49 protein-coding genes and 1 pseudogene (2 of these 50 running past the window's edge) are annotated in these 57,671 nt (G+C 42.0%); 23 read left to right on the top strand and 27 right to left on the bottom strand.

Annotated elements, in window-relative coordinates; all coding sequences use genetic code 11:
- Together ABJF11_RS02725 and ABJF11_RS02720 are read left to right on the top strand one after the other, a co-directional pair.
- A protein-coding gene (locus tag ABJF11_RS02725) for a valine--tRNA ligase (protein WP_348117894.1) crosses the window boundary here: on the top strand, positions 1-1,066 show its end. Its footprint begins 1,553 nt before the window's first position; 1,066 of the gene's 2,619 nt are visible here — the last part of the coding sequence; its start codon lies beyond the left edge, outside the window; its stop codon occupies positions 1,064-1,066.
- A gap of 80 nt (positions 1,067-1,146) precedes the next feature.
- On the top strand, positions 1,147-1,383 hold the full coding sequence (locus ABJF11_RS02720) for a hypothetical protein (protein WP_348117893.1): 237 nt from the start codon (positions 1,147-1,149) through the stop codon (positions 1,381-1,383).
- A 3-nt stretch (positions 1,384-1,386) separates the two neighbouring features.
- Here ABJF11_RS02720 and ABJF11_RS02715 read toward each other — a convergent pair whose 3' ends face one another.
- Genes ABJF11_RS02715 through ABJF11_RS02705 form a run of 3 tightly spaced genes read right to left on the bottom strand, consistent with a single transcriptional unit; the run spans position 1,387 to position 4,621 of the window.
- Complete coding sequence (locus tag ABJF11_RS02715; protein WP_348117891.1) at positions 1,387-2,613, bottom strand: alanine dehydrogenase; 1,227 nt, start codon at positions 2,611-2,613, stop codon at positions 1,387-1,389.
- Positions 2,606-3,028: a tRNA (adenosine(37)-N6)-threonylcarbamoyltransferase complex ATPase subunit type 1 TsaE gene (tsaE, locus tag ABJF11_RS02710; protein ID WP_348117889.1), complete on the bottom strand. Its 423-nt coding sequence runs from the start codon at positions 3,026-3,028 to the stop codon at positions 2,606-2,608. Before tsaE ends, ABJF11_RS02715 begins: the two co-directional genes overlap by 8 nt.
- 33 nt (positions 3,029-3,061) lie before the next feature.
- Entirely contained in the window at positions 3,062-4,621 is a 1,560-nt protein-coding gene (locus ABJF11_RS02705; protein WP_348117888.1) for a PglZ domain-containing protein, read from the bottom strand.
- Between the two features lie 93 nt (positions 4,622-4,714).
- On the opposite strand from ABJF11_RS02705, the gene ABJF11_RS02700 reads away from it, so the two are divergent.
- From ABJF11_RS02700 to ABJF11_RS02690, 3 genes and pseudogenes are all read left to right on the top strand, one after another.
- Positions 4,715-5,944: an HD domain-containing protein gene (locus tag ABJF11_RS02700; protein WP_348117886.1), complete on the top strand. Its 1,230-nt coding sequence runs from the start codon at positions 4,715-4,717 to the stop codon at positions 5,942-5,944.
- 167 nt (positions 5,945-6,111) lie between these two features.
- Positions 6,112-6,585, top strand: a pseudogene (gene fabZ, locus ABJF11_RS02695) (3-hydroxyacyl-ACP dehydratase FabZ); the annotation flags it as partial.
- A 135-nt stretch (positions 6,586-6,720) separates the two neighbouring features.
- Positions 6,721-7,179, top strand: a complete 459-nt coding sequence (locus tag ABJF11_RS02690) for a hypothetical protein (protein ID WP_348117885.1) — start codon at positions 6,721-6,723, stop codon at positions 7,177-7,179.
- 198 nt (positions 7,180-7,377) lie between these two features.
- Here ABJF11_RS02690 and ABJF11_RS02685 read toward each other — a convergent pair whose 3' ends face one another.
- The 7 genes from ABJF11_RS02685 to ABJF11_RS02655 all read right to left on the bottom strand — a co-directional run bounded on the left by ABJF11_RS02685 (position 7,378) and on the right by ABJF11_RS02655 (position 19,192).
- Positions 7,378-7,707, bottom strand: a complete 330-nt coding sequence (locus ABJF11_RS02685; RefSeq protein ID WP_348117884.1) for a hypothetical protein — start codon at positions 7,705-7,707, stop codon at positions 7,378-7,380.
- Between the two features lie 519 nt (positions 7,708-8,226).
- Complete coding sequence (locus ABJF11_RS02680; RefSeq protein WP_348117883.1) at positions 8,227-8,664, bottom strand: hypothetical protein; 438 nt, start codon at positions 8,662-8,664, stop codon at positions 8,227-8,229.
- A gap of 2 nt (positions 8,665-8,666) precedes the next feature.
- Positions 8,667-9,074, bottom strand: coding sequence for a hypothetical protein (locus ABJF11_RS02675; RefSeq protein ID WP_348117882.1), 408 nt, complete (start codon positions 9,072-9,074; stop codon positions 8,667-8,669).
- Positions 9,075-9,394: 320 nt separating this feature from the next.
- Entirely contained in the window at positions 9,395-9,856 is a 462-nt protein-coding gene (locus ABJF11_RS02670; RefSeq protein WP_348117881.1) for a hypothetical protein, read from the bottom strand.
- A gap of 3 nt (positions 9,857-9,859) precedes the next feature.
- On the bottom strand, positions 9,860-14,668 hold the full coding sequence (locus tag ABJF11_RS02665; RefSeq protein ID WP_348117880.1) for a hypothetical protein: 4,809 nt from the start codon (positions 14,666-14,668) through the stop codon (positions 9,860-9,862).
- 20 nt (positions 14,669-14,688) lie between these two features.
- Positions 14,689-16,185, bottom strand: a complete 1,497-nt coding sequence (locus tag ABJF11_RS02660) for a T9SS type A sorting domain-containing protein (protein WP_348117879.1) — start codon at positions 16,183-16,185, stop codon at positions 14,689-14,691.
- Between the two features lie 34 nt (positions 16,186-16,219).
- Positions 16,220-19,192: a hypothetical protein gene (locus ABJF11_RS02655; RefSeq protein WP_348117878.1), complete on the bottom strand. Its 2,973-nt coding sequence runs from the start codon at positions 19,190-19,192 to the stop codon at positions 16,220-16,222.
- Positions 19,193-20,143: 951 nt separating this feature from the next.
- Between ABJF11_RS02655 and ABJF11_RS02650 the strand changes: the two genes are divergently transcribed.
- From ABJF11_RS02650 to ABJF11_RS02635, 4 genes are all read left to right on the top strand, one after another.
- Positions 20,144-21,097 carry an aldo/keto reductase gene (locus tag ABJF11_RS02650; protein ID WP_348117876.1) on the top strand — a complete coding sequence of 318 codons (954 nt, stop codon included), beginning with the start codon at positions 20,144-20,146 and terminating at the stop codon, positions 21,095-21,097.
- A 452-nt stretch (positions 21,098-21,549) separates the two neighbouring features.
- On the top strand, positions 21,550-22,362 hold the full coding sequence (locus tag ABJF11_RS02645; RefSeq protein ID WP_348117875.1) for a hypothetical protein: 813 nt from the start codon (positions 21,550-21,552) through the stop codon (positions 22,360-22,362).
- A gap of 102 nt (positions 22,363-22,464) precedes the next feature.
- On the top strand, positions 22,465-25,551 hold the full coding sequence (locus ABJF11_RS02640; RefSeq protein WP_348117873.1) for an ATP-binding cassette domain-containing protein: 3,087 nt from the start codon (positions 22,465-22,467) through the stop codon (positions 25,549-25,551).
- Positions 25,552-25,575: 24 nt separating this feature from the next.
- A complete protein-coding gene (locus ABJF11_RS02635) occupies positions 25,576-28,020 on the top strand; it encodes a zinc-dependent metalloprotease (RefSeq protein WP_348117872.1) in 2,445 nt (814 codons plus the stop codon).
- A 70-nt stretch (positions 28,021-28,090) separates the two neighbouring features.
- Here ABJF11_RS02635 and ABJF11_RS02630 read toward each other — a convergent pair whose 3' ends face one another.
- Genes ABJF11_RS02630 through ABJF11_RS02610 form a run of 5 tightly spaced genes read right to left on the bottom strand, consistent with a single transcriptional unit; the run spans position 28,091 to position 33,110 of the window.
- Positions 28,091-29,254 carry a hypothetical protein gene (locus ABJF11_RS02630; RefSeq protein WP_348117871.1) on the bottom strand — a complete coding sequence of 388 codons (1,164 nt, stop codon included), beginning with the start codon at positions 29,252-29,254 and terminating at the stop codon, positions 28,091-28,093.
- Positions 29,241-29,924: an ABC transporter ATP-binding protein gene (locus ABJF11_RS02625; RefSeq protein ID WP_348117870.1), complete on the bottom strand. Its 684-nt coding sequence runs from the start codon at positions 29,922-29,924 to the stop codon at positions 29,241-29,243. The genes ABJF11_RS02630 and ABJF11_RS02625 overlap by 14 nt, the downstream gene beginning before the upstream one ends.
- 2 nt (positions 29,925-29,926) lie before the next feature.
- On the bottom strand, positions 29,927-31,141 hold the full coding sequence (locus ABJF11_RS02620; RefSeq protein WP_348117869.1) for an FtsX-like permease family protein: 1,215 nt from the start codon (positions 31,139-31,141) through the stop codon (positions 29,927-29,929).
- The gene (locus ABJF11_RS02615; RefSeq protein WP_348117867.1) at positions 31,138-32,367 is read right to left on the bottom strand and encodes an FtsX-like permease family protein; all 1,230 of its coding nucleotides are present in this window, start codon (positions 32,365-32,367) and stop codon (positions 31,138-31,140) included. Before ABJF11_RS02615 ends, ABJF11_RS02620 begins: the two co-directional genes overlap by 4 nt.
- On the bottom strand, positions 32,364-33,110 hold the full coding sequence (locus ABJF11_RS02610) for an outer membrane lipoprotein-sorting protein (RefSeq protein ID WP_348117865.1): 747 nt from the start codon (positions 33,108-33,110) through the stop codon (positions 32,364-32,366). The genes ABJF11_RS02615 and ABJF11_RS02610 overlap by 4 nt, the downstream gene beginning before the upstream one ends.
- Positions 33,111-33,220: 110 nt before the next feature.
- Between ABJF11_RS02610 and ABJF11_RS02605 the strand changes: the two genes are divergently transcribed.
- The 3 genes from ABJF11_RS02605 to ABJF11_RS02595 are packed head-to-tail and all read left to right on the top strand — an operon-like array spanning position 33,221 to position 34,913.
- A complete protein-coding gene (locus ABJF11_RS02605; RefSeq protein WP_348117864.1) occupies positions 33,221-34,021 on the top strand; it encodes a DUF3179 domain-containing (seleno)protein in 801 nt (266 codons plus the stop codon).
- 6 nt (positions 34,022-34,027) lie between these two features.
- Positions 34,028-34,492 carry a hypothetical protein gene (locus tag ABJF11_RS02600; protein WP_348117863.1) on the top strand — a complete coding sequence of 155 codons (465 nt, stop codon included), beginning with the start codon at positions 34,028-34,030 and terminating at the stop codon, positions 34,490-34,492.
- Positions 34,493-34,499: 7 nt separating this feature from the next.
- Entirely contained in the window at positions 34,500-34,913 is a 414-nt protein-coding gene (locus ABJF11_RS02595; RefSeq protein ID WP_348117862.1) for a Dabb family protein, read from the top strand.
- Between the two features lie 58 nt (positions 34,914-34,971).
- Here the strand turns inward: ABJF11_RS02595 and ABJF11_RS02590 are convergent, their stop codons facing one another.
- From ABJF11_RS02590 to ABJF11_RS02570, 5 genes are all read right to left on the bottom strand, one after another.
- Positions 34,972-36,000 (bottom strand): DUF4421 domain-containing protein, encoded by a 1,029-nt coding sequence (locus ABJF11_RS02590; protein WP_348117860.1) that lies wholly within the window; start codon positions 35,998-36,000, stop codon positions 34,972-34,974.
- Between the two features lie 70 nt (positions 36,001-36,070).
- Complete coding sequence (locus tag ABJF11_RS02585; protein ID WP_348117859.1) at positions 36,071-36,448, bottom strand: CoA-binding protein; 378 nt, start codon at positions 36,446-36,448, stop codon at positions 36,071-36,073.
- The gene (locus tag ABJF11_RS02580) at positions 36,435-38,003 is read right to left on the bottom strand and encodes an FAD-dependent protein (RefSeq protein ID WP_348117858.1); all 1,569 of its coding nucleotides are present in this window, start codon (positions 38,001-38,003) and stop codon (positions 36,435-36,437) included. The genes ABJF11_RS02585 and ABJF11_RS02580 overlap by 14 nt, the downstream gene beginning before the upstream one ends.
- A gap of 9 nt (positions 38,004-38,012) precedes the next feature.
- Complete coding sequence (locus ABJF11_RS02575) at positions 38,013-39,854, bottom strand: hypothetical protein (RefSeq protein ID WP_348117856.1); 1,842 nt, start codon at positions 39,852-39,854, stop codon at positions 38,013-38,015.
- Between the two features lie 8 nt (positions 39,855-39,862).
- Entirely contained in the window at positions 39,863-40,825 is a 963-nt protein-coding gene (locus ABJF11_RS02570; protein ID WP_348117854.1) for a tryptophan 2,3-dioxygenase family protein, read from the bottom strand.
- 295 nt (positions 40,826-41,120) lie between these two features.
- Between ABJF11_RS02570 and ABJF11_RS02565 the strand changes: the two genes are divergently transcribed.
- Positions 41,121-42,308, top strand: coding sequence for an acyl-CoA dehydrogenase family protein (locus tag ABJF11_RS02565; protein ID WP_348117853.1), 1,188 nt, complete (start codon positions 41,121-41,123; stop codon positions 42,306-42,308).
- A gap of 62 nt (positions 42,309-42,370) precedes the next feature.
- Here ABJF11_RS02565 and ABJF11_RS02560 read toward each other — a convergent pair whose 3' ends face one another.
- Positions 42,371-43,303, bottom strand: a complete 933-nt coding sequence (locus tag ABJF11_RS02560; RefSeq protein ID WP_348117852.1) for a DUF1571 domain-containing protein — start codon at positions 43,301-43,303, stop codon at positions 42,371-42,373.
- Positions 43,304-43,460: 157 nt separating this feature from the next.
- The gene (locus tag ABJF11_RS02555; protein WP_348117851.1) at positions 43,461-43,991 is read right to left on the bottom strand and encodes a DUF2911 domain-containing protein; all 531 of its coding nucleotides are present in this window, start codon (positions 43,989-43,991) and stop codon (positions 43,461-43,463) included.
- Between the two features lie 187 nt (positions 43,992-44,178).
- Here ABJF11_RS02555 and ABJF11_RS02550 point away from each other — a divergent pair, with 187 nt between their 5' ends.
- From ABJF11_RS02550 to ABJF11_RS02540, 3 genes are read left to right on the top strand one after another with little or no spacing between them, the layout of a single operon-like run.
- Complete coding sequence (locus ABJF11_RS02550; protein ID WP_348117849.1) at positions 44,179-44,847, top strand: DUF4290 domain-containing protein; 669 nt, start codon at positions 44,179-44,181, stop codon at positions 44,845-44,847.
- Entirely contained in the window at positions 44,848-46,152 is a 1,305-nt protein-coding gene (gene murA, locus ABJF11_RS02545) for a UDP-N-acetylglucosamine 1-carboxyvinyltransferase (RefSeq protein ID WP_348117848.1), read from the top strand.
- Between the two features lie 27 nt (positions 46,153-46,179).
- Positions 46,180-47,073: an SdiA-regulated domain-containing protein gene (locus tag ABJF11_RS02540; protein WP_348117846.1), complete on the top strand. Its 894-nt coding sequence runs from the start codon at positions 46,180-46,182 to the stop codon at positions 47,071-47,073.
- Here ABJF11_RS02540 and ABJF11_RS02535 read toward each other — a convergent pair.
- Positions 47,070-47,939, bottom strand: coding sequence for a glycosyltransferase family 2 protein (locus ABJF11_RS02535; RefSeq protein WP_348117845.1), 870 nt, complete (start codon positions 47,937-47,939; stop codon positions 47,070-47,072). The genes ABJF11_RS02540 and ABJF11_RS02535 overlap by 4 nt on opposite strands.
- A 59-nt stretch (positions 47,940-47,998) precedes the next feature.
- Here ABJF11_RS02535 and ABJF11_RS02530 point away from each other — a divergent pair, with 59 nt between their 5' ends.
- The 3 genes from ABJF11_RS02530 (at position 47,999) to ABJF11_RS02520 (ending at position 51,718) form a co-directional block, all read left to right on the top strand.
- A complete protein-coding gene (locus ABJF11_RS02530) occupies positions 47,999-49,147 on the top strand; it encodes an SAM-dependent methyltransferase (protein ID WP_348117843.1) in 1,149 nt (382 codons plus the stop codon).
- Between the two features lie 193 nt (positions 49,148-49,340).
- Positions 49,341-51,056: a sensor histidine kinase gene (locus ABJF11_RS02525; protein ID WP_348117842.1), complete on the top strand. Its 1,716-nt coding sequence runs from the start codon at positions 49,341-49,343 to the stop codon at positions 51,054-51,056.
- Entirely contained in the window at positions 51,056-51,718 is a 663-nt protein-coding gene (locus ABJF11_RS02520) for a response regulator transcription factor (RefSeq protein ID WP_348117841.1), read from the top strand. The genes ABJF11_RS02525 and ABJF11_RS02520 overlap by 1 nt, the downstream gene beginning before the upstream one ends.
- On the opposite strand, the gene ABJF11_RS02515 is transcribed toward ABJF11_RS02520, so the two are convergent.
- A complete protein-coding gene (locus ABJF11_RS02515; RefSeq protein ID WP_348117840.1) occupies positions 51,715-52,278 on the bottom strand; it encodes a DinB family protein in 564 nt (187 codons plus the stop codon). The genes ABJF11_RS02520 and ABJF11_RS02515 overlap by 4 nt on opposite strands.
- Positions 52,279-52,350: 72 nt before the next feature.
- Positions 52,351-52,983 (bottom strand): Crp/Fnr family transcriptional regulator, encoded by a 633-nt coding sequence (locus tag ABJF11_RS02510; protein WP_348117838.1) that lies wholly within the window; start codon positions 52,981-52,983, stop codon positions 52,351-52,353.
- Positions 52,984-53,066: 83 nt separating this feature from the next.
- On the opposite strand from ABJF11_RS02510, the gene ABJF11_RS02505 reads away from it, so the two are divergent.
- From ABJF11_RS02505 to ABJF11_RS02495, 3 genes are all read left to right on the top strand, one after another.
- Positions 53,067-53,285, top strand: coding sequence for a LuxR C-terminal-related transcriptional regulator (locus ABJF11_RS02505; RefSeq protein WP_348117837.1), 219 nt, complete (start codon positions 53,067-53,069; stop codon positions 53,283-53,285).
- 339 nt (positions 53,286-53,624) lie between these two features.
- Positions 53,625-55,301, top strand: coding sequence for an AGCS family amino acid carrier protein (locus ABJF11_RS02500; protein ID WP_348117836.1), 1,677 nt, complete (start codon positions 53,625-53,627; stop codon positions 55,299-55,301).
- 60 nt (positions 55,302-55,361) lie between these two features.
- Entirely contained in the window at positions 55,362-55,826 is a 465-nt protein-coding gene (locus ABJF11_RS02495; protein ID WP_348117835.1) for an OsmC family protein, read from the top strand.
- Between the two features lie 13 nt (positions 55,827-55,839).
- Here ABJF11_RS02495 and ABJF11_RS02490 read toward each other — a convergent pair whose 3' ends face one another.
- On the bottom strand, positions 55,840-56,301 hold the full coding sequence (locus tag ABJF11_RS02490) for a hypothetical protein (protein WP_348117834.1): 462 nt from the start codon (positions 56,299-56,301) through the stop codon (positions 55,840-55,842).
- 268 nt (positions 56,302-56,569) lie between these two features.
- Here ABJF11_RS02490 and ABJF11_RS02485 point away from each other — a divergent pair, with 268 nt between their 5' ends.
- The gene (locus ABJF11_RS02485; RefSeq protein ID WP_348117832.1) at positions 56,570-57,049 is read left to right on the top strand and encodes a hypothetical protein; all 480 of its coding nucleotides are present in this window, start codon (positions 56,570-56,572) and stop codon (positions 57,047-57,049) included.
- Positions 57,050-57,054: 5 nt separating this feature from the next.
- Here ABJF11_RS02485 and sulP read toward each other — a convergent pair whose 3' ends face one another.
- Positions 57,055-57,671, bottom strand: the end of a protein-coding gene (gene sulP, locus ABJF11_RS02480) for a sulfate permease (protein ID WP_348117830.1). It continues 1,081 nt past the right edge of the window; 617 of the gene's 1,698 nt are visible here — the last part of the coding sequence; the start codon falls outside the window, past its right edge — the gene reads right to left on this strand; its stop codon occupies positions 57,055-57,057.

The raw sequence follows: 57,671 nt of genomic DNA, 5'->3' as shown, positions 1-57,671 counted from the left end.
CGAAAAAGTATACTTCACAGGTATGGTACGTGATCTGCAACGCAGAAAAATGTCCAAATCTCTCGGGAATTCTCCAGATGCACTTGGCCTTTTGGATAAATATGGTGCCGATGGCGTTAGAGTTGGAATGTTGCTAAGCTCAGCTGCTGGCAACGATTTATTGTTTGATGAGAAATTATGCGAGCAGGGAAGAAATTTTTCGAACAAAATCTGGAACGCCTTCCGATTAATCAAAAGTTGGGAAACTGTGGATGCACCACAAGATCAGACAGCTATCGTGGCAGCCCACTGGTTTGAAAACAGATTTAATGAAACGCTCACAGAAATCGACGATCTCTTTTCTAAGTTTCGACTGTCAGAAGCTCTGATGGCCACCTACAAACTGGTTTGGGACGATTTCTGCTCATGGTATCTTGAACTTATTAAACCTGGATATCAGCAACCCATAAGCCAACAATCAGTCACGCAGGCCATAGATTTTATTGAGCAACTGATGCGAGTTCTTCATCCGTTTATGCCTTTCATTACTGAGGAGATTTGGAAAAACATTAAGCCAAGGGAGGATAGAGAGAATCTGATCGTCTCAGATTGGCCAACTCCAAAGCCATTCGACAAGTCTCAACTCTTGATAGTACAGGAGGTTTTTGAAGTCATTTCAAATATTCGAAATATTCGAAATTCAGCTGGCATTTCTCCAAAGACCGTGTTGAATTTATTTGTTAAGTCAGACAATTTTGATACGTACAAGAGTTACCAAACGGCGATAAAAAAACTTGCGAATCTAGAAGAAATTGAAGCTACAGAAAATAAAATAGGGAACTCTACTACGTTTATCATCAATCGAAATGAGTTTTTTGTACCGCTTGGCGATCATGCAAGTGCGCAAGATCAAAAAGAAGATTCCATCAAGGAAATAGAGCGATTGAAAGGATTTATTTTAGGTATTGATAAAAAATTGAACAACGATAGGTTTGTAAACAATGCTCCCGAACAAGTGATTTCTCTGGAAAGAAAGAAAAAGGCAGACGCGGAGGCTAAAATTGCAATATTAGAGGCGCAGCTATAATTAAAGTCCGAAACCGTAATTATTGATTGGAAGTATACCATTTTATGTCTACTTTGAAGAGAAAATAAATCCAAATTACAATGAACCTAAAACATACCGCTCTACTAGCCTCTATCTTCTTTATTTGTACGTTCGCTTCCTGCTCGGGTGATTTAGAAGCTGAGAATGCACAATTAAAAAAGGATTTAGCTGAAGCACAAGCGCAGTTGAAAGAACAAACCAAATTATCAGATTTTTCCAAAGAACAGGCGACTACTGCTAAAAGGCGTGCGGATGAAGCAGAAAAAGCACTTGCAGAATGTAATGCATCTAAGTAAGGTTTAAAACCTTGCTGCCATCAATAAATTTAGATCTTTAAATCTTAGTTTGAATTTTTCCGAAAGGTGATAATTCGTCATATATCCTTTGTAAGTGTAGACACCTTTCATAAACCATTTGTTTTCGAAGATCATCTGGTCCACTCCTCCACGTTGAGCGATGCCGTTTAGAATAGGTGTAAAAATGTTGCTTAGCACCTTTGTAGATGTTCTTGGTACGTTTGATGCAATATTCGGTACACAATAGTGCTTGACTCCATACTTTTCGAAGACAGGATTTTTCAAATTAGTAGGGTATGAGGTTTCAAAACACCCTCCTTCGTCGATACTTACATCAACAATCACTGCACTATTTTTCATCGCCTTTACGGTCTCCTCACTGACTATTTTCTTGAGCTCGCCTTTATCAGCTCTGACCGCTCCTATCACTACATCAGCTTCAATAAGCGCTTTTTTTAATGCAACCTGATCGATTGTAGAGGTAAACACCGGAGATGAAAGAATGTGCTTCAAGCGATGCAGCTTATACAGGTGTCTATCAAAAACTTTGACAGAAGCACCCAATCCCAGCGCCGTCCTAGCTGCATACTCAGCCACAGTACCAGCTCCCAGAATGACTACATTGGTAGGCGGGACGCCAGTGATTCCTCCAAGAATAATTCCTGCTCCCCCTTGATTGGTACTGAGGTAGTCCGCGGCCAGGGGAATAACCACAGCACCGACAATCTCACTCATGGCTCGAACAATTGGCAGTCCGCCAATCTGATCTTCAATAAACTCATATCCAATCGCGGTAGCCTTTTTTTGATTGAGCAAGGATAAGCGCTGGCCAAGATCCTTGTCTGCGTGTATAGTAGAGATAATTGTCTTCCCCATACTCATCATTTCAATTTCCTGCTTAGTAGGGAATTCAACTTTCAGGATTAGGTCGGATTTAAAGATTTCTTCCGTGCTTTTTGTGAGGTTGGCCCCTGCTTCTGTGTATTCTTTGTCATAGAAGTTGGCAGCACTACCGGTCCCTGCCTGTATCATCACTTTGTGCCCATTACTAGTCAGTGCAGCAACTGCTTTCGGAGTGAGTGGCACTCTATTTTCATAGGTGGATTTTTCTTTTGGGATTCCGATATTCAGAGATTGATTGGCCGTACGTACAGATGCCAACTTCTCTTGCGGGTACAGTTTTGACTCTTCTACCAGCGCAGATACACTTCCCATCAATTGCTTATTCATTCTTACTTAGGCTGACGATTCGATTGCTTTCAGCATCTAAGATAATACTAATTTTTAGGTTTTTGGTCGGTATCAGTCTCGGTATCTTTCCCGGCCATTCAATGAAACAGGGGCGGTCAGAATAGAAGTACTCATCACAACCGATATCAAGTGCTTCTAATTCATCATTGATTCGGAAGAAATCAAAATGGTAAAATTCCTCTTTTGAGCTATTTTCATACACGTTTACCAATGCAAAGGTGGGAGAACTGGTTTCATCAACTATACCAATGGCTCTACATATAGCCTTGATCAAGGTGGTTTTTCCTGCTCCCATTTCTCCTTCAAAGATCCAAATGGTTTCATCACCAGCATAGTCAATTATCCGCTTTGCTATCTGGTCAATTTCATTCAGATTTGATAATTTAAGTTCCACTTTAATACTGAGCCTTTTTTGTTCTACTTATGATTAACTCTTAGGTGTCAAATGAATAAGTGGTACAATCATTTCCTCGAGAGAAATACCACCATGTTGGAAAGTATCCTTGTAGTAGTTTACAAAATGATTGTAATTGTTGGGATATACAAAGAAGTCATCCTTCATTCCAAAAATGTAGGAGCTCGACACATTTTCCTTAGGTAGATGTAATTCTTCAGGGTTGCGACAAATCATTACACCTTCCGTGTCATCCACATTCAGATTTTTTCCTACTTTGTATCGAAGATTGGTATTGGTTTTTTTGTCTCCTACAATCTTGTAGGGCTTCTTGACCCGAATTGTACCATGATCAGTCGAAAGAACCACCTTTACATCTTTTTGAGCCAAAATCTGTAGCAGTTCCAGCAGCGTTGAATGCTTAAACCAGGACAAGGTCAAAGAACGATAGGCGGGTTCGTCAGGGGCCAGTTCGCGAATCATTTTCATGTCGGTTCTGGCGTGAGAGAGTACGTCAATGAAGTTGTAGACGATAGCATTGAGATCGTTATTCAATAGGTTGTTGACATTGGACACGAGCTGTCTTCCTTGCTGCTTTTGCAATATTTTATGGTAGGAGAAGCTGATATCATGATTGTTTCGTTTGAGGTTTCTTCTTAGGAATTCTTCCTCATACATGTTTTTCCCTTCTTCACCATCTTCTGAAATCCAGATGTCACTGTGCTTCTTAGCCATTTCGGCAGGCATCATTCCACTAAATATGGAGTTTCTAGAGTAGGCTGTGGTCGTGGGTATGGTTGCATAAAAAGGGACCTCTTTTTCTATATTATAATATTCTGAAATGATGGGCTCCAATATTTCCCATTGGTCATACCTCAGGTTGTCAATTAGGAAGAAAAACACAGGCTTTTTCTCTTCTAGTAATGGGAATACCTCTTCTTTCATGATCCTATGAGAAAGCAAAGGTTTTTCAATATCGGCATTGTTTAGCCAGTCCACATAGTTATCTGTGATAAAGCGACAAAATTCAGAGTTTGCCTCGTCTTTCTGCATGTTTAGCACTTCTGCCATGGCTCGCTCTTCGGTCGCGTCTATTTCTAGCTCCCAATAGACCATTTTTTTATATAAATCGATCCATTCCTGAAAATCCAAATTTTCATTTACAGCGGTACTAATATTTCTAAAATCCTGCTGATAGCTCATATTGGTTTTTTCGGTAACTAGTCTTTTGTTGTCTAGTATCTTTTTGACCGAAAGCAATATTTGGTTGGGATTTAGTGGCTTGATCAGATAGTCCGCAATCTTCGCCCCTATCGCCTCTTCCATGATATGCTCCTCCTCGCTCTTGGTAATCATGACTACGGGCACATTGGGATGGCTGGTTTTGATTTCCGCCAAGGTCTCCAAGCCTGTCAAGCCCGGCATATTTTCATCTAGAAAGATCACGTCAAAGACTTGCTGTTTCATGATGTCCAGCGCATCGGATCCGCTATTTACCGGTGTGACGTTGTACCCTTTATTGTTTAAGAAAAGGATGTGGGGTTTTAACAAATCAATCTCATCATCAGCCCATAATATTTCGTAATTTCGCATATTGTATATTTCTTTGAGTGATTTGAGCGTCTATTGCAAGAATGTTCAAATTAAAGGAAACCCGATACAACTACCTACTAATCGTATCTCAAATTGACGACCAATAAAAACAAAATAATCAATGACCCAGTTTATGGGTTCATTACCATTCCAAATGATCTGATTTTTGAGATTATCGAGCATCCATTTTTTCAGCGGTTACGTCAGATTAAGCAGTTGGGGATGACTAGTCTGATCTATCCTGGCGCGCTGCATACCCGATTTCATCACGCTATAGGTTCAATGTATTTGATGCAGCAAACGTTGTATAGCCTGCGTTCTAAAAACGTAGAAATTTCTAATGAAGAATTTGAAGGTTGTCTTATTGCCATACTATTACACGACATAGGCCATGGCCCGTTTTCGCATACGCTGGAATTCAACTTATTGAATCAGGTCAAACATGAACAGCTGTCGGTTCTGTTTTTTGAAAGGTTAAATACTGAGTTTAATGGCCATCTAGACTTGGCACTCAAGATTTTTACCAACCAATACCCAAGAAAATTCTTCTCTCAACTTGTCTCAAGCCAGCTTGATATAGATCGACTCGATTACTTAAAGCGTGATAGTTATTTTACTGGCGTGTCAGAAGGTAAAATCGGATCAGAAAGAATCATCAACATGCTCAACGTTCATGATGATGAAATTGTCGTTGAAGAAAAAGGCATCTATAGTATTGAAAACTTCCTCAGTGCAAGGCGGCTCATGTACTGGCAGGTTTACCTTCACAAGACCGCGGTCAGTGCGGAGGAAATGCTTATCAAACTGATTAAAAGAGCCAAATTTCTGACCCAGAATGGAGTAAAGGTAGAAGCTACGCCAGCACTAAAATTACTGTTGGAGAGAAATATTGAGCTCAGGCATTTTCATGAGGACCCTGAGATTCTAGATCTGTTTGCCTTGCTGGATGATACTGATGTATGGGCTTCGATGAAGTTTTGGCGCGAACATGAAGATACGGTACTCTCCGGTCTAAGTTCCAAACTCCTCGAAAGACGGATATTCAAAATTATTCTGGCCAATGAAAAACCACTAAAAGAGTGGGTAGATACATTGAAAAACAAAATACAGGTCAAATATCAGCTCAGCGCCGAAGAACTAGAGTTTTTTACCGGATCTGGCCAAATAAGCAATTCAGCTTACATATCAAGCGGTCAGAAAATCAAAATCATGACGAAGAAAGGATTGGTACTGGATATTGTAAAAGCAACGGACTTGCCCAATATCAAGGCCATGAGCAAGATCGTGACCAAGCATTTTTTCTGTTGGCCAGAGGTGGATTAATCATCTCCTGAATACAAGAACGCGTCTTATATAAAATGAGCATTCATCTCCTATTGTGGCTTGGAATTTTGCAAACTTCGATCCGATCTTGAATAAAATTGCACTAAATTGCCGACTTCAAATCAAATCAAACAATTGTTAATAAATTCAGAATGGAAAAGACTGAATCAGTAGTACCGGCATACGATCCAAATATGCCTGCAGCTTTTGACATCAATCAGATTACCAAAATTTTACCTCATCGTTATCCTTTCCTTCTTATCGATAAGATATTTTATAAGGATGACACAACGGTGGCTGGTATAAAAAATGTGACTTTCAATGAGCCATTTTTTCAGGGACACTTCCCTGACAATCCTGTAATGCCTGGGGTGCTGCAAATCGAAGCCATGGCTCAAATCGGCGGCATTCTCGTGCTTACCTCTGTACCTGATCCTGAAAATTACTGGGCGTACTTTTTGGGCGTGGAAAAATTTAAGTTTAGAAAAATGGTGCTGCCCGGAGATACTTTGGAAATCAAATGTGAGCTACTAGCGCCTATCAGAAGAGGCATAGCTAAAATGAAAGGTATCGCCACAGTAGGTGGTAAAATGGTGTGTGAAGGCGAAATGACCGCTACTATTGTCAAAAAAGATAGCTAATCCAACAAACCAAAATTGTCAGATTCGCCAGGTTTAGTGTTGGTCGAATTATGACATGGATATTAGGATTAATAGCTAAAAAAAGTATATTTTTGACAGATTAGGATTTTATATATTTTAAAACACACAACAACAATGAAAGATTTATTAAACATTTTAAAGTACTCGCTGTTTCTATCACTCATAGTAACCATGGCGAGTTGTGGAGGCGATGACAATGGAGGTGGCGATGATACCGATCCACTGATCGATATTGCAGCCAATCTTACAGCTGGAGAAGCCACTTTTAGTTCAGTATCTAAGCCTGATGGGGCTTCTGACTTTACATGGGATGGAATGATACTTGAATTTACAGGAGGAGTAGATGGCGGGACTTATACCGTTACTGGAAGCCCGAACGAAGACGTATGGCCTGCTGCGGGCGACTGGGAATTCAAAGATGGAACGGATGGTAAGTTCATCGTCAGAGACGGTACTACGGACGTGGCTATTAGCGTTGGATCTACTGAGTTGGTGACTACGTTTACTGTTGACGACGGCAGCGGAAGGGTAAAAGTTGTAAACGGTGAATGGGAATTTTCTTTCGCATTCTAAATAACCTAAAGATTTTTTTAAAAACCTCTTGAGAAGACTCAAGAGGTTTTTTTGTGCCTAATACTGAGTAACCTCCGAACAAGGTTTTGTAATCTATACTCAGTCTGTCGGTGCTTAGCCAATTAAACCCTTAACTAAACGGCATTGAATCCAGGTTAAAGTTTGAAAGAATGTTATCTGATCGATTATTGATCTCTGTTACAATGAGTTGGGCTCCATCAGGTCCATAAATATCGCAACTATCCACCTTATGCTCGACAAACCAAAAAAGATACCCCAGTACTGCATTTTGATCCAAAACAAAGAATGGTTTGGTTTTACAACGACCTGCTCACCAGTAGCTTCGTCTCTGTAAAGTCGCGGAGCTACATTATTCCACTTTCTTCCCTTGACCCAACTAAAGATACCAACCGTGGCCGATACGGTCAGCGCCAGTAGATTGACGTCTTCTATTAAAACAACACCAACAAATGCACTCAAAATAAAAACAAGAGGTATCGTATACCCTCTTCCACTCCATACTATCATAGTTCTAAAAATTAATTGTTAAAAATTTAATCAAAACTATTGCTGGGTTGAATAATGCTCGGGACAAGCAACAATGGCTATTTCTTTCATTAAGATTGTCTTAAGAAGTACAAGTTGTAAGCTCACACCCAGCTGAGGGGGCCTGCACAAATGAAGAGAATCATTAGTCTCTCTTTATCACGTATGTTTTTGCAATTTCATCATGAAACCCTTGTCTTTTCTCGGAGAACAGTACTTTTTGGCTACACAAAACTGGGTTTTGCGCCAGTAAGGATTCTTTCTAATGCATCGGTTACTGCATCTACATCCCCAATGTAATTCTACATTTTTCCTTATTGAATTGTCAACCCCAGCCTCGTCCAGATACTTCCAACTAGTGATCAGGATCGAACCACCAGTGAATATGTTTTAGGCGATCAGGATTTTAGAGATTGCCCAATTAAATCACTCTACAATATTGAAATGAAGCATAATTCTAAAGGCAATGCCGAGCTTGTCAGCGCAAAATCTAACAATTAATCAGCCTGCTAAAACTTCCTTCTTGATATCCTCATATATCTTGAAAAGCGCTATCAGAATTTGTTGAAGATCTTCTAGGGAAGTGTAAATAGGTAAATTGTACTTTTTTCTATCAAATGGTATATCAAGATCCTCTGGGAAAAAGTCTATCCGTCCTTTTGGTTCGATTGTATTACCATCCTTATTCATATAGAGTAAACTCTCCACTAAACCACCCTTTAAAACCAAATTAAGTTGGAAAACAAGACCATCGATTTCTTGGCTAATTTGATAAAAACTTCCATTTGAGTAATATTTATATTCATACTCAAACCCATTCAATACATCTTCACACAATGCTTTTTGTGAACCATTTAGTCTATTTTCAAAATCCTGAAAACTATCACAAAGAACTCTATATCTATCTGCAAAATTTATTCTCTCAAAAACTAACTTCATACCTACTCTGCTAAATATTTAATACTCACAATTACATCATTATTTAAGTTAAAATCGCTCAAAGCTTTTTTGAAGACATCACTACTTTCAAAAAAAACTTTATTTGATAAAGGTATCTCTAATTTATACGCCCCGTCAAGAACTTCACCAACAAACTCATTACCAAATTTTGGAGCGTTTATAGGAGATCCTTTCGGATATTTTGTTACTAACTCGTTCAAATAACCTTCAAAAGTACTCGTTTTTATAAAGCTTAAAGTTGTCGCTTTTCTTGAAATTATTTCCTTCCCAGGAATATAGGAATCTAATCGTTTTCCTGCTTTTCCTCCAATACCCTTTAAAGTAATCTCGTTATATCTATATACATTTTTCGCAATACCATTAAAATCATTCCCTCTTTTAAAGAGCACTTTTATTTGCGCCCAAGTTGGTTTTGGGCCAGTTGGGATTCTTTCTAATGCATCGGTTACCGCATCTACATCCCCAATGTAATTCTACATTTTTCATTATTGAATTGTCAACCCCAGCCTCATCCAGATACTTCCAACTAGTGATCAGGATCGGACCACCAGTGAATATGTTTTAGGCGATCAGGATTTTAGAGATTGCCCAATTAAATCACTTTAAAATATTGAGGTGAAGCAAATTCTAAAGGCAATGCTAAATTAGTAACTGCTGCGCCTGTCAACTAAACTAAAAAGCCCGATCCATAAGATCAGGCTTTCCTAGATCAGCTTTTTACTGCTTCCTTGAAGCGTTGCTCAAACGCACTAAACAATTCAAAAAACTTAGATAATATCTCTTTGAAGTCTTCTAAAGAAGTTGCTATTGGTGAGTTATACTTTACTTTTTCTGTAAACTCTGGGTCTATTTGTTCTGATAGTGTTACTAAATTCCCTTTGTAAAAGTTGTTATTATCTCCTTCTTTCCAAACTAAATATCCAAAACCAGTAATCCCACTTTTAAAGCCAATAAAAAAACGTACGGTATATCCTTCAAAAATGGTTTCTTTCAAAAACGTTCTGTCTCTTGCGATGTATTTAAAGTCCGAATCGAAGGATTTAATAATAGGGTCTACTTCTTTTTTGTTGAGATTGGCACTGTTATCAAAATCACAGTAATTCTGACAAAGCTTTGCGTATTCCTTATCCAGTTCTATTTTCTGAAGTATTTCTAAAATTAGTTTTTCCATATCTTACTCTACCAAATATATAATTTCAATATCTACCCCTTTACCTGTATTGAAATCACTCAAAACTTTTTGAAACCTAGCACTAGATTCAACAAAGATCTTATTTGACTCAGGTATCTCCAATTTATAGTTTCCATCAAGCCTTGTCCCAGATGGAAATTTACTGGAATTAAGTTCAGCACCATTAGGATATTTAGTTATCAGTTCATTCAAATAATTCTTAAAAGTATTCGGTTGTATTTCACTTAGCGTAGTAGCCTTTCTTGAAATAATTTGTCCTGCTTTTCCGTTTGCAGGTGGCAGATAGGTATCCAATCGTTTTCCTGCTTTACTATCCACTCCTTTTAAAACTACTTCAACAAAATCATCAGTATATTTAAGCCTTCCTTTTTTATTAAAATTATTCCCTCTTTTAAACAGTACTTTTATTTGCGCCCAAGTCGGTTTTGTGCCAGTAGGGATTCTTTCTAATGCATCGGTTACCGCATCTACATCCCCAATGCAATCTACATTTTTCCTTATTGAATTGTCAACCCCAGCCTCGTCCAGATACTTCCAACTATTGATCAGTTTTGGGTTCTTAGCCATGGCAGTGCCTAGTACATTACCTAGGGCATTGCCTAGTGCATCTTCTGCGGTCTCGGCCAGGTCAGCGATCAATTTCAGTTTCAGGTCTTTGGACAGAGCGGCAAACTCTTGGGTGGTGTTGATAATCGAGGAGAAAGTATCCTTAAAATGACCCAACCTCCTGCCGAAGTTTTTAATAGGGTTAATACTTTCACCTTTGGCAAGTTTCTGGGCTAATTTGCTTCCAACCTTCCAGGCGGCGTATACCGTGAATATTGTTCTGACAGTCAATCGGCCTACACTATGATATTGCTTGTGTACGCCATAGTCCCCGCTCAACTCGGCAAGTTCGTCCTGAAAGGAAGTGACCATTCCCTCCATCTGCTGATCGAAGTCAAAATTGAGCCACATTTCCCATAATTGACCCCATAATGCACCTGTAAAGGCACTATAGACCATTTGGATAGCATCTACTGCTTCTTCTATTTCTATTTCTACTGACAAGCCGTCGGATACGCCGGCAATACTGGCCGCAACTTTGAATCTCCATCTCTTGTAGCCATCCTTGGGTGCAGAAGGATCCCAACTACCCTGAGGTAGCTTGAAATTGTGTGCCAAGTGATCGGCCATCAGGAAAAAATCCGTCCATTTGGAGAGTACTCCGAGCTCATTGTATCCATAAGCCGGGAATTCTTCTCCCGGCAGATGAGTAGCACCGTCAGATTTGGTATTCGAATCTGGCACAGGTTTATAATCCATTGCCAGAACTCCGGCCATCAGTTGCCGCATGGTTTTCAGATTGGCGAGTTGCGTCCTATACAATGATTCTCCTTGTGGATGCACCCATTGATTGTTTTCATCCTTCCAGCCTACCTTTTGCAATTCCTCATCCGTGGCCTTAAAGAAATCTTCATGAGTAGATATTACCACTTTGGCGACACCGGACGACGTACGTGTGGCTGTTATAATCAGCTTTGGCATGCCTTCTCCGATGGTCTCATTTACTACATCTGTAACCACGTTGTGTGCCCTATTATCTATCATCACTTCTTCTTCAGTCGTGATCACATATTGTATAGCAAAGCCGGGTGCATACGTTTCGTAATGTGCCTTGAACACCTGGAATTGCTCGGCATCGAATAGTTCGGCATAGTAGCCTTTGATCTTGGCATTGTCCAATATGACATCTCCCCAAGCATGGTTGTATCCTTGGTTTTCTGCAAAGACGTCATCGTACCATTTATCGGAGTATTTAATGTACCAGGTCTCAGGAGGTTCATCGCCTGATAGTACACGTGCGGCACTGGCTACGCTTATCGCGTTTTCATCAATAGCGATCTCCGCTCCTAACAGTACCGTTCGAGCGCCTATGACAAGTTTGTCCGGGGCTAGTCGCATCGTAGGACTGACTTGATCAATTAAAATCTGATCGAAAGCGAAACTGACTCCACGATAAACCATACTGATATCCTCCGGGGCATAGCTATTCCCGGCATAGCTGATCAATGGCTCTCCCAATTCGCTGCTCACCACTCGCATCAGAGATGGAATGACAAAGTCTTCGTCTGACCTGGACAAGACAGGATTGAATGGGTCTGCATCATCTATGTCCGGGCCAATGCTGGAAGTGGTAGACCACCCAAAACCTGGTGGGCTACAGCTGATCTGGACATCTACATAATATCCATCTCCATCAGCATCATAGTACCAGATAAAATCTTTATTGACGGCTGGATTGGTATCATCGCAGTCTTCTCCGACACTATTGGCTAGCAAAATATAATTGAGTGGATCAGGTGGACTGCAGGAGTTTTCTACTACGCCAGGCTCATGATAGCCATCGCGATCAGCGTCTAAGTACCACTCGCCATCAGCAAGGATAGTCGCATCAAGATCGTCGCAGTCAAGGCCGAGTGACGTCTTCTTGAGAACCGATTCGGGGAAGGTGAATACGTCGGCGTACTCACAATATCTAAATCTATCGGATGTATTTGGTATATCAGTATAGTAACAATCGCCTGTACCCAATACTCTACCACCTTCGTTGGAGCCAAGTACAGATTCAGGAATCAAACTTTCCGGGAAGTTAGAGTCAACTATACTTTGTCCATCGAAAGTGGGGAGTCCACAATCCTCCATTTTGTAGACTGAGTGATAGCCATCACCATCCAGATCTACATAAAAAGCAATCGGCTCGTCACTACCACCACATTCGCCGCAAGCATTGTTTAGTTGTTTTTCAGGATTATTGTCGTCGCAGTCTATACCATTACCAGGGTCGGTTTTCCATATTTCTTCATCGCTGGTGCCAAGGGCTGGGTTTTGGCAACTAGAAGTCTGCAAACCGTAAAAACCATCCTGATCATGGTCGTAATACCAGGTCCGATTCAATGTGGCTTCGTCATCCTTGTCATGACAATCTAAACCACTACCTGAGCTAGTACTCCACTTGTCTTCCAAACTGGTTCCCAGACCTGGGTTCTCACAGGTCTCTAGAAACGATCCATAAAAGTTGTCACCATCTTCATCAAAGTACCAGGTGAGAAGTAGCGTGGCTGTATTGTCGGTATCATCACAGTCGGGCCCAAGGCTGTTTTCAAGCAGCACCCATTGATCGTTTGGCGGGGAGCAAGTTGATAGTCGTGGAGTGATGTTTTGATTATAAAAGCCATCACTGTCACCATCATAGTACCAGTCTCCGTTGGCTTTGGCACTAAAATCTGTGTCATCGCAATCTTCACCTAGTGATTTTGGTATTAAATGTTCTTGAGATAATTGGAAGTAATACAGCTTTCTGTCATTATCATACAAGATTCGGTTTTCATATTTTTTGTGCTCAAACGGGAGTTTCACCGAAGCCGATATATTAGCCTTGAGCCCGTCGCTATAGTCAGTCTCTACCGATTGTCCTCCGATGACATCCAATACTTTCTGATGTGACAACGAAACACTATGATTTTCAAACGCAACTATTTTGGCGTCTTCAGAATATACCTCTGGCGGAAAATTATTTATTTCCATATATTCTTTTGAAATTGATACACTGATCCCGTAAAATGATGGGGCACATAAATCGGTTACAACAACAGAATGATATCCGTCACCATCAAAATCCAAAAAATAATCAGTTGAACCTTTTCCTCCACATTCGTTGCATTCATCCTTAGTATATTTTTCAGCGTCATAGTCATCACAATCTTCACCAGAGGTTTTTTGTACCCACTTTTTGATGTGTCCCGTAGTCGGTTTTTCACATGCAATTTCAGATTGCCAGTGATATCCATCGCCATCTTCGTCATAGTACCAGGTGATCGGCCCAATGATATTTGAATCTTCGTCATTACAATCCCAACCCATACCTTTAGTGGTTTTCCATCTGGAAGCTTTATACTCCGTGGGCCTTAGGCAAGACTCAATCGTCTCTCCATAGTAGTTGTCATCATCGTTGAAGTAGTACCACGTTCGGTAGATATTTGCGTCTGGGTCTTCATCATCACAGTCAGAGCCCATGGTCACAGTTTGCCAGTTAGTAGATATCCCGGTGGTGGGCTTACTGCATGATTCTTTGGTACTCCCGTAGTAGCCATCTTCATCTTGGTCATAGTACCACTTGGTCAGGCCATCTGCCGCAGAGCAATACCCACAGTCGTTGTAGCTCCAAATGCTGCCATTGTCATCGTCGCAGTCAGTACCATACAACATTGCCATTGGTTTCCAAAGGGCATTGGGCGGTGTACATTCGTACCTGTATGTGGTCACGTCATAGTAGCCATCCTCGTCTCCATCATAGTAATAGTCCTGTTGCTCACATTCACATTCACAGAAATAATCATTGAAGGTATAATCAAGAGGGCAAGAGGCCGCCTTCTCCGATATTCGCTGGGCATAAGCGGCCTGATAGGCAGCACCCCAACCATCATAATGACCACTTTCATAGTCAATACTCAAGACTGGCAATCCTGTACTCGGGTCATAGACCTGAACAAATCCCCAAGGAGATTGCCATTGGCTACAAGTATTGGCATCATATAGTCCGTCTTCCCAGCCCATTTCATAGCCGGCATTGTATCCTTGGTCATATTCACTATTTAAAACCGAAAGTGACCGGGCAGCAGTGTTTATACTGAAATCAGGCGAAAACCTGTAGTCTGGTATGCTTATCGCGTCTGTTTCTCCAATGACCTGTGCCTGGGCTGGAACCATTAGAACAAGGAGTAGGAATAATATTATCTTAATTCTTTTCATGAATTTGTAGTTCTAAGCGGTTATCGTTGGATGATGAATCGACCCGAGCTTAGCGGCTGGTCGTTTTGAGATAGGAATACATGGTATAGCCCTGAGGAGAGTGCTGACACGTTTGCTTGGGCTTGTATAGTGGAAGACTCAGGCGTCAGGCTCATGCTGAGATGAAGCTTGCCGGCGCTGTCGTAGATAGCAATGGAGCAATGGGTCTCCGGCGAAACTGATTCGTCCAATATGGTCAGCTGACCTTCTACTACGGGGTTGGGGAAGAGCGTCAATCCACCCATATGCTCGATGACGAGCGAATCTGGCCCGTGACTCACTCGTATGCTGGCTGCTTCGAAGTCTTTCAAATACACCAGGTAGGATTGTTCTATTTCACCGGTACTCACCAGCAGCGAATCTTGAATCCATAGATTGGATTTGTGACAGCCTATGATCCCAATTTTATCATCGGATTTGAAGATCCCATTGACTTTGGCTAATAAGCCATCATAGAACTCATGTCCTATATATTTTCCCTGACTATCGAAGGTGACCAGCAGTGCTCCGCCTTCGCCACCTGGCAGGATAGATTGTCCTGTTTCTGATATTTCGACCCCAGCATAGAGATTCAAAGAAATCTGAATGTTGGTATTGGGTCTCATCACGATTCCGGTCAGCTCTACCGCATCTGGATTGGAGGAAGCTATCGGGAAATCTGACTGCCAAATCAATTGATCGAATTGATCATATTTGGCTATAGCCAGCAGGTCTGACCATCTGACCGTGAGCGTGGACTGAAAATCTGCTCGGCAAATCGCTAAAGAACCTTTGACCCCGACTGGGTTGACTCCGCCGTTCTCCTCGCTGATACCCAGGGTTTCTCCGGTTTGTGGATCGATACTATAGATGACGGAGGTGAATCGTCGTTTGTCTTGCTGTAGGGTCATCCATTTCAGATCTCCCTTTTCGGTGAGCAGAAGGTGATATCCGCCGGCCATTGGCACGCGCCTTTCCCAAATCTTGACTCCTTTACGATCCAGACATAGGAGCACGGCGTTTTGATGCTCCTGATCAAATTCGTAGCCACTCACGAGTGCATGACCATCTGGCCTTTTTACCACCGAGGTGAAGGTGCTCTGCAGTAGAGAGAACTCATGGGTGTATAACCACAATAGCTCTTGATTGGAATTCACACTCACCACCACGCCTGTGCGCTTACCGCTGGGCGGACGTACGGTTTTCCCCAGAAAGGTAAATTGCCCATTGACATATCCGCAGACGACACCTCCGGTGAACGACGAGGCCACACTAACAAAACGGCCCTCTTGGACGCCGGGGTCGAAGGCGATCCATTCTTGCTTTCCATTTCTTGAAAATGCCAAATATGGACTATTGATTTCTACTGAGGTCTCCGGGTCTTGAAACAAACGTCCGCTGGAGTAAGCAAAATTTGCTGATTGTGCCTGGAGCATACCAGAGCTCAGACCGAACCATACCAGGCCATAGCAGACTAGATTATTGACTATCTTTTTCATATTCATGAGATGTATCCTATTCGGAATGAGATGATTAGTCCAGCTTGTGTTCTAGTTGTTTGGTCTTTTGTGCTTGCTGCTTTAGCTGGCGGTTTTGATCGATGACATACAGAGTCAGTTCCTCAATCTTTTTTAATAGAAGGGCTTCCATTTGGCCAACATTCACTCCTTTTTCGAGGACTTCCGATTCTGCAGGTACTTCAGGCAGATGATGGTTTTGGTTGACATACTCTTCGAGTTCTCCGATAGGCATCAGGCCATAACCGTCCTCAAAAACTTCATCGTGCCATATATCCAGTGATACCAGCACTTCTTTGGCTTCTACGATCCCATTGTTGTACACCCTAAATACTTCAGCATGGTCTGTGGTATTGAATACCGTAATGGCTTTGGCTTCTGATCCACCGACTATTCTGGTCTCGATGGCCTTGGACTGTACAGTTCCTTGAAAACTTGCATTGCCTGTAGCGGATTCAATATTTACTTTTGGAGAGTCAGGATTGTCACCTGAGGTCAAATCTCCGGTAAGGAATACTCCTCCTGTGGCACCATCAATCACAATTTGATTACGGTTACCCGGACCACTAAGGTTGAATGAGAAAGTGGCTTTACCTGTAGCGGTCAGATTGAAGTTTTCCTTCCAGCTGACGCCATCATTGGGATCTCCGGTGCCGATTCTAAACGTGCCATCATCAGCACTTTCGTCACTGTCCAGCACGATAAGTAGATCACCTGAGCTGCTGAGCATATCTGCTTTGAAATTGGGCATGCTCACCTGGCCAGGAAAGGAAACGTTGTTGTTCTTGTCTGCTTTCATGAAGTGGTCGTCTTCTGGAATAGCACTTGTGTTGGAGTTGGAAAAATAGCTTATGCCATTTTTTTGATGGAAGTTTAGGAAATGGTCTTGCCGTGCGTCGAAATCCCTAAGGACAAAGCCCTTCACTGCACTAGAAGAGCTCACTTCTACTGAGTTGTTGATTCTGATCCAGTCGTCAGCTACATCGTAGTTGCCGGGTATCATATCATTGTCGATGTATGCCCCTTCTCCTATTTTGATGTTGCCGTTCATGTCATAGAGGCCAAGCTCTGCCACAATAGTGGACTCGCAGCTGCATGTGGTTCCCAACTTAGGATCGCATGTTATGACATGCTCTGTCAGACCCTCAGCATTGAGTACTTCTCTTACTACCCATGGAGTAAGCGTTTCGGCTTTTCTAAATCCAATGGAACCATCGGATGACATATTTAGGATTTGTTGCTCTTGCGGGTCTTCTTGTACAAAGGTGGTATCCAACTGGAAATGGCCGGTCATTTTCAGATTATTTTTTACTAGCACATCGCCATTCTGATCGATTTCCAGGCCGGTCGCTCCATCTGTTTTTAGAATCAGATTTGACTCATGACTATTGATGATAGAGCCGCTTGTGCTCTTTTTGAAAGACAGATAGTTGTTTTCACCTTTTCTAATGCGTAGCTCTCCAGCGCTTGTGCCTATATTACCATCCTTTGCAGTATGCCAAATTTGTATGGATTGGGTGGTTTCATGGGCTTGGTCTGTAGAGACATTGATCCGGCCCATGACAGAGAGTGCATGATCTGGAGAGGTCGTGCCTATGCCCACTCTTCCTGTCTTGTCTATCCGCATTTGCTCTTCTAGTGAGCCGTCGTGGTTGGTGAAGAACCGAAGCTGTCCGTTGATCCCTGCTCCATTTTCTTTACCTGCACCGATGGTCCCCATGGTAAAGGTTGTGGTGGATTCATTGTTATCATAGATATCGAAGTCCACGAAGGCGTTGAGTGCCGTGCTGCCACTTCTGGCACCCTTTATCGCAATACCGGCATCTTGACTACTGCTCGCGGAGCTTTCAAAATAGCCCAAAATGTCTCGGTCGCCATCTTCGGATGGGTTGCCCCGGACGTGCAATATATGACCTGGAGCCTGCGTGCCCAAACCGACCTTACCGTCCTTATCTATTCTAACATGTTCATTGTTTTTGGTACCAAAAGACAAATAGCTATCCGTATATGTACCGATCAGCAGATTGCCATTAGAGAAAATAGAATTTCCATCCAAATACATGCTGGAGGCCGCATCCTGGATGCGAATGCCTGCTCCACCTGGATCAATCGGACTGGTCCATCCACCGATGGTAGCGTCTTTGTACACGTGCAAGGCTCCATAACTTGGTGCTGTAGTTCCAATACCTACCTTCCTTTCTACAATCAGCGTACCATCGGACAGATCAGACCAGGTACCATTGGCGTAGTTGCCCACCACAAATCCACCGTTGTATGCCTGGATAGCACCATCTCGGGCCAATAGGCGATACTTATTGTCTGTTCCGCCAGTGTTGTCGTCATGGTCTATAAACTCAACCTCTCTTACTTGGTGTAAGTCTTTGTCACCCATCTTCAGATTGGATTGCATAGATAAAACTCCGGTGACATCGAGAGCGCCGGTAACATCAACCGCTCCGTTGAATCTCAGTTGGTTGGCACTGAAGTCTCCCCAGATGAGCGGAGAGGAGGTGTCCGAATTGTCAATATAGAGTTTGTTGGAGCCTGTTTCGTTGTAGCCAGATTTATACCCAACGAACACATTATTCTTTCCACTCATATTTTTATATCCGCTATGAGATCCAATAAAGGTATTACCAGAACCCTCAACGTTCTTATATCCACTTCTATCTCCAAAAAAAGCGTTTTCATAACCAGGAAGAGAAAAAGGAACTGAAACAGAAGTTGGAGCTTCAGATGGACTCGAAAAACCAGCGTACTCCCCTTTAAAGGTGTTATATCTTGAGTAGTTTGAATTGTAACCTATTTGAGCCTTGACATCTTGATTTGTCAGGAGAAATACAAACCCAAGGAAGACCAAGCGTACTCTACTATTTGAGAAAGTAGAATAAATGGATTTTAAAAAAGGTTTCCTGTTTGAAACATGTGTGCTATTCGAAGGTTGATTTGCATTGATTAATGACAAAATCAAAGGTTTTGTATTTTTCATATTATGAATGTTAGAAAGGTCGGCGAGCAGGGGTATTCGATAATGAATACACCGAGTGACCTGATTCCAGTCTTGTGATTGAATTATGGATTGTAAATTGAAAAAATGGAGTGGAGCCTGACTATACCAGAACCAAACTCAAAATGAGGGTATTTTGACTATGTTTTCATGACTTAGAGATTAAAGGTTGCTTCTCAAAATGCTAGTAAAGTGAATAACCCTGTAGAATGGACCGAATGATTCAGTCAAGCACTACATAAAAATTCCAGAAGCAAATTGAATGCATTGTGTGTCAAGTTATCGGACAAAGTGCACTACTAATCGGAAGGATTTAAAGCTTACGTCCTTGCGAGGTCTGTGATTTGATGACAATCAAATGCAGATCGAAGCCATCTCAAGGACCATGGCTTAGTCAAATCAAGAGGCTAAAGAGAGCCTAACGAGATTGCCACAAACTCAAATCCAATGCTACATTGTATGGCGTGACATGACGAGTTTTCGCAAGGACGAGTGCGACTAATGACTAGCAATAACTCAGAATCAATCAAAGCTCCGTCCTTGCGAGGTCTGCGATTTGATGACAATCAAATGCAGATCGACGCAATTTCAAGGATCTTGGCCTAGTCAAATCAAGATGCCAAAGAGGCCCAAACGAGATTGCCACAAACTCAAATCCAATAATACATTGTATGGCGTGACATGACGAGTTTTCGCAAGGACGAGTGTGAAATTACATAGAATGCTCGATTGGGTGGGTTTTGTGAATCAAAATCTTGAGCATCAGGCAAGAATTTGACAAAGCTGCACTTGTCAATTTTTCCTACGAAGGCACCAAACGAAAGGCGAATCAGTCCACGACAAACATTAAGGACGAAAAAAAGATAAAAAGGCATTTGCCAGATTACGTCATTCCCTAAAAAATTGTACTTTTAAACAAAAACATTCAGCGTCATGAAATCATATACACTGCGTAATGGGGATCAAATACCTGCACTAGGTCTTGGGACCTGGAAGTCAGAACCCGGGGAGGTATACAAGGCGGTACGAACGGCCATAAAAGTTGGCTATCGCCACTTTGACTGTGCCTACATCTACCAAAATGAGAAAGAAATAGGTGCTGCCTTTCATGATTCGATTATGACAGGGGAAGTGAACCGTGAGGAGCTATGGATCACTTCCAAACTGTGGAATACCCATCACCAAGAAACGGATGTGGAAGAATGTCTGCGTATTACGCTTGAATCGCTACAGCTCGACTATCTGGACCTCTATCTCGTGCATTGGCCTGTGGCGCAGAGGAAGGATGCTATTTTTCCTCAAGATGGGGCTGACCTCGTCAGCCTGACAGAAATCTCACTGGAAGAAACATGGCGTGGTATGGAAGGTGTTCTCAATGCTAACCTGACCAGACACATAGGTGTATCAAATTTCAGCAAAGCAAAAATAGAATGGGTCAATCAATCAGCTCAAAACAAAATAGAGGTAAACCAGGTCGAAATGCACCCATTATTGCAGCAATCCGAATTGCTAGAATACTGTCTAAAAGAGGACATCATTGTGACTGCCTACTCTCCCTTGGGATCGCGTGATCGGGCAGCTGAAATGAAAGCTGAAAATGAACCCGATATGTTTGAAATCCCGGAAGTCATTGAAATTGCTAAAAAACACGATTGCTCTGTAGCGCAGGTCTTGCTGGCCTGGGCGGTAAACAGGGACACAGTAGTGATTCCAAAATCCACCAATGAGGGGCGGTTGCGTCAAAACCTGGAGGCTGCGGAGATGAAGCTTTCTGCAGAAGAGATGACTACTATTAATCAACTGGATCGACATTTTAGATACGTCAACGGAGCCTTTTTCACACTTCCTGGATCGGACTATACTATTGCCAAGCTTTGGGATGAGTAAATAAAAAGAGTCTAATCATTGGCATTCAGAGCCTCTAGTCCTCCACTGAGTCAATCGCTTTTTGCGGTTAATATTTCTAGCCTGTTTTCATAAATGAAGGTATAGAAATGTAAATACCGGAATTAAAGTTAATGAATGCTATCAGGGTGTAGTTGATTGTTTCTAGAGTGGATGGTCTCGGCGCATACCTCTTTACTGAAAACCAATCTACTGAGCGGGGCGATATCATCTCCGAATCTATGAGCATCATTACCTACTAAAGCAGGCCTAGTTCTGAGATTAAGGATTCGTAAGAATGTAATTTCCGATCCCATGAGCTGCCATTTTAAATCTTCGTTTAAAAATTAAGTAAAACAGCCAGCAAACTATTTTCATGAATTATTCATTTTTCGAAATGAATAATTCGGGTTAAATTGCCATCATTCAAAAGAGACGATCATTAAATCAATACCATGAAAAATATTCTAAACATTTTATACATTGGATTCTTGGGTACTGCTATAGTAGCCTGTAGTTCTGGTAAAAAATCTGAAGAGGGCGAAGTGGCTACTTTGGAGAACGTTAAAGAAAAAGTAGAAAAAGAGTTTGAGTATCCCATTCCTACTTCATTTGAAGTAACTGAACTGCTACAAGATGCTGGAGCGGCGTTTGTATGGAATATCACTAACCCTTCGTCCAATGTAGACAAATACGAAACGCAGCGTGACAAAGCGCTCAACCTTGGAGTCTATGGCGCTGATCTTAGCTATGCCTGTACCTACAATAGCCAGGAGGAGACCATGGAAATGCTGAAGGCTACCAAGACGCTAATTGATGGCTTAGAGATACCTAGCGTATTTGATGATGAAATGGTGGCCAGGGTGGAAAATAACATCGGGAATAAAGACTCATTGATTCTGATTGTGACCAAATCATTTTACAACACTTACACTGAGCTAAACAAATCAGGTCAGGACAAAATGTCCTTTCTGGTGGTAGCAGGAAGCTGGATCGAAGGAATTTATATCACCTGCCAGTTGGCTATCTCCAGCGACTATGATCCAAGAATGCTAAACATCGTAGCGGAACAAAAGAAATCTGCTAATAAGTTGGCCGAATTTGCCACCAAGTACGCAAACGATCCGGATGTAGAGTCTGTAAGACCTCTGCTAGAATTTATGAAAATTATTTATGAAGGAATTGATCCAGCTACAGGTATTACTAAAGGTCAGTTGGACGATATTAATAGCAATGTAGAAATCACAAGAAATGAAATAATCGGGTGATAGAATAAATAAAAATGGAATTAAATAGAAGGCATCTCGCAGCAGCGTGATGCCTTTTTTTATATATTTATTTTCTGAACCCTTAATAAAGCACAAACCTGTATGAGTGAATCGATTATCAACGCATTAATGCGTTTGTTTGCCATCATTGAAAGCGTCAAAGACGAAGTGGTCGATTCGGGTGCAATAATTGTAAAACCCTACCTCGAGCGTCAGCTCAATCATGACCTGGCCAAGCAGTACCTAAACCTATATCAGGACTATGTTGAGTTTTATAGAAGAGAGGCTTCTTCATCTGAAGAGGAGCTCGAAAATGAAACCAAAAACATCATTCAGGTCACTAAAATTTGCCAACAGCTAAATAAGGAACTACTTCAGCATGAGCGAGTAATTGTATTTATACAGCTCGTAGAGCTAATCAATACCGATAATAAAGTTTCTGACAAGGAGAATGATTTTATGCAATTGGTGGCACTCAACTTCAATCTCCCCAAGCAAGAAATCAACGATGTTACCTCGTTTATTCTTGATCCTGAGATCAAGAATCTATCGAAAGCCAATGGCATGCTCATTGACAATAAGGTGACTGAATGGCCAGAGGAAATAGCCTGGATGATGAAGAAGAAAAAGGAACCCGGTATTACTGAGTTTCGACACATCCATGTAGAAAATCTCTTTGGTCAGATCAAAGTACTCTATGTGCAGAGCATTAGCACCTTTGTCATTCAATACGACGGGCCGCTGAATCTCTACCTCGAAGGAAACAAAATATCTAAAAACAAGACTTACATCCTGAAATCAGGCGCGATCATCAAAGGCAGCACCATCGAGCCGATCTATGAATCTGAAATCAGCAAGCAATTCCTTCTCGACCTGAAGAAAATCAACCTCGTGCTACATGGGGATGAGATGGAGTTCAGATTCAAAAATAGCTTCAATGGCATCCGGCCATTTAGCTTCTATGAAGAATCCGGTCAGCTGATCGGTATCATGGGTGGCAGTGGCACTGGCAAGTCAACTTTGATCAACTTGCTCAATGGTAAACTGCAACCGTCGTCAGGTAAAATCAAGATCAATGGACACAGCATACCGAGATGTGTTCAATCGGGGGTCATCGGCTACGTGCCGCAAGACGATCTTTTATTTGAAGAACTCACGGTCTATCAAAATCTCTATTTCAATGCGCGGCTATCCTTCAGTGATTTCTCGAAAGAGAGACTCGACCTAGCCATCAACAAGGTGCTGGACGATTTGGACATCGACGAAATTAGAGACCTGGAAGTAGGGAGCCCACTCAATAAATTTATCAGTGGTGGACAAAGAAAACGACTCAATATCGCGCTTGAATTGCTACGCGAGCCTTCTGTCTTATTTGTAGACGAGCCTACATCAGGACTGTCCTCGATGGATTCAGAGGTGGTGATGAATTTGCTCAAAGAACAAAGTAGGAAGGGCAAACTTGTGATCGCTATCATTCATCAGCCCTCATCTGATATATTCAAATTGTTTGATAAGCTCTGGCTACTCGACAAAGGTGGATATCCTATCTACAATGGTAATCCTGTAGATGCTGTGGTCTATTTCAAAACAATGAATACTCAGGTAAATGCCGCAGAAAGTGAATGCAGAGTCTGTGGCAATGTGATCCCAGAGCAAATCCTGCATATCATCGAGGCTAAGGAAATCAATGAAAACGGAGAAGCAACCAAACGGAGAAAAATATCACCAAGCAAATGGTATGATAAGTACAAGGAAAATCTGGCTCCGAAAATAAAAAAGATTAAGTTTCAGACGGCTCTGCCTCCATCCAATTTCTTGATCCCAAACCTGGTGCAGCAGTCCAATATTTTCTTGCAGCGGATTCTTCTTTCCAAAAAAACTAACCTGCAGTATATACTGCTAAATTTTTTCGAGCCGCCACTACTAGCACTTATCCTGGGAATTCTGGCGAAGTACTCAGTAGGAAGTGAGTACATTTTCAGTGAGAATAAAAACATCCCGGTCTATCTGTTTATGACCGTAGTCGTGTCCCTTTTTCTTGGATTGTCAGTCAGTGCTGAGGAAATCTTCAAAGATCAAAAAGTACTCGAACGCGAATCGTTTCTGAGCCTAAGTAGATTTAGCTATATCAATTCCAAAATCATATATTTATTTGGCCTATCCGCACTGCAGATGCTGATTTTTGTCTGGTTTGGAAATTTCCTTTTGGAAATAAAAGATTTGAATTTTAGCTTTTGGTTGATCCTATTCTCCACTGCCTGTTTTGCTAACATGGTCGGTCTCAACATCTCCTCGGGGCTAAATTCTATTGTTACGATCTACATTCTGATTCCTTTGATTCTTGTGCCTCAACTCCTTCTAGGCGGAGCTATGATCAAGTTTGACGAGCTTCACCACAAAATCGGTAATAAAAAGGAAGTTCCCTTGATTGGAGATACCATGGTATCCAGATGGGCGTACGAGGCTCTAGCCGTAGAGCTATTCAGCAACAACGACTACGAAAAACACTTTTTTGAGTATGACAAGCGTATGAGTGATGCCAGTTTTAATTCGGCCTACCTCATACCAAGGATTCAAAATAAATTGAATGTAGTCTATCACAATGTTCAGCTCGGCAATAAGTCCTCTGCTCTTGAAAGAGAAATCACAATCTGTCGTAATGAGCTGTTGAAAATGCAATCGAAAGACAGTAACACTCCATTCTACCGCATCAGATTTCTTACCGCTGACAAGTATGACTCTACCTCACACAATCAGCTGATAGCACAACTGAATCTTCTGAAAAAGAAATACAAAAATATAAAAGATGATGCCGTAAAGGAACGAGAAGAAAAATACTACGAACTGGTAGAAGACATAGGTAAGGATGGATTGCTCGACCTCAAAAATAGTAGCCACAACAAGACGCTCGAAAATCTACTGACCAACAGGGATGAGATTGAGAAAATATATGAAGCAGAAGACGAGCTGATCCAGACTAAGGACCCAATCTTCAAAACCCCAGACTCCAACCTTGGAAAGGCACATTTTTATGCGCCGGTAAAAATTCTTGGAAGCTTTCACATCGAAACCTTCTACTTTAACATTATTGTTATCTGGTTGATGACCGCATTTTTCTACATGACGTTATACTATGACACACTGAGAAAGGTGATCACATTTGTCACTAATAAATTCAACAAATATTAAATAAACTGCTAACCTAATATTTCAATGAAGCCCTTTTATTTATTAATACTCCTCATAGCCATGAGCCATACTGGCCATGGTCAAAAAAAGAAAAAGTCTAAAGCCGAAAATACACCTTTAGAGAATCCATCTAATATCGTCAATGGCTTCATAGATTATTCAATTGACGAAGAGTTGGATCGCATATTTCTATATGTCTCACGGTTGAATGAGGAATTTTTGTATCTCGGCTCACTGTCGTCCGGGGTAGGCTCCAACGATATCGGTTTGGATCGAGGTCAGCTCAGTGGGGAAAAATTGGTAAAGTTCAAAAAAGCTGGAAACAAGCTACTGCTGATACAACCTAACTATAGCTATAGAGCCATTAGTGACAACCCTGATGAATCGCGTGCTGTCAAAGAGGCATTTGCACAGTCAGTGATTTGGGGATTTGAAATTCTACAATCAGATAATGGCACCTATATGATAGATGCCACCGACTTCATTGTCCGTGATGTAGCTGGTGTGTCTGAGCAGCTAGCACAAACCGAGCAGGGTGGTTATCGGCTAGACCTTTCCAGATCTGCACTCAACCATGAGCGCATCAAGAATTTCCCTAATAACACAGAATTCGATGCAATTCTCACCTTTACCGGCAATCCAAAAGGGGATTGGATCTATTCGGTAGCCCCTACCGCGTCCGCCGTCACGGTCACGGTTCATCATTCGTTCATTCAGTTGCCTGATTCCGACTACCAACCACGGGTTTTCGATCCTAGAGCAGGGTTCTACGGAATAGCATATCAGGACTATGCCACACCCATAGATGAACCCCTGCAAAAGAAATTTATCTGCAGACACAGACTAGAGAAAGAAGATCCTTCGGCCGAGCTATCAGCGGCCATTGAGCCTATTGTATACTATCTGGATCGAGGGGCACCCGAGCCTATTCGCAGTGCCTTGCTTGAAGGAGCCTCCTGGTGGAATCAGGCATTTGAAGCGGCCGGCTATAAGGATGCCTTTCAGGTAAAACTGCTCCCGGAGGGAGTTGATCCTATGGATGCCAGATACAATATCATCCAGTGGGTACATCGCTCTACTCGCGGCTGGTCGTATGGGACCAGTGTCGTAGATCCACGCACTGGCGAAATCATAAAAGGCCACGTTACCCTAGGCTCTCTCCGTGTAAGACAAGACTATCTCATAGCGGAAGGCCTCTTATCACCCTATAATGCTGAGGGTAACGTCCCTCCTCTTATGGAACAAATGGCACTGGCTCGTCTGCGTCAATTGGCAGCCCATGAAGTAGGACACACTTTGGGCCTGTCCCACAGCTATGCCTCCAGTACCGAGGAAATGGCCTCTGTCATGGACTACCCCCATCCAAAAATCGACCTGATCGATGGAAATATCTCTCTCGAAAACGCATATGATAATAAAATCGGAGCCTGGGATAAAACGGCTATCTCTTATGGGTATTCTCAACTGGCAAAAGGGATAGATGAGAAAAATGCCCTCAATGAAATTATTACTAATGCCTTGCAAAATGGACTTTCATTCCTATCTGATCAGGACGCGCGACCACAAGGAAGCTCCCATCCCTATGCCCACCTTTGGGACAATGGCAAGAGCCCCTCTGATGAACTCGACAGACTCATGAAAATCCGAGGCATAGCAATGAAGAATCTCGGTGAAAACTCAATAAGAACTGGTGCTACTTATTCCAAACTGGAAGAAGTCCTTGTTCCAATCTATTTTCTCCATCGATATCAGGTCGAGGCAACCGCAAAAATCATTGGCGGTAGAGATTATCGATATGCAGTAAAAGGAGATGGGCAATTTACCACGGCTGAAGTCTCTGGCGAAGTACAATTAAAGGCGATTCAATCTCTGCTCAGCACGGTGGACCCAAAGAATCTGGTCTTTACAGAAAGCTTGCTCAAACTAATACCTCCGCGAGTGCTACATGAGTCGAGGTCTAGCGAACTAATTACACTAAGAACTGCACCCAACTTTGATCCCCTTTCTGCTGCAGAATCAGCAGCAGATCTGACGTTTTCACTGATGTATAATGCACAGCGGGCCTCTAGGATGATCGAGTACCACAGCCGAAATGCTGGTCAACCGAGCTTGACCTCTATGATCGATCAATCTCTGGCCGCCACATGGTATCAAAAGCCGAAATCAGGTTATCTGGGAGAAATTCAGCATGTGGTCAACCTTAATCTACTCAGTCATATCATGCGACTTTCTGTAGACGAAAACGCCAACCCTCAGGTCAATGCCATTGCGTATCAAACCATTCTAAAACTTGAGAATCGATTACTTAAAAGTGTGAATACTGATAATGCAAATACAAAAGCTAATAGACAGTATGCATTAAGGCTGATCGAATTGTATAAGCGAGAACCCGGCCAATTCAAAGTACCTAAACCTGCAGAAATTCCCATGGGGTCACCCATCGGAATGGATATGGGATGTGGCTTTTAGAATCTTATATTCTGAAATTAGCTCACTGCGAGCATTCACTTCTGACTATAATATTTAAAAACAAAGGTTATTAAAAGCTATACTTGAACCTTCCGAAGATCAGTGACCCGCCGTCACCGTATAGTGTCATACTATCGCCACGAAAGAGTTGGGCAGCCACCAAAAAATCAAAGTTTTCCACCACGGACCAAGTGAAATTTGGCCCTAGAAATAGTGAGCCGTCTTTTGGGTTGAGCATGGTTGCAAAAGCCGTACTCAAAATCGGCGATAAGGAACCAGAGACTTGAAAAAACAAATTGTGCCTAGCCGGGCTCAAAGTCTGAGCGCTCAGGCTACGGTCGAGATAGAAGGCAGAGTAATTAGCTGATTTTTCATTTATACCGCTGGAATTAAACAGGTAGGCAGTCTGCAAATAGATCCCATTGGTAAACGTATAATCCAATTCTACAGTGCCTACAAATTGCGTTTCTCCATGATCGTCATCCTTAGGAATAAAATAGGATCCTTCACCCTTGAATCCCGCACCGCTAATATCACCCGCCCAGCCTGCGCCTGCGATCAAAAATTCGTCCTGATAGCCGGCTAAAATCTGGATATCATAAGTATGGGTATTGAATTTGTACTTGACAGCCAGTGTGCTCTCTTCTATATGATCGGCCAGTGCATACACCAGACTCAAGGAAGATGCCGCTCCGGTATAATAATTGATCTGAACGGCGTCTGCACCCGGGCGCTCTTCATAATCAAAATCGAAGAATGAATAAGTATTGAATATATCGTTTGGGTTCCAGATCAGCGCCGTTCCCCAATTCACCCGCTGTCTCCCTATGATGATCTCCAGTTGGTCTTTTTGATAGGTCAAATTCATTCTGTCAAAGATGGTATGTAGAGCAGTATTGGATCCATTGGACCAAAGTATACTCAAGTCAAAATAGCCTTGATCCTCACCCAGACTGCTATAGAGCGTGGGCGCCGTAGTTACCAGCTCACCCCAAAAGAACCGGTTGCGCATCGAGGTCTTAAATGTGATTTGATCGCTTAGATACCAGTCGTAATTAAATCTATTGTGAAGAAAATTATCAGTAATCAGCGTACTATCACCAGCTGGTACAATTGCGGTATGCATATATTTTATATATCCATTCAGGGACATATCTTCTTTCCAACTTTGCCCAAAGGCCAGGTGAGAAATCAGCAATAATACAATAAAGAGTAACCTGCTACTTAGTTTCATCGGCTATCACTTTGCCATCATCCAGTTTGACGAGTCTCTTGGCCCGACTCATTACTCGATCGTCGTGTGTAGAAAAGATAAATGTAGTATCCTCCTTTTCATTCATTTTGAGCATGAGATCCAGAAGGTTATTTGTAGCCTTGCTATCCAAATTGGCTGTAGGCTCATCTGCCAGAATAAATTTGGGTCTGGAGGCCAGCGCTCTTGCCACAGCCACACGCTGCTGCTGTCCGCCAGACAACTGATTTGGGCGCTGATGTGCTTTGTCTGCTATCTCCATGGCCTCGAGCAACTCCATAACGCGCTCCTCGACGCTTATCTGAGGGAAATGCTGTAATTCCATAATGAAGGCAACGTTTTCGTAGGCGCTCATCACCGGTATCAGGTTGTAGGCCTGAAAAACAAAACCGATATTGTGCAATCGAAATTCCGTCAACTCAGTGCTACTCATCTGAGAAATGTCCTCGCCTTCTACAAAGACGGCACCAGATGTCGGAGTCTCAAGCCCGCCCAACAAGTTGAGATAAGTGGTCTTACCACATCCTGAAGGTCCTACTATGGCCGAAAACTCTCCTTTTTCGAAAGAAAGAGAGATATCGTTAACCGCATGTACCGGGACGGTTTCAGGGTTATATATTTTGCTAACGTTTGCTGTTCTGATGACACTCATAATTAATCTCTTATGGCTAATGCGGGGTTTAACTTAAAGGCTCTAATGATTGGGAATATAGAAGACAGCACAGCGGTAAATATCACCATGCATGTAATGATCAGGTAAAAGCTATAGTCTAGTTTGGGATAGATGTAGGCGGACATACCAAACTGCTCCATGCCTTCTTTGAAGCTTTCGAAGTGCATGCCAACCTGACCATAATATTCGATGGAAACCAACGCAAGCAGGTTGCCTACGATACCGCCAACTAGACAAAGAAAAATCGTTTCAAGCGTGATCATTTTGGCGATTTTTTTCTTGCTCATTCCCAATGATCTCAGCATCCCGATTTCTTTAGTCCGCTCTAGAATCGCCATAAGCATGGTATTGATAATTCCGAATATCAAAGCGATCAGCACAATGCCTACCAGGATATAATTGAAGAGGCTCATCATAGATCCGCTCATACTCAGCGTGGGATTGATCTCCTTCCAATCTTGAGTTTTGTAATCCGAAAAAGTCTGCTGCAACAAAGACACGGTGCTTGAAAGTGCCTCAGGATCCTTCACTCTCAGCGCCACTTCATGCGCCTGGCCTTCTGGCAACTTCAGGATTTTGCGTAAATCAGATTTCCTTACGAAAACATTTCGATCGTCGAACATGGTGCTATTGGTATCGAAGATGCCATTGACTTTAAAATTCTCATAAGCCATATTTCCAGTTTGATCGGCCAGAGTAAAAATGATTTTGGACTTCAGTCTTACTTTCAATTTTTCTGCGAGTCGTTCAGAAATGATGATGGGTTTGAATGTAGAGGTCGACTCCAGGTACTCCCCATCAATGAGATAAGTATGTACCGTCGTCACTTCCTTTTCTCGCTCTGGGTCGATCCCAATCAAGCTTACTTGCGTGCTGTTATTGGCCGTCATGGCCATGGCATCAGTTTTTATTCTGGAGGTGAATGTGCGGATGTTCTCATTCTTACTAAGGGTCGCAGCCATAGCTGATTCATCCATAGTGAGTCCGAGCTCTTCCATGATCAGGTATTGTTTGTCATGAATCTGAATATCAGAGATTTCATTTTCGATTGCATTTTTGATCCACTTATCAACCATGCCATTGGACATACTGGCAATAAAAAGTGCTCCAAAAAGCCCCATGGTCAAGGCCAGGATAACTGCGAAGCTCCGAGTTTTATTTCTCCATACGTTGCGCCAAGCGAGTGATGTGATCATTGTCTTCCTCGTATTATATCCACAATATTAAATTTCATGATGTTGTACAATGGGATCACCGAAGCCAGAATACTCACACCGAGTACTATGGCAAACTGCAATACCATATATCCGGGCTTGATTGATATTTGCAGAAAGGGTTCCATGTTCAACTGTCTATACATTTCGGCGCTTTCTTCAGGTACCGGGATTGGGTTGAGGTAATAGAAATACACCACAGGAAAACTGATAATAAGGCCGGCCAACGCACCAATACCAGCTATCATTATTGATTCTAAAATCACCTGAATGAGCAGACGGGTTCGTTTCATGCCAATGGCAATCATGATTGAAAATTCTTTTTTTCGTTCCATCGTCATCATGAGAATAGTTCCAAAGAGTCCGAACCCAATCACCATATACAAAATACCTATCATGATTTTACCAAAAAAATTGTCTGACTCTATCCCAGAGAGAATCTCTTTGTTCATCAACCGCCACCCTCTGGCTTCGAGCCAGGTGGTATCCATTTTCGAGCGGTAGTAGTTCTGCGTTGCCTCTACGGTTTCATTGTCTTTGAGCACCAAATTGATATTGGTCAAGCGCCCATCCATAAAAAAGAGGTACTGCGCAGTAGAGAGCGGCAGGAAGACAAGTCTTTTATTGAATTCTGCCATCGGGTGATCATAAATACCTTTGATAGGATACTTGCCTGCGGCAGTCACTCCCATGTATCCCTGACCTAGAAGCACAACCGTGTCTCCCACTTCTACTCTTAAGAATTGTGCCAGCTCCTTGCCTATCAGCACCTGCTCATCTTCTTTAGAAAGGTATTCTCCAGCGATTATTTTATCTGCGAGATTAAGTTGGCGGCTTTGAATCTTAGGATCAATGCCCTGTACCATGACCCCACGAGTATGCGGACCGGAAGATACCAGTGCCCCACTAATCAGCTGAGGCACGTAATAGTCAAGATTCTCATCTGTTTTTAACGCATTTTCCAAATCAGATGAAAATTCCATGCTATTGAGTAAGGTCTTATCCTCCCAGAAAAGCTTGTCCATAAGCGCCACATGACCTGTAGTGGATTTGATGGCATCGTTGAGCATTTTGTCATAGGTCCCAAGCTGCAAGCCTCTCATCATCGTCGCAATTACTACGGCAAACGTGACCGACGCCAGTGTGATATAGGTTCTTTTCTTATTTCGCCAGAGGTTCCTCCAGGCCAGGACTATCTTCTTTTTCATCTGACGCGTTTCATATTTTGCTGAGAAAAGAAGTCTTCTTGAAGGTCAGTACTGAATTTCAGGTTCTTATTGACCATGATGGTTTGATTACCAGGCTTGTTCAATGGGGTCATGACCAGTCTGGCTGGTAGCTTTCGATCATCGAATTGGGTGATTTCTGAAGCCTCCATAGTGTTGATCAATTCGAAGTCTTCGTCAAAATACTCTCCTTTCATTTGATAATACTCCTCCTTCGCAATCCAAAGGTTGATCTTGCCCCAGACCACAGAAGAGTTGGGTTTAGGAACTAATTCTATTTTGTAGCACTCCAATCCGTCCACTTGCTCCTCTCCCAGCAACTTGTGTGTATAATCTTCGGCGAGGCTATTCATTTTCACTAAGTCATCATTGGTAAAGTCTGAGCCCATCCAATTTTGTCCCATCATGGAAGGAGGCAATTTGATCATTCTGCTAATGTTGGGAATCCAATTCCACATGTCTGTTTGGCGCTTCAAAAACACCTGTCCCTTGTCTCTCGCTGGCGCAGTGATATAGATCAGAAAGTAACCGTTGCCCAGACTCCAGGACTTCATGGTCATGGTTCGTGTATATCGTGGTCTGACAATGGTCATTTCCATTTCGCCCTGGCTGCTTTTGCCATTGACTTTGTCAAGTGATTTCTGGATAATTTCGGAGGGGTCTTGTGCGAGTAGAGAGAGGTTACAAAGTAGCCCAATCAGTAGCAGCTGAGTCAATTTGATCATAAGATTAATTTACTACATTTTGTCTAAGTATTTAGTCGATTATGGTTGAAAAAGGTTCACAAAATCGATCACTTTTTTTCTGCATTTTACATTATCTTGGGTTAAAAAAAATGAAACTAGCTTATTTACTTATTCTGACTGCATTCTGTGTTTCATGCGGAGAAAAAAAGGCCATAGAGGAGAAGGCTATTGTAGAGGAGTCAGTAGCCACTGGACGTCCCGTTTCTGCCGATGACGGAAAGTTTTTTGATCAAAACAATACCCGAATGCTATATGGTGGAGAGGATAGCACAACACATTTCGACATTTCGAATCTAACCCTCAAAGAAGCTCAGTTTCACTACGGTATAGGTCGAGAAGCATTTCCTGCACTACTCGCTCCCGAATTCATCACCTTAGCGGCGGCTGATTCTATTTGGTCTGATACCACCCGGTTTCTGGTTGGGTCCTACAATGGTGAGACCAAGGCCTACTCTGTACCTGATCTGACTAGGCATGAGGTGGTCAATGACAGTCTGGGAGGCCTGCCAATCATGGCTGCTTATTGTATTTTAGCTGATTTGGGTGCCATCTATAATCGCAACTATGGTGATAGACTACTCACCTTCGGCCTCAGCGGCTATACCTATTTTGATCCCGAAGTATGGGAGGGATTGGATGGATTTGTCCTATGGGATCGAGAGACTGAAAGCCTGTGGTGGCCACTGACCGGAAAAGCTGTATCAGGACCGCTAGAAGGGGTCCGCCTCCAAGAAATGGACGAACAGTACTGGGAAGATTTGAAGTGGACGGATGTGAAAGAAAAATACCCGGATGTAGTTGTCCTGGCTTCGGGACAGGATTTCGAACGACCCACTCATTGGGCAAAATACGACGACGTGGTGTCAATTGTTCAGCAATTTTCAAAATAACCTCCTATGCATCGAACTAGCTATGAAAAAGCCATATCTGAGGTAAAACCAATCACATGGTTCTGGCTCATTGGAGCGATATTCGGGCACCCTTTTTACAATGTGCTAGCCTATCTAATCTGTACGGGACAGGGATGGTATATCGATACTAGTACCAACGTGACATTGATCAACATGCCCATATATGTGGTGAGCTTACTACTGATTTTTGTTCTGCGCTTTGCCTATCACCGCTGGAAACTGGCGTCAAAAATAAAAATGAATTTCTGGTTCAGTCTGGAAGTGTTTGCTCAACGCAAAGCTTTTCAAACCATCGGGTTGTTGACATTTCTCATGTGGGCAGGAGAGGTGGAGGGCAATATTGCAGGCTTCATTTATTTTCCAATCACTATATTACTGGGTACGATTATATCCATACTTAATCTCAAAAGGCTGCGTACCATAGCACATTATATATCTACACAATACTGACTGAACTATGAAAAATCTTATCCTCCTCTTTTTTATCACCACTGGTCTACTGGCATGCGAACCAGTGAAAAATAAAGATATAATCAGCGGCCAATTTGCCCATACCGTTCTGATTTGGCTTCATAATCCAGATAGTGAATCGGACAAGACTCGGCTTGAGCTAGGCCTCAAACGATTGATAGAGAACTCTGAGTACATTAGATCTGCACATTTGGGGGTGCCTGCGCTTACCGACCGCGAGGTGGTTGACAATTCATACACCTTCTGTCTTATTGTTACTTTTGGTTCTAAGGAGGCACAGGATAAATATCAAGTGGAGCCCGCACATAAGCAGTTTCTGAATGATTGCAAGCACCTTTGGAAGAGAGTATTGATTTATGACTCTATGAACCAGCTAGAGGAAACTGAAGTATTAAAATAAAATGCAACAGAATTAAATTTTGATAATTCTCTCCGCTGCGTTTGCGCCAATTGCCTGATTACCTCCTCAAGAATTTGGGTGGGTTAAATCTCCGGCCTATAAATATCTTCAAATTGCTCACGCTCCTCTCCAAATAGTCTTCTTCTTCTCTCGAACCAGAAAACACGCCTACGGCTGCCAGGCCCAGGAAGGTTTTTTCGGAGTTGTACCCGATAGAAAACCGAGTGGCCAGCTGCCCGGTGAGTTTGGCTTCGGTCTCTGCTCGCTGCCCATTTCTGGCTGGTGTCTTTTTGATCTCCGGGCCAAGTCCTATCACAGCAGTCATCGACAAATAGATTCTTTTGGCTACTACAAAATTATGTCCATATCCTCCAGCGATACCATAATTGATATACTGGGTACCTCGAAAATCAACACTCGTGTCAAAATTGGGTCTGGCCTCCAGGGGCAACAAGCTGGAGTCTGCATTCATCTTATAATAATTAAAGAATGGGCCAGCGAGAAAGGACCCCGCCCACTTAATCTGCCGCTCGTTATTGGTGAAGGCACTTCTGTAGGAAAATTTATCATGTTTGAAAATATACAAGGCGCTGATTCGAATGTTGACAGTCTTTATATCCGGCCGGATTGGATAGGGGTTATCCGGATCAAAACTGGTTCGGTAATCCTCAGGATTGGATCCATAATAACCCTTATACTTGAGCCAATTCACGTCTATTGCGAATTTTCTAGTGTAGATGTTTGATTGTAAATCAAATCGTTTAGTCTTTCCAAAAGTATCATCGTCACTATTTACTCCTGAAAAGTTGAAGGCCAGATCTGCACCAAACCACTTGTAGCCTATCCCAAATCCAATATTGAAGTTTTCGTTTGGTTTATAGTCTACCCTCGCCTCAGTTTGATAATTGACGTGCGCGATAGTGTTAGATTTTAATATTCCATAAATCTTCACTGAGAGCAGGTCCGAGTAATCGATTATGTATTGATCGTCGATCGGACGAGTCTCAAACCTACCGTATTCGTTTTTCTGCGCCAGGCAAAAGAGAGGTAATAGAAAAAAGTAAAATACGAATTGAAGTCTCTGCAAGTTTTTTTGGCTATGTCATAAAGGATACTCCCCTAAAAATAATACCTCTATGAGGTTTTTCCTAGCTAAGTTAATATTGACCTGTACCGAGCATGACCAGCGTACAGCCGAATACTGTCTCTACACCTAGCGCATTGGCAGCGTCAGCCAACGCCATATTTTCGGTTCCTGGATTAAATATTATTCTCTTTGGCTTGAGGCTCAGAATATAATCCTGCCATTCGGCCAGTCGGATCGCTCCGATATATAGTGTCACAGTATGCACGTGCTCTATCGCAGGTTTGTCGGCTAAATTCAGGAATTTTTGACCCAACAATTCACCAGGTTTGATACTCAGCAGTATAAACGGTTTATCACGTTCATGGAGTCGATAGGCTGCCAGGTAGGCATATTTGGATGGGTTGGCAGAGGCACCCATGACTAGCGTGAGATTGTTATTTTCCGGCATTTATATATTTTTCAATTAATTTTTCAGCGCATTTTTCTCCATCTATAGCTGCAGACATAATACCTCCAGCATATCCAGCGCCTTCTCCACACGGAAACAACCTTTTTAGTTGAATATGTTCCCATGTATCACTATTTCTTGGAATATGTACAGGCGACGAGGTCCTGCTTTCCACACCAACGACCACTGCTTCGTTGGTAACAAACCCTTTTGATTTTTTGCCAAAATCCTTAAACCCAATCCTTAGCCGCTGATCTATTGATGCCGGTAGCACATCCGAAAGCAGACAGGACTCAAGGCCGGGCTGGTAAGAACTCTCTGGCAAGTTTTGTGATCTGCGATTGCCAATATAGTCAGTCAGTCGCTGTGCAGGTGCTTTTTGCTGTCCACCAGCAACCTCACATGCTCTTTTCTCGATCTCGGACTGGAAGGCAAGTGCGCTGAAATTGCCATGCTGCTGATATTCTTTCAAATCCTCTTTTTCGACAGCCACAACTATTCCGGAGTTGGCATATTTCGAGTCTCGCTTTGATGGACTCATTCCGTTGACCACTACTTCGCCTGGTGCCGTGGCAGATGGCACAATAAACCCTCCTGGACACATGCAAAAGGAGAATACGCCTCGTCTGACTTTATTGATGTCTGTCTGAGTGGTCAGTGCATAGGGCGCCGCGGGCAAAAATTCACCACGTGTATCGCAGTGATACTGAATCCTATCAATCAGCTGCTGGGGGTGTTCTACTCTTACCCCCAGGGCAAAAGGCTTAGATTCTATGGTAATCTTATGTTTTTCAAGGAGTTCAAAAATATCCCTGGCAGAATGACCTGTAGCGAGTATCACCCCTTCTCCTTCTTGCTTGCGCCCGTCAGCCAATTCGATTCCTTTTATTTCTCCATTTTTCAAAATAAAATCTACTACACGGCTGTTGAAATGAATTTCTCCCCCTCTCGATTCTATCGTTTCACGCATGTCGGAGATCACCTTAGGTAGCTTATTGGTACCGATGTGTGGGTGGGTGTCTTGAAGGATAGCCTCACTTGCGCCATGCACTACCAGGATCTCAAGGATCCTTCGCACATCACCGCGTTTCTTGGAGCGGGTGTAGAGTTTGCCATCTGAGTAGGTACCGGCGCCTCCTTCGCCAAAGCAGTAGTTGGAATCGGGGTCTACGATATGCTCTTTATTGATTCGGGCCAGATCACGTCGTCTATCTCTGACATCCTTGCCTCGTTCGAAAAGTATTGGTTTCACACCTAATTCCAAACATCTGAGGGCGGCGAAAAGTCCCGCTGGACCTGTACCGATTATGATAATCTGTCTGGCATTCTTGACTTCGTTGTCAGGCTTTTGATAGTCGATTGCCCAAGGGTCTTTTTCGTCGGCATACAGTCCTATTTCGACATCTACCGAAACCTTACGACTACGAGCATCGATAGATCTTTTCAAAAGTTTCCAATTCGCTCCATCCTTGATTTTGGGAGAGATAAAGGCTTTCAGGTTATTTTCATCCAGCGCAATCTCTGGTTTCAGCCTGTATTTTAGGATTTTGTTCATGCCGTGCTATTATCGGGGCGAAGGTATCGGATTCTTGGTCTTTTTGAATCCCAGATAGCCAATATTTATTCCAAAGAAGATGGGTATGTACTGGCCAGTTTGATTGACTTCTGTGAAATAGGGGTCATAGACAGTCCCTGTATATTGCGGAGAGAAGGATCTCCGCCCGATCCCTACTCCTAGATAGACATCTATAGTCAATCCGGCATTGGCCGGGTCTTTGAGCCAGCGGTCCCCGATGAAGACTCCATAGTAGTATCGATTTTCGTTAGCATTTACCTCATGAGTGGCTAAGGTGCCGCCTTCGCTCACATTCGTGCCATGTTTGAGAAAATCTGCACCGACCAGATGCCCAAAATAAAACATCCCGAAGGTCTGATCTTTGCTATAAAACTTTTGTCTTATCACCAAACTAGATCCTGTAGTGAACAGGTCTCCTGTTGCCTGTTTTTGATGGCCTTCAAAAAACGGTTTTCGGTGATAGGTATAAATCAGCTCATACCCTTGACGCTCTTGCAAATAATACTCTACCGCCAACGGCATATACCCGAGAACGGAATACAATGGATTGGAACCAAAGATGACCCCCTTGTATTCGTTGACTCTGGAAGTGAAATATCGAGATTTTCTATTTTTAAATTTGTATTCGGGCTTGTCGTATTCCTCATCTCTTGCTTGCTTGGCAAACGCTTCGCTTTTCATGAAAACAGGATTATTTTCTCCGTATACTGGTAAATATGTGCCTGCCACCTCTCCATTCTTTTTGAATAAAGTCCATTCGCCAATACGTCTACCTTCTGAAAGCTGCCCTTTCATTTTCACATGGCCATTGATATAGTAGCCTTCGTAGTCTCCAATTCCGCTCTCATCAAAGATTGCAACTCCTTCTATATTTCCTTCCTCGTCATAGTAAGTCCACTTACCATTATTGACATCTCCTTTGAAACTGCCAGATACTTTGAGGTTTCCACTGATATAATATTCTTTGTAGTCGCCAGTTCCTTCATCGAATTCGCCTACCCCTTTAGTTTCGCCAGACTCGTAAAACATCTTCCAATAGCCGTCTTTCGACCCGTTTTTTTGCAAGCCTTCAGCGCTTTTGGATCCATCGGTATAGTAGTAGATCCAGTTGCCCAGGGTCTGTCCCTTTTCATATCCACCTTCGGCCGACACCTTACCATTCTTGTAAAAATACTTCCACGGGCCGGTTTTGAGTCCTTGCTTGTAGTAGCCTTCGGCCATTTTTTCTCCACTTTCATAATAGTATACCCAAAGACTATCGCTCTTACCTGACTTGTTCAATCCTTGCATTTTCAACTTGCCCGAAGAGTAGAATTCTTTATATATGCCGCTGCCTTGGTTGAAGAGTGTTTGCGCCTTCATCCCCCCACCTTCGTAGTAGTAATTCCAGGTACCGACTCTTACCTCCTGGTCATACTGACCTTCACTTTTCAGGCTGCCTGCTTCATAGTAGTATGACCACTGCCCTACCTTTTTTCCATTGGAAAGAATACCTTCGGATCTAAGGTTTCCGTTTTCGAAATAATCAGACCATATACCTACAGTCCTACCATGAAGAAATGATCCGGTCTGTCTTATTTTTCCATTTTCAAAATAATATACCCAATTCCCAGAGGCCTTATTCCCGGCATAAAAACCTTCAGCCTTTTTGATACCTGAAAGATAATAGGAAGTATATGGCCCATTGAGTTGATTTGAAATGGTATCACGTACAGTGAATACTTCTTTTACGACTGTTTTCTCTTGATCATAGTAGGTCCGCAACACAACTCCCTGAGCGAATATCGTACTGGCCGAAAAAAATAACCCTATGAATAAGTATACTTTCAAATTGTGATCTACTTCTTAAAAATTGTTTCTTCCACCCAATTCTTCCCCCAATTTCCTTTCTCTTCTTCGCTCCACAGTGCCGGGAAAAAAATTACTCTTTGAAATCTTGGTGGTAAGTATTTTTGCCAATTGGTACCGCCAGTGGCTGCAATGACCTCCGGATCGCGTTGCAGGTATCTTACAGCTGATTTATAATGAGCCAGACGCCATTGTACATTGGATAGCTGGTCCAGTTTTCTGAGTGCCGAAATAATCTCATCCTTGTTTGGAGCAGATTTATAGCTGGTATCAAATTTTTTCCAAATATTATCCAGCTTATACTTATTTGCCAGCTTTAGAAATTGTTCCGAATATTTTGCTTCAAACTGCTTTAAGGTCAACGTTTTCTTACCTGTAGCAAGCTCGGTTGCTCCTCTTTTCCAATAGAGATGGTCATACATCTGCTCCAGATTGTTGGAATCCATTGATGCCCTCTGTCCCTCGTCTACCAGATTGATCAGATCTGTACAAGAGATCTCAAACATTCTGATCTGAGCCGATTGAAAACCACTAGCTGGTAAGAGCGACATACGAAAATCAAGAAACTGTTTTTGATCCATGCCATCGATCATTACATCAAAAGAGTCCACCAGGTGGAGAAGATATCGATTGATGCGATTGACTCGTAGCAGGTACTTATCAGCATCCGATCCATCATCAAATGCCAATTGCTCGATTTCATTGAGTATCAGCTTGAAATAGAGCTCCGTGATCTGATGATAGATAATAAATATCTTTTCGTCAGGAAACTGAGTTTTTGGGGTTTGGAGACTGAGTAGTGTATCCAGATGGATATAGTCCCAATAGGTAAGATAGTCGGCGTGCAGTAAGCCATCCAGGTAGGAGGACAAGTCCTGCCCCATCGCTTCATATTTTTCTTCCAACTGCCTAAGTTGGTTAATTATCTTATCGTCAAAATTCGAATTTGCCATGTAGGTATTGTTGTTGTTTAATAATGTAAATTTGCGCCTAAATTTGAATAACCCATAAACAACAAAAGTAATTATCGGACAAAGTATGCGGAATCCTGATGATTATCATAAAAAACTTAATCGGATAGCGGCTATTCCAGCCACTGCCAGGGATTGAGCTCGGTCGATGATACGATTTTGACATGTTTATCAGGGAATCACAGATTACAAAGGCAAAATTTCATTATTACACGAATGAGTAATATTTTGAGCCCTTATTATTGATTTTAGAACATATTAAACAATAGCCCTTCTTATGAAATCAAATTTCACTGACGAATTCGAATCTCCGGATTTTTATCAATTAGACGACCTACTCACAGAAGAGCATCGGATGATCCGTGGCTCTGTTCGGGATTTTGTAAAAAAAGAAATTACTCCAAATATTGAAGACTGGGCTGAAAGAAACCACTTCGAATATTCGATGGTCAAAAAATTTGGTGATATCGGAGCATTTGGCCCTACGATCCCTACTCAATATGGTGGCGGAGGTATGGACTATATTTCATATGGTCTAATTATGCAGGAAATAGAAAGAGGAGATTCGGGTATGCGGTCTACTGCCTCTGTGCAGGGTTCGCTTGTGATGTATCCTATCTACAAATTCGGTTCGGAGGAGCAAAGAATGAAATATCTCCCGAAGTTAGCGTCAGGAGATTGGCTCGGTTGTTTCGGCCTGACAGAACCTGATCACGGTTCTAATCCAAGTGGCATGGTGACCAACTTCAAAGATATGGGCGATCACTATCTGCTCAACGGAGCTAAAATGTGGATATCCAATGCACCGAAAGCAGATGTGGCCGTGGTTTGGGCTAAGAACGAAGAAGGAAGAATTCATGGGCTGATCGTAGAACGAGGCATGGAAGGATTCTCAACTCCTGAGACGCACGGCAAGTGGTCGCTTCGTGCGAGCTGCACCGGAGAGCTTGTCTTCGACAATGTGAAGATTCCTAAAGAAAATTTACTCCCCAACAAAAGTGGCTTAGGTGCTCCGATGATGTGTCTTGATTCTGCCAGATATGGAATCGCTTGGGGAGCCATAGGCGCCGCCATGGATTGTTATGATTCTGCCAGAAGATACTCCCTGGAACGTATTCAGTTTGATAAACCGATCGGCTCTTTTCAGCTGATTCAAAAGAAGCTTTCCGAAATGCTTACTGAGATTACAAAGGCTCAGTTGCTCAATTGGAAACTTGGTAAAATGTTTGAAGATGGGAAAGCTACCACTCCTATGATCTCCATGGCCAAACGAAATGCGGTAGCTACAGCCCTTGATATAGCAAGAGAAGCGCGTCAGATTCATGGCGGAATGGGCATCACAGGCGAATATCCAATGATGAGACATATGATGAATCTAGAGTCTGTGGTGACTTATGAGGGCACACATGACATACACCTGTTGATCCTGGGGCAGGAAATCACTGGAATCCCAGCTTTCAAATAAAATAAATGTAGAAATTGTCAGGAAGGGTTATCAAACTTTGTTTGTTAACCCTTTTTTATTTCTCAAAAACCATACGCCTCATTCTCCTCAGAAAAGTCTTGCATTTTCAGGTCTGGGTTGATCACAACATCCGAATACTCATACTGTTCGTACAGACCAAGTGTGTCAATTACTTCCATTTTCAAGGGAATATACTGCTCGGAGTCGATGACTAAATTCAACTTTGGAGAATAGTCATTAGGGATCATAATGACCTGTCCGGGTTTTACATCCTCGTAATCTTTTATTTTAGGGTTTATTTCCAGAATCATATAAGCGCTCAACCGATATCGATCAGCCACATCTTCTATGGTTTCGTCGGCTGAGATCTCATACTCTATGTACTCGAAGTATGGATTGACGAAGGTAATGGACAAACCTTTGCGTCCGTCTTGCATGACTTCACCATTATACAAGACCATTTCGTCCAACTCATCTTCATACTTACTACATAAGTATTTCAAAATCGCCACCACATGATCAAACCCAGATTGGAATATGGTGTGATGCTGATTGTTTCGCATGATACCATCGTGAGGATTCAATCGTAGATTGAGCCACGGAAAACCATTGGGATTGATTAGCGCCTTGTCGTTGTTTGATCCCTGGACATAGAGGACTTCCATACCATCGTTAGGAAAAGCCTGTCTGAGATAGACCGCATATGGGCTCTTTTGCATTTTGGTAAAAGACACCTGCTTGAGCACCTCCCCTTCTATTCGCTCTTGTTTAGTAATGGTATAAGTCAAAGAATTGATTTCTGCAGTTTTTTCAAACATCTGTTTGGCTATTTCATACCCAGTCGGTTCATCCGAAGATTTGAAGGAAGTCAAAGAAGGGACAATCATAAGTAATGCAAAAATTGTTCTGACCATATGTATTTTTTTGGCCGTATAGACCACCTGATTTAGTTTGAGGCCACAAGCTATATAATTATTCACTGCAGTAGCATCCATACTTAAACAAAACAGGCCTCACCGTAGTGAAGCCTGCTTTATTTTTAACTGTTTTTGACCATTGGGGTTCAGAAGCGTCTCCTCTGACCCAGTTTATTATGAGTACACTTATTAGATGTACTCCCTTGGTAAAAAGTTGCACCGATCTGACTTTTTCTTAGATTTTTATGTTGACCACTACTTTGGTCAGATCCCAAACCATAGCCAGTTTGGCCCCTTCATTATAAGATGAAATCTCGATTAGAAACTGTTCGGTCAGCGTATCGGCTACCTGTACCGGCACCGTAACTTTTGCAATATCAAGATTATAATCAGGCTCCCATAATCCCCATTTCTCAGTCTCAGCATTTAGAATAACATCCCATTCTGTCTCCCTCGGGACAGTATAAAGTCTATAGCTGCCTGCCGGGACGATGGTAGACCCAAAACTAAAATCTGAAGAAAAGGTGATGATCGTTGGTTCATTTGCCCCAGTACGCCAATAGGTATCGTATGGGAGCATTTCACCAAAAATTTCCCGACCCTTTTTGTACGGTCTACAGTAGTTTATTTTTATATTATACCTGTCGGTTTTCAGTTCGGCAGTGGCTGCAGGACTGTGCTTCTTGGTGGTCGCTATTTGATAGATGACTACTACGGCAAAGAGAATGACGGCTGCACCGACCACCCAAAGAATCTTTTTTATCATTAGTTGTTGATTTAGAGTATAGATAGGATAAGTACTCCAATTGAAGAGGATGAGTTGCGAAAGATTTTCAATATGTATTTAAATTGACCATTCGGGCCAAGTATCGATGTAAAAATAAATCCAATGGCTGTTTTATATTAATTTATGGGTTAATTTTGACCTTTGCATAAAGAGCAATTCACATCTCATGATAGAATACAATACAATTAGAGAGCATGTCACTCTAAAAGAATACGGAAGAAACGTACAAGATTTAGTCGCCCATCTAGCCGCAATAGAAGACAAAGAAGAGAGGTCGAAGAAAGCTGCGACCCTGGTAGAATTGATGAAACAAATCAACCCTGCCATGCAAAATACTCCAGAAGTGGAGCAGAAGCTTTGGGACGATCTACATATCATATCTAACTTTACTGTCGATATTGATGGCCCATTCCCTACACCAAGTAGAGAAATATTAGAAAAGAAACCGGAAAAGATGGCCTATCTCACCAACGAAATTACGTTCAGACATTTTGGACGAAATATCGAACTGTTAGTGGACAAAGCCATCACGTTGACTGACCCGGAGGAGCAAGAAGCAGCCATCATTCATATCGGTAAATTGATGAAAACGTTTATCTATTCTTACAACAGGGATAATATAGAAGATGACGTGGTCTACAAAAATATCCGCAGACTGTCCAAAGACAAGCTGGATATCGACATGGAAAAAGTAAAAGCCGGAAATCTTTTTGAGCCGATTAGAAAAGAAAGACGTAATGATCGTGACAATACCAGCGGAGGTGGAGATCATCGCAACGATCGTAATAGAAACAATAGAAATAAACGAAATCCCAACCACAAAAGAAGAAGATAAATGGCTTCATTCCGGGTCGCTGGGGGACATGCGCTAAATGGCGAAATCACTCCTCAGGGTGCTAAAAACGAATCACTCCAAATTCTATCTGCTGTACTTCTTACTAAAGAAGAAGTCATCATCCACAAGATTCCAAACATCCGGGATGTAAATAAACTGATAGAATTGCTCGAAGAAATGGGCGTTAAGGTCAAAAAGCTGTCAGAGGAATCTTATTCTTTTCGGGCGGATGATGTGGATACCCATTTTTTAGAGACTGAGAGGTACAAAGAAATGGCAAGTTCGCTGAGAGGTTCGATCATGATCCTTGGCCCTATGCTGGCTCGTTTCAAAAAAGGAAAAATTCCGCAACCTGGAGGAGATAAAATTGGCAGACGCAGGCTAGACACTCATTTTGATGGATTTCAAAAGCTAGGCGCAAAATTCAAATACGAGAAAAAAACCAACTATTACAATATTGATGCTTCACATCTGAAAGGCACTTATATGCTGCTCGACGAAGCTTCTGTCACAGGTACCGCCAATATCCTCATGGCTGCTTCGCTTGCAAAAGGTACAACCACCATTTATAACGCAGCGTGTGAGCCCTATATCCAGCAACTATGCAAGATGCTCAATAGGATGGGCGCCAAAATCAGCGGAATAGGATCTAACTTACTAAATATAGAAGGGGTAGAAGAGCTGGGCGGAACAGAACACACCATGCTTCCTGATATGATCGAGATTGGTAGTTTTATCGGATTGGCTGCCATGACTCAATCCAACCTGACAATAAAAAACGCAGGAATCCAACACTTAGGTATCATTCCAGATATCTTCAAGAGACTCGGGATCAAAATGGAATTTCAGGGTGACGACATTCATATCCCTGCACAGGACCATTACGAAATAGAAACATTTATCGACGGATCGATCATGACTGTGGCCGATGCTATCTGGCCCGGATTTACTCCGGATTTGTTGAGTATCGTGCTAGTCACAGCCACGCAGGCAAAAGGCACTGTTTTGGTTCACCAGAAAATGTTCGAAAGCCGATTATTCTTTGTGGACAAACTCATTGACATGGGTGCGCAAATTATTCTTTGTGATCCGCATAGAGCGACGGTAATAGGACTAAATAAATCCGCCCCATTGCGAGGGATTCAAATGACTTCTCCCGATATTAGGGCTGGAGTATCACTGCTAATTGCAGCCATGTCAGCCGAAGGTGAGAGTTTGATACATAATGTTGAGCAAATCGACAGAGGGTACCAAAACATTGACCAAAGGCTGAACGCTATTGGAGCTATGATAGAAAGGGTTTAAAGAATATTAAATCTTCAGTAGCACAAAATGAGACTAATAATCCTGAGCCTGGTATTTATACTGAGCTGTAAATCGGGTAATTCCGAAAAAGGCGGTAAGACCTATCAGGCACTTAACCTTCAATCCGTCCATCAGTTTATTTCAACTGATTCACTCAACTTCGATTTCAGTGGTATTGTCCAGAAAGATGACTCAATATATGTTGTTGCGGACAAGCCCTGGAACACCTTTATCTACTCCATCGAGTTCGACGATCAAGGCTGGTATGTGAATCATAAAAGACAAATTATAAGCCAGCAAAGATTCGACCTCGAGGCGATAGACTTTTGCGAGGGCAAATTCTTCCTCGCCAATGAGTATACAGGCTCTGTATACATGCTGAATCCAGGAGAGATAAACTTGCAGGAGCTTGATATTAATTTTGAGGAACACAATCTCAATCCCGGGTCTTGGAAAAATGCTGGATGGGAAGGATTGGCTATCGATAGCCAAAATGAAATAATGTATCTGACTAAAGAACGTCAGCCACGCATAATTATCGCGGTAGACATGAAAAGTTGGAAGATTCAAGATCAGTTTAACATACCTCAAACTGAAAGTAATGACTTCGCAGACGCAAAATTTGAAAATGGATATCTCTACCTTCTGGAGCGCAATGGCAACTATATCACTAAAATCAATCCGACGACAAAAGAAGTGATTACAAAATACCACTATCGGCATATCGCTAGTCATCCCGATGGCAAACTATATGAGCCAGAAAAATATGGTATGGCGGAGGCCCTACTACTGACTGAGCAGGAAATTTGGGTGGGACTGGACAACAATGGTTTGGAAGTCTCAAATCATGCCCGGAAAGTCTATCAGCTCAAATCCAAGGAACCGGTTCTATTAAAATTTGAAAGACCAGAAAATTTTTAACGAATCAGTCCGAAGTAATATCTGATGTGTCGAAAAGAATCAACAGGATTCAAGAAAGCATTAATCAACCATAAAATAAATCGTAAATCTAGCGCTTTGACTCCTAGTACGGCAAGTTTTATCCAGCACAAATTTTTTACTGCTCTGCTTACCGACATCGTATTTAACAGAAAAAGATAGAATCTGATTTTTTCATGGTTTGAGGTCGATACCGAAGCACTTGAAGCGTGTATATAATACCTACTACCTACAGTGTCAATTTTGGTAAAAGTCAATCCCTTTCTCGCCAATTGCAGCCAAAACAATAGGTCTTCTCCATAATTTCTATACCTCATAAAGCGTAAATCTGAGATAGCATTGCGTCTGACCAAAAAGGAATGTATTTGCGGATGATAAAGTGAAAGATGTTCGATAGGCTGGTCTTCCAGATGATATAGAAGCGTGTCTTTTTTTGGCCGTTTGTTGTATCTCCGCTTCTTTTGATCAGATATTCCATCTCCCTCAATCTCACATTGCCAGGACACGACATCGAAGTTTCCATCTTTGATTACGGCCAAAGTCTCTTCAAGAATATTGGGTAGCAGCACATCGTCATCATCCAAAAACAAAACAAACTCCCCCTTTGCCAAGTCCAGCCCTTTATTTCTACTGCACGATACTCCGAAGTTCTCATGATTATCTATGAGTTGTATTTTCGAACTTAGCCCGACTACCTCCTGAAGTTGGCTTCGATACTTCGGATCTGAAAAATCATTGACAATAATTATCTCCATATCCTCCAAATTCTGATCCAACGCAGACTGCACAGCGTTTTTCAGCAGCTTTGGTCGATTGTAAGTAGAGATGATTACAGATACTTTGGTCATAGATGAGAATTGAGTACTCAAAAAAAGTCAAAAAATCGAGAACCTGTTACTTTTGCCTGATGAATAGCCTCGAAGAGTACATAGAAAAAATAAGTGAAGTCACCGATTCAGAAGATCTGGTGAAAATCACCTTCAGCAAACCTATTTACAAATCAAACGGGCTGCAGAATATTTTCGTACGTCCTGTCGTGCTCAAAGGAGCTCTAAAACTAAGTTTCAATTACAGATATAAGACAAAGGATATTACTAAAAATAATGAGGTAAATGCGGGCTTGGTCGAAATAGAATCCCTGCTCCGTGAGAAGTTTAAGAATGCCACGTTAATCACTTCTGACAAGACCTACCAGCTGATGCAAAGCAAAAAAGGAAAAGTAACCATCTCTGAATCCAGTAATAGTACATCAGAGGTACAGAGTAGCCATGACAAGGAAAAAAACAAACGAGCCCCACTGGATGCTCCATACTTGCACGAGCTAGGCATTACCGATGCCAGCGGTGTGCTAATTCCAAAAATGGCGGACAAATACAGACAGATAAATAAGTATTTGGAAATCATGGATCACCTCATCTTCTCACAAGGGAAAAAGGAAATATTGAGCCTGGTAGATATGGGGTCGGGCAAGGGATATCTGACATTTGCCCTTTACGATTTTCTCTGGCGTCTGAAGGGGTTATCTGTAAAAATAACAGGGATCGAACTTCGTCAAGAGCTCGTGGATTTTTGCAATCAAAAAGCTCAACAATGTGGATTTGAAGGCTTGCAATTTGTCAATCAGCGGATAGAAGAGTATCAAGATCAGGATATTGACATACTGATTGCGCTGCATGCTTGTGATACGGCTACCGATGATGCACTCGCTAAGGCTATCATGGCCAAGGCACAGCTGATTGTCTGCGCTCCCTGCTGTCATAAACAGGTGAGGCAACAGGTGAAAGGGAAAAAACAAACTAATCCACTGCTGAAGTACGGCATTTTTCAAGAGCGACATTTTGAGATGGTTACCGATACTCTACGAGCACTGATCCTGGAGCAGCATGGCTATGAGTCGAAGGTTTTCGAATTCGTATCCAATGAACATACCCGAAAAAATATCATGCTGGTAGGCTCCAAATCAGAAAAACCGAATCAGCAAGAAGCCAAAGAAAAGATAGATGCATTAAAAAAAGAATACCTCATCGATTACCAATATTTGGAACGATTAGTTTAATTTATCCTAAAGAAATTTCTATGAGAAATTTCGCTTTTGACAAACTTGAAAAGGAAATTAAGCTATGCTCGGGCCATTTAGCACGGAGACGCCTGGCTACAGGAAACTCCACCTACTTATTTGTCTACTAGTTTCTCTATCCATTTTGACCCGCACAGGACACGGTCAAAACCTCGAAACACTATCAATATATTTGGATTCTTGCCAAACTAAAACATGTCTGGATACGCTCAACAATATAGAAATACAAGTATTAATCAATGAAGTACAGCTAGGTGAATCCATTTTGCGGATGGTACTTAAAAAAGCCAATGATCTTCAGCACGCCGAGCTATTGCCGAAGATCAATGAAAAGCTATCCTCCATGTTCTACTATCAGGGGGCGTTCGATTCCAGTTTTTACTATCAAATCGCAGCCATCAAGCAATACGAGCAAATGCACGATATGGCCCCAGCAGGGAGAGCCTACGCCAGTCTGGGGTACATCTATAAGCGAATCAATCTGGACAAAGGATTTGAATACATGAGAAGTGGTATTGATATCCTGGAAAAAGTCGAAGACTCAATAGGATTGAAAGACGCCTACAACAACTTCGGTGTGTTGCATGAAATGAGTGATAACGCTGACAGTGCCTTGTACTTTTATCAAGCAAGTCTTGATATAAAAATGAGCATAGGAGACTCTGTAGGTATCCCATATAGTCTTGAAAATATTGCCCTTATTCGTATACTTAATAAAGAGTATCAAAAGGCCGAAACAAGTCTCAAAAAAGCCTTGAACCTGCGAATAAAGTTAAATGATCAACAAGGCCTGCTGGGAAATTATATCAACTTGGCCGAGCTATATCATCACAAAGGAGAATATCAAAAATCGATTCATTATTTTAACAAAGCTCTGGGAAAAGAAAAGATCATCAAGCAACCCTATGCCGCACAATATTGTTATGAAAAACTAACCGCCGTATACAAATCACTAGGCGACTATAAGCAGGCACTAGAAGCGCATATTAGCTATGCAGCTATCAAAGACAGCCTGTCCAACGAGCAAAACATAAAGAATGTAGAAAGCCTGACCATCCAATATGAAACGGTTAAAAAAGAAGAAGAAATAAAACTGCTCTCTATCAAAAATCAACTCAGCGAGGTAGAAGTTGAGAACGCCAACAATAGGTTTTATGCCTCCCTGGGCGGAATAGCATTGATTGTTCTGACAGTATTTCTACTATTCAATAGATACCAAAACAAGCAACGTGTGCTGATGGCTGAGCAAGAGGTCGAAAGTCAGAAGTTAGGATTCAAATCTCTAATAGAAGGTGAAGAGAAGGAGCGAAAAAGAATCGCTCAGGAACTCCATGACGGGCTCGGACAATTGCTATCAACCGCACGACTCAATATCTCAGCTATGGAAGATCGGGTGGAACGAATCGTTGAAAAGCAATGGAAAAATTCTATCAAGTTGATAGATGAAGCGGTGACAGAGGTCAGACACATTTCTCACAACATGATGCCAAACGCACTGGTATCCATAGGGTTTGAAGCTGCCCTAAAAGAACAAATACACATAATAAATGATGCCGGACAGGTGAAAATTCATGCAGAGCTACCAGTAGAAAAAATTGACCTTCCAGAGAGCAAATCCATAGCGCTGTATCGTGTCATTCAGGAAATACTCAACAACGCCTTGAAATATGCAGAAGCCAAAAACATTTGGCTGACCATCACAATATCCGACCACCTGGAAGTGAATATCAAAGATGATGGCAAGGGATTTGACAAAAATATAGTGGACAAATCAGGTGGAATCGGGTGGAGAAATATTAAATCGAGAATGGATATCCTGAATGGAGAGTTTTCTGTAGACACAGAAATAGGAAAAGGGTCAAAAATCACGCTTAGACTGGCAGTATAATGGAAGAAAAAGAAAGGTATAATATATTGATTGCAGATGACCACCAGATGTTCATCGACGGCATCCAATCTCTTCTGATCGGGCAGGAAAAGTACATGATCACAAAGGAGGCTAACAATGGACTCGAAGCGCTGAACATACTGACCGAGCATGCTCCAGAAATAGACATTCTGATTTCAGATCTGAGCATGCCAAAAATGACCGGATCAGAGCTGGTAAAAAAAGTAAAAGATCAATACCCAGACATCAAAGTACTCGTCCTCTCGATGCATAACAATCGCGAAACGGTCAGTGAAATTCTAATGTCAGAGGCCGAGGGTTATATCCTAAAAAATACCGGTAAGAAAGAGCTGCTCAAAGCCCTCGATCGAATCACAGAAGGCAGCACATTCTATAGCAAAGAAGTCATGTCGATAATGCTTGAAAAAGTGCAAAAGGAGAAAAAAATCAGTGTCGAAATCCAACACCTGACGGAAAGAGAATTAGAAATCCTACAACTCGTGGTGCAGGAGTTCTCTAGTGAAGAAATCGCCAACCAGCTGTTTATCAGTCGACGAACGGTCGATACGCACAGGAAGCATATTCTAAAAAAGACAAGTTCTAAGACCATTGTAGGCCTGATAAAGTTTGCCTTTAAAAATGAGCTGGTGACAGCCGTCTAAGACAATACTTCCACCTTTTGCAGTACACGCTGAGCCTGGATAATATGACGTTGGTTGTGACCAATTAGAAATCTAAAAGCATCCCCAAGCTTGAAAGTCACTATCGGACCTATAGCCGAAGTAATTTTGACCTTATTGAGATCCAATTTCTTGCTTATATTCAGCATCTCTATGATAAGGTCCTGATCCTCAATAAACTTGGCCAAAGTATCATACTGAACGTTGACTTCTGGAACAAACTTCTTCAATGTCTTCATAGGAGAAGGAATCGTCCCATCTTCCTTTGGTTTGATCATTCTCACAAAATAGCTGCCGATCCAGCCCGGTTTGAAATTTGGATTGTCGCTATGTGGTGCTGTTGAAAACTTCTTTTCGAACTGACTTATATAGTGAGCATCGGCAATGTTGAGGTGCTCAATGCACTCTAGTACGCACCACCCATCAGGATCAGGCTTATATTTCAGCTCCTCTTGAGTGAGCATTACGAAGCTTTCAGCTTCAGATTTAACTTGCTCGGTATCAGCAATCAGGGAGTCTATTAATTCTAATTTATTCATCATGAGTTCCTTTTTTTGTAAAAGTAGGACCTGGAGCAATACTAAAAGTTGATCTAGATCAAGAAAGAACCCGAATCAGTCTTTTCCCATTCTTTGCTTCCTCATTCTGCTAAAGGTCTCTGGAGTCATTCCTAAATAAGATGCAAGATATTTTTGCGGAACAAGCTGGAAGATATGCGGGCTTTGATTAAACAATCGGTCAAAACGCTCCTCTGCGGAAAAGCTCCTTACCTCCACCTGCCTTCTTCCCATTCCGATGAGAGCCTGAGCATTGAAAATCCTGCCCCATCGTTCGAGAGATTTATATCGATCAAACATATCCATCAGGTCCTTGAACCCAATCCTTAGTATTTCCACCTCCGAGATCGTCTGAATATTCCAATCGGATGGCTTCTGATCTAAAAAAGAATCATAAGCTCCAGAAAAATCACCATCATATGAAAAACCTACGCTTACCTCCACTCCGTTGATAAGTACAAAGGCACGCATCACCCCGCTGTGTACGAAGTAAAAGTACCTTTCGATCTTGCCAGGCTTGATAATGAATTCTCCTTTTTTCAATGTTTTTTGTGTCCAACGGGAAGAAAAATCATCCCATTCTCCTTCCGACATCAAAGAAAGCTCATTTACTTTATTTCTGAGATGGTCAAATGCATCCATATGAGTAAAGCTAAAACGAAATGCCAGGACTCCCATTTCATTCTGCATTTCTTTGAAAAATCCCTATCAATACGGATTGAATCTGGACAATTATCCACGTTTATTTGACTTATTCTTCACAATACCAGCATATGGATTTATCCCAAAGAGAAAAAGAAGTACTAAAATTGATCGTCACGGAACTCTCCTCTCAGGATATAGCTGCCACACTTCAAATAAGTATTCGTACAGTAGATACCCATAGAAAAAATATTGCCAAAAAATTGAAAACCAAATCACTGATAGGCCTGATCAAGTATGCCATCAGAGAGGGTATGCTCGAGGACTTTGAGTATTCTGGCAATAAATAATGGTCAATATACCTACTACTAGGTATTCCAGTAGATATTCTTAATCGCTAATATTACTTAATCAAAATTCAATATGGTATGAAAATCATGAAGCTGGTATTTTCAATCCTACTGTATATCCTCACCATTACATGGTGTGTATAACAATACACTGATATTGGTGAAGTTTAATTGATTTTGGTAGCTCGTACATTACAGGTGGAGCTAGTGAGAACCTCCTAACGGCTCGGTTAGGAGGTATTTTTTTGCCATCCATATAATAAAAGGACTTCAGGTTTTATTCCTTGACAGTTTTTATATTTTTGTTGGCTACAACCAAACACAAAACGACCCTGGTATATGCAGCAGCTCAACGATTTTTTACTTTTTATTGACAGTTTTATTGGAAGCGCCATTTGGTTTCCTTATGCCTTGCTTGGTACCGGGCTCTTTTTTACGATCTATCTGAAATTTCCACAGATTCGTTATTTCGGATTTGCCTTGAAAATTGTGAAAGGCAAATTTGACAAGGCGGATGACGAAGGTGACACCTCGCACTTTCAAGCCCTGGCAACAGCGCTATCAGGAACTGTCGGCACTGGAAACATAGCTGGAGTGGCGCTAGCTATCCATATTGGTGGACCAGCCGCCCTGTTTTGGATGTTTGTGACTGCTGCACTAGGAATGTGTACAAAATTTGTTGAAGTAACTCTGTCACACAAATACCGAGAAAAAACTGCCGATGGCACCATGGCTGGTGGCCCCATGTACTTCATGAAAAATAAAATGAACATGAAATGGCTGGCCGTCGCATTCGCTATAGCCACCGTGTTATCTTCGTTTGGAACAGGGAGTTTGCCACAGGTAAACAGTATTTCCAATTCGCTGAATGCTACATTCGGTATTGATCATATGGCCACCGGAGCAGTCCTGGCCATATTACTCGCTTTTGTGATTATCGGCGGAATCAAAAGAATCGCTGCTGTGACAGAAAAACTCGTACCTGGCATGGCACTGATCTATTTTATAGGAGCCTTCGCAGTAATTTTTTACAATCTGAGTAATATCGGCCCTTCAATCGTTTCCATTTTTGCTGATTTGTTTACAGGATCAGCTGCATCCGGAGGATTTATTGGTGCCTCTATAGCCTTTGCTTTCAATCGAGGAGTCAACCGTGGCCTCTTTTCTAATGAGGCTGGACAGGGTAGCGCACCTATAGCTCACGCTTCAGCCAAAGGTCATGAGCCTGTATCCGAAGGTATGGTGGCTATTCTAGAGCCATTTATTGATACGATAGTTATCTGCACAGTTACAGGGTTGGTCCTTTTATCCTCTGGCGTATGGAATGAAAAGCATGTGAATGATTTTCAAGTTTCAGACATGAGTATTGTCTTAGGTACTGATTATACTGATCAGTCCGACGAGGGCATTACCAAGTTATATGGTCATATTTCTGGAGAAACCCCACTACCAGTATTTAGCGGTGATTTGGATGTGGCTGATGGATCTATTCAAAATGAGGTAGCCATAATTCACGCCAGATCATTAGCAGAAGATATAACTATCACCCAAAATGGATCACTATATAGCGGAAAGGTCAATATTTTGGATGGCAAGCCCGTTGACCTAGATGTAATATTTACAGGCAAATCTCTGGTGCATAGTGCACCGCTAACGACTATCGCATTTACAAAAGGCTTTTTTGGTGACTGGGGTCAATACATTGTCTCTATTGGACTTTTGTTATTTGCATTTAGTACAGCCATTTCCTGGTCTTATTATGGTGATCGTGCCATGACATTCTTACTGGGAAGCGGTTCGGTTAAATATTATAGAATCGTCTACGTGGTAGCCTTCTTCTTTGCTGCATTCACTGACACGACTATTATCTGGACTCTATCAGCGATTACGATTGCGGTCATGACCCTGCCCAACCTGTACGGGATATTATACCTAAGAAAAGATATGAAAAATACGCTCGAAGAATTTTGGGTTAGTTTCAAAAAGGAACACCCGGACGAGAAAACACCAGAATAATAAAAATCTAAAGCCTCGTGAATACCATGGGGCTTTTTTATTCACCCTAGCTCAAGAGATATGAGTAAAATACATGCTTATCAAAGCCAATTGATCTGGACGGGTAATCTGGGCCAAGGCACCAGAGATTACCAATCATACGAACGCAGTTATCGGGTATCGGCAGCCAATAAACCGCCTATAGAAGGCAGTTCTGACCCAGCCTTCAAAGGAGACCCTGATAAATATAACCCTGAAGAACTCTTTTTATTTTCACTGAGTTCGTGCCATATGCTGTGGTACTTGCACTTGTGCTCAACTCATGATATAGTGGTGATTGATTATCAGGACGATGCGGTAGGCACCATGCTAGAGGAGATAAGTGGGAGTGGTAGGTTTACAGAAGTGGTATTAAAACCAAAAGTAAAAATCAAAGACAGCTCTAAAAAGGAATTGGCCTTGCAGTTACACCACAAGGCCAATAAGATGTGCTTCATTGCTAATTCATGTAATTTTGAAGTTAAACACGAAGCACTAATCCACTAAATTCCAAAATCAGCTATCTCTTTGCAGTAACCAAATCCCAGGTGAAAGTATTCACTTCGATTGGTTCACTGTCATATATATTATTAAAAATTTCTTCTACAACTACGAAGCTCGCTTTCTTGTCTTCGTTCTCATAACCAAGCATAAAAAATTCCCATACTTCACCATCCAATTCTATGACCAGTTCATACACTGACAGAATCTCCAGCTCCTGACCGAATTTTTCAATAAACCTTTCTGCGGTCTCTTCATCTACCGGATTGGCCTTGCTGTGCCACAATTGCCCTGATTTCACAAAGGCCTTTACACTAAGTGTCCCACCATATTTGTGATGATGCGGATGTTGAATCACGATAAAATGATCAAAATCTTCCAACGACGGTACGCTTTTGAATTTGCCCGAGTAAAATTGAGCATTTGCACTTGAAGCCAAAATCAATATCAGGGAAAGTAAAGATATTAAGCGTTTCATCATTTTATTATTTCGGTGTCGTGTTCAATCAAAGATTAAATACTTAGCTGATTACCTGATTCAAAACAGCACATTTATATGGTTATTAGATAATCCAATCGATGAATGAGTTGGATTTTTCGACAGGTTTAGCGTGCTCATTAGAATAATACAATTCTCTATAGAGATATGAATAGTTACCCTCTCAACAGTCCTGCAACCGCTTTTTATCTGATGGTTCCAACCAAAATTTCTTGTGATGTGTCCTATTCCTAACTATAAAATTGATTCTATGAAGAGCCTTTTTACTTTTTTCCTATCCATCCTTATGATGTCATGCATGGATAACACACCCATGAATATAGAAACTGAAAAAGCTGCATCCGCTGAATTTCTCATTTTTGGCCACTTCTATGGCTTCTGTAGTGGAGAAGAGTGTATTGAGATATTCAAGCTGACAAACGACGCCCTCTACGAAGACACCAACGACGTTTATCCCAATACTAACAGCGACCATGATTTCTCATTTGTACAATTAGATGAGTCTGTTTTCAAGAGAGTTGAGAATATAAATTTTGAAATTCCAAGTAAGCTCCTCAACGAAGCAGAAATTATAATAGGCGCACCCGATGCCGCTGACGGTGGGGGGATATATTTGGAGCTGCCCAACGGTCGCTATTGGTTGTTGGACATGAGTCTGACTTATTTACCTGAGTGCTTACATCCGCTTCGTGAACAAATCCGACATGCCATCAACGAGATTAATCGATAGCCAGATTATTTTATATTGGTCTGATAGGCAAGTTTGGTATTAGTCGTGTGATCCATGAGCGCATCAGCGATGCTGTCATGGATATTTTCCAATCCAATTTTGTCGGCCAATCCAGAAATGAACAATTTATCTCTCACCGGGCCAATAATATTGGCCATATGAAATGTAATTTGGTTATCCTTTAGGATGCTAATCAAATCCTCCAATCCTTCCATGCCGCTCGAGTCAATATCACTAATACTCTGTGCGTCAAGTATTATTTTTTCCAGTTGAGGTTTGATGCTGACTAGCTCATCCATCTTAGATTTCAATGATCCGATATTCGCAAAAAACAATCGGGCATCGAATCTCAGAATACTTACCTTGGGATCATCAATAGCAGTATCATATCTGTTGAGGTTTCTAAAGTATGAAGTCCCCTCAATACGACCAAGTACGGCCATATGAGGCGTCGATGTCTTATATATAAGTACCACAAGAGACAACAGTATTCCTACTCCGATACCCCATTCGATACCTAAAATAAGCGTACCCGCAAATGACGACAACAACATTGCAAAATCATACTTATCGTTTTTCCACAGCTTCTTAGTCAGCCGATAATCTATGAGTCCAAGTATGG

The sequence above is a fragment of the Reichenbachiella sp. genome (genome assembly GCF_039941815.1).
Taxonomy (GTDB): Bacteria; Bacteroidota; Bacteroidia; order Cytophagales; family Cyclobacteriaceae; genus Reichenbachiella.
This window is presented reverse-complemented; position numbering and strand designations above follow the sequence as displayed.

Bases quoted from the DNA above. Each gene is read 5' to 3' on its own strand.
- ABJF11_RS02520 (WP_348117841.1), top strand. From the start codon at position 51,056: ATGGAAGAAAAAGAAAGGTATAATATATTGATTGCAGATGACCACCAG.
- ABJF11_RS02680 (WP_348117883.1), bottom strand. From the start codon at position 8,664: ATGAAGTTAGTTTTTGAGAGAATAAATTTTGCAGATAGATATAGAGTT.
- ABJF11_RS02605 (WP_348117864.1), top strand. From the start codon at position 33,221: ATGAAACTAGCTTATTTACTTATTCTGACTGCATTCTGTGTTTCATGC.
- ABJF11_RS02625 (WP_348117870.1), bottom strand. From the start codon at position 29,924: ATGAGTGTCATCAGAACAGCAAACGTTAGCAAAATATATAACCCTGAA.
- ABJF11_RS02620 (WP_348117869.1), bottom strand. From the start codon at position 31,141: ATGATCACATCACTCGCTTGGCGCAACGTATGGAGAAATAAAACTCGG.
- murA (WP_348117848.1), top strand. From the start codon at position 44,848: ATGGCTTCATTCCGGGTCGCTGGGGGACATGCGCTAAATGGCGAAATC.
- ABJF11_RS02635 (WP_348117872.1), top strand. From the start codon at position 25,576: ATGAAGCCCTTTTATTTATTAATACTCCTCATAGCCATGAGCCATACT.
- ABJF11_RS02570 (WP_348117854.1), bottom strand. From the start codon at position 40,825: ATGGCAAATTCGAATTTTGACGATAAGATAATTAACCAACTTAGGCAG.
- ABJF11_RS02510 (WP_348117838.1), bottom strand. From the start codon at position 52,983: ATGCAGAATGAAATGGGAGTCCTGGCATTTCGTTTTAGCTTTACTCAT.
- ABJF11_RS02580 (WP_348117858.1), bottom strand. From the start codon at position 38,003: ATGAACAAAATCCTAAAATACAGGCTGAAACCAGAGATTGCGCTGGAT.
- ABJF11_RS02630 (WP_348117871.1), bottom strand. From the start codon at position 29,254: ATGAAACTAAGTAGCAGGTTACTCTTTATTGTATTATTGCTGATTTCT.
- ABJF11_RS02485 (WP_348117832.1), top strand. From the start codon at position 56,570: ATGAAGAGCCTTTTTACTTTTTTCCTATCCATCCTTATGATGTCATGC.
- ABJF11_RS02560 (WP_348117852.1), bottom strand. From the start codon at position 43,303: ATGGATGCTACTGCAGTGAATAATTATATAGCTTGTGGCCTCAAACTA.
- ABJF11_RS02645 (WP_348117875.1), top strand. From the start codon at position 21,550: ATGAAAAATATTCTAAACATTTTATACATTGGATTCTTGGGTACTGCT.
- ABJF11_RS02495 (WP_348117835.1), top strand. From the start codon at position 55,362: ATGAGTAAAATACATGCTTATCAAAGCCAATTGATCTGGACGGGTAAT.
- ABJF11_RS02555 (WP_348117851.1), bottom strand. From the start codon at position 43,991: ATGATAAAAAAGATTCTTTGGGTGGTCGGTGCAGCCGTCATTCTCTTT.
- ABJF11_RS02670 (WP_348117881.1), bottom strand. From the start codon at position 9,856: ATGGAAAAACTAATTTTAGAAATACTTCAGAAAATAGAACTGGATAAG.
- ABJF11_RS02640 (WP_348117873.1), top strand. From the start codon at position 22,465: ATGAGTGAATCGATTATCAACGCATTAATGCGTTTGTTTGCCATCATT.
- ABJF11_RS02490 (WP_348117834.1), bottom strand. From the start codon at position 56,301: ATGATGAAACGCTTAATATCTTTACTTTCCCTGATATTGATTTTGGCT.
- ABJF11_RS02685 (WP_348117884.1), bottom strand. From the start codon at position 7,707: ATGATAGTATGGAGTGGAAGAGGGTATACGATACCTCTTGTTTTTATT.
- ABJF11_RS02600 (WP_348117863.1), top strand. From the start codon at position 34,028: ATGCATCGAACTAGCTATGAAAAAGCCATATCTGAGGTAAAACCAATC.
- ABJF11_RS02585 (WP_348117859.1), bottom strand. From the start codon at position 36,448: ATGCCGGAAAATAACAATCTCACGCTAGTCATGGGTGCCTCTGCCAAC.
- ABJF11_RS02615 (WP_348117867.1), bottom strand. From the start codon at position 32,367: ATGAAAAAGAAGATAGTCCTGGCCTGGAGGAACCTCTGGCGAAATAAG.
- ABJF11_RS02565 (WP_348117853.1), top strand. From the start codon at position 41,121: ATGAAATCAAATTTCACTGACGAATTCGAATCTCCGGATTTTTATCAA.
- ABJF11_RS02705 (WP_348117888.1), bottom strand. From the start codon at position 4,621: ATGCGAAATTACGAAATATTATGGGCTGATGATGAGATTGATTTGTTA.
- ABJF11_RS02655 (WP_348117878.1), bottom strand. From the start codon at position 19,192: ATGAAAAATACAAAACCTTTGATTTTGTCATTAATCAATGCAAATCAA.
- ABJF11_RS02650 (WP_348117876.1), top strand. From the start codon at position 20,144: ATGAAATCATATACACTGCGTAATGGGGATCAAATACCTGCACTAGGT.
- ABJF11_RS02690 (WP_348117885.1), top strand. From the start codon at position 6,721: ATGAAAGATTTATTAAACATTTTAAAGTACTCGCTGTTTCTATCACTC.
- ABJF11_RS02500 (WP_348117836.1), top strand. From the start codon at position 53,625: ATGCAGCAGCTCAACGATTTTTTACTTTTTATTGACAGTTTTATTGGA.
- ABJF11_RS02595 (WP_348117862.1), top strand. From the start codon at position 34,500: ATGAAAAATCTTATCCTCCTCTTTTTTATCACCACTGGTCTACTGGCA.
- ABJF11_RS02720 (WP_348117893.1), top strand. From the start codon at position 1,147: ATGAACCTAAAACATACCGCTCTACTAGCCTCTATCTTCTTTATTTGT.
- ABJF11_RS02530 (WP_348117843.1), top strand. From the start codon at position 47,999: ATGAATAGCCTCGAAGAGTACATAGAAAAAATAAGTGAAGTCACCGAT.
- ABJF11_RS02535 (WP_348117845.1), bottom strand. From the start codon at position 47,939: ATGACCAAAGTATCTGTAATCATCTCTACTTACAATCGACCAAAGCTG.
- ABJF11_RS02540 (WP_348117846.1), top strand. From the start codon at position 46,180: ATGAGACTAATAATCCTGAGCCTGGTATTTATACTGAGCTGTAAATCG.
- ABJF11_RS02715 (WP_348117891.1), bottom strand. From the start codon at position 2,613: ATGAATAAGCAATTGATGGGAAGTGTATCTGCGCTGGTAGAAGAGTCA.
- ABJF11_RS02550 (WP_348117849.1), top strand. From the start codon at position 44,179: ATGATAGAATACAATACAATTAGAGAGCATGTCACTCTAAAAGAATAC.
- ABJF11_RS02610 (WP_348117865.1), bottom strand. From the start codon at position 33,110: ATGATCAAATTGACTCAGCTGCTACTGATTGGGCTACTTTGTAACCTC.
- ABJF11_RS02515 (WP_348117840.1), bottom strand. From the start codon at position 52,278: ATGATGAATAAATTAGAATTAATAGACTCCCTGATTGCTGATACCGAG.
- ABJF11_RS02665 (WP_348117880.1), bottom strand. From the start codon at position 14,668: ATGAAAAGAATTAAGATAATATTATTCCTACTCCTTGTTCTAATGGTT.
- ABJF11_RS02505 (WP_348117837.1), top strand. From the start codon at position 53,067: ATGGATTTATCCCAAAGAGAAAAAGAAGTACTAAAATTGATCGTCACG.
- ABJF11_RS02660 (WP_348117879.1), bottom strand. From the start codon at position 16,185: ATGAAAAAGATAGTCAATAATCTAGTCTGCTATGGCCTGGTATGGTTC.